At 69.4% G+C, this 57671-nt stretch carries 48 protein-coding genes and 1 pseudogene (1 of these 49 running past the window's edge); 25 read left to right on the top strand and 24 right to left on the bottom strand.

Translation table 11 applies throughout. The features are described from left to right. The 4 genes from ABIA71_RS02955 to ABIA71_RS02940 form a co-directional block, all read left to right on the top strand. On the top strand, positions 1-2031 hold the 3' portion of the coding sequence (locus ABIA71_RS02955) for a polysaccharide deacetylase family protein (protein ID WP_354283007.1). It extends 648 nt beyond the left edge of the window; only the last 2031 of its 2679 coding nucleotides appear in the window; its start codon lies off the left edge, out of view; it ends in the stop codon at positions 2029-2031. Between the two features lie 3 nt (positions 2032-2034). Beyond that, entirely contained in the window at positions 2035-3384 is a 1350-nt protein-coding gene (gene mnmE, locus ABIA71_RS02950; RefSeq protein ID WP_354283005.1) for a tRNA uridine-5-carboxymethylaminomethyl(34) synthesis GTPase MnmE, read from the top strand. Between the two features lie 159 nt (positions 3385-3543). Then, positions 3544-4599 carry a glycerophosphodiester phosphodiesterase gene (locus tag ABIA71_RS02945; RefSeq protein WP_354283003.1) on the top strand — a complete coding sequence of 352 codons (1056 nt, stop codon included), beginning with the start codon at positions 3544-3546 and terminating at the stop codon, positions 4597-4599. Positions 4600-4723: 124 nt separating this feature from the next. Beyond that, positions 4724-5683, top strand: coding sequence for a hypothetical protein (locus ABIA71_RS02940; RefSeq protein WP_354283001.1), 960 nt, complete (start codon positions 4724-4726; stop codon positions 5681-5683). 7 nt (positions 5684-5690) lie between these two features. Here ABIA71_RS02940 and ABIA71_RS02935 read toward each other — a convergent pair whose 3' ends face one another. Together ABIA71_RS02935 and ABIA71_RS02930 are read right to left on the bottom strand one after the other, a co-directional pair. Beyond that, complete coding sequence (locus ABIA71_RS02935; RefSeq protein ID WP_354282999.1) at positions 5691-6476, bottom strand: rhomboid family intramembrane serine protease; 786 nt, start codon at positions 6474-6476, stop codon at positions 5691-5693. Between the two features lie 96 nt (positions 6477-6572). Continuing rightward, complete coding sequence (locus ABIA71_RS02930) at positions 6573-7529, bottom strand: TerC family protein (protein WP_128095214.1); 957 nt, start codon at positions 7527-7529, stop codon at positions 6573-6575. A gap of 359 nt (positions 7530-7888) precedes the next feature. Here ABIA71_RS02930 and ABIA71_RS02925 point away from each other — a divergent pair, with 359 nt between their 5' ends. After that, positions 7889-9058, top strand: a complete 1170-nt coding sequence (locus tag ABIA71_RS02925; RefSeq protein WP_159498575.1) for a class I SAM-dependent rRNA methyltransferase — start codon at positions 7889-7891, stop codon at positions 9056-9058. A gap of 159 nt (positions 9059-9217) precedes the next feature. Beyond that, positions 9218-10468: a dipeptidase gene (locus ABIA71_RS02920; RefSeq protein WP_354282996.1), complete on the top strand. Its 1251-nt coding sequence runs from the start codon at positions 9218-9220 to the stop codon at positions 10466-10468. 159 nt (positions 10469-10627) lie between these two features. On the opposite strand, the gene ABIA71_RS02915 is transcribed toward ABIA71_RS02920, so the two are convergent. The 4 genes from ABIA71_RS02915 to ABIA71_RS02900 form a co-directional block, all read right to left on the bottom strand. Continuing rightward, the gene (locus ABIA71_RS02915; protein WP_128095217.1) at positions 10628-12043 is read right to left on the bottom strand and encodes an amino acid permease; all 1416 of its coding nucleotides are present in this window, start codon (positions 12041-12043) and stop codon (positions 10628-10630) included. Between the two features lie 145 nt (positions 12044-12188). Continuing rightward, complete coding sequence (locus tag ABIA71_RS02910; protein ID WP_354282993.1) at positions 12189-12596, bottom strand: hypothetical protein; 408 nt, start codon at positions 12594-12596, stop codon at positions 12189-12191. Positions 12597-12661: 65 nt separating this feature from the next. Then, a complete protein-coding gene (locus ABIA71_RS02905; protein ID WP_354282991.1) occupies positions 12662-13336 on the bottom strand; it encodes a suppressor of fused domain protein in 675 nt (224 codons plus the stop codon). Positions 13337-13495: 159 nt separating this feature from the next. Beyond that, the gene (locus ABIA71_RS02900) at positions 13496-14491 is read right to left on the bottom strand and encodes an aldo/keto reductase (RefSeq protein ID WP_354282989.1); all 996 of its coding nucleotides are present in this window, start codon (positions 14489-14491) and stop codon (positions 13496-13498) included. Between the two features lie 120 nt (positions 14492-14611). Here ABIA71_RS02900 and ABIA71_RS02895 point away from each other — a divergent pair, with 120 nt between their 5' ends. After that, on the top strand, positions 14612-15514 hold the full coding sequence (locus ABIA71_RS02895) for a LysR family transcriptional regulator (protein ID WP_354282987.1): 903 nt from the start codon (positions 14612-14614) through the stop codon (positions 15512-15514). A 9-nt stretch (positions 15515-15523) separates the two neighbouring features. On the opposite strand, the gene ABIA71_RS02890 is transcribed toward ABIA71_RS02895, so the two are convergent. The 3 genes and pseudogenes from ABIA71_RS02890 to ABIA71_RS02880 all read right to left on the bottom strand — a co-directional run bounded on the left by ABIA71_RS02890 (position 15524) and on the right by ABIA71_RS02880 (position 17693). Continuing rightward, complete coding sequence (locus ABIA71_RS02890) at positions 15524-15892, bottom strand: hypothetical protein (protein ID WP_354282985.1); 369 nt, start codon at positions 15890-15892, stop codon at positions 15524-15526. A gap of 190 nt (positions 15893-16082) precedes the next feature. After that, positions 16083-16709 (bottom strand): leucine efflux protein LeuE, encoded by a 627-nt coding sequence (leuE, locus tag ABIA71_RS02885; protein ID WP_354283425.1) that lies wholly within the window; start codon positions 16707-16709, stop codon positions 16083-16085. Between the two features lie 13 nt (positions 16710-16722). Further along, positions 16723-17693, bottom strand: a pseudogene (locus ABIA71_RS02880) (LysR family transcriptional regulator). Between the two features lie 90 nt (positions 17694-17783). Between ABIA71_RS02880 and ABIA71_RS02875 the strand changes: the two are divergent. The 5 genes from ABIA71_RS02875 (at position 17784) to ABIA71_RS02855 (ending at position 22253) form a co-directional block, all read left to right on the top strand. Then, a complete protein-coding gene (locus ABIA71_RS02875) occupies positions 17784-18791 on the top strand; it encodes a zinc-binding alcohol dehydrogenase family protein (protein ID WP_354282981.1) in 1008 nt (335 codons plus the stop codon). A 34-nt stretch (positions 18792-18825) separates the two neighbouring features. Continuing rightward, the gene (gene nfsB, locus ABIA71_RS02870) at positions 18826-19479 is read left to right on the top strand and encodes an oxygen-insensitive NAD(P)H nitroreductase (RefSeq protein WP_354282979.1); all 654 of its coding nucleotides are present in this window, start codon (positions 18826-18828) and stop codon (positions 19477-19479) included. Between the two features lie 120 nt (positions 19480-19599). Continuing rightward, positions 19600-21183 carry a DNA recombination protein RmuC gene (locus ABIA71_RS02865; RefSeq protein WP_354282977.1) on the top strand — a complete coding sequence of 528 codons (1584 nt, stop codon included), beginning with the start codon at positions 19600-19602 and terminating at the stop codon, positions 21181-21183. Positions 21184-21257: 74 nt separating this feature from the next. Then, positions 21258-21635 (top strand): hypothetical protein, encoded by a 378-nt coding sequence (locus ABIA71_RS02860; protein WP_354282975.1) that lies wholly within the window; start codon positions 21258-21260, stop codon positions 21633-21635. Positions 21636-21692: 57 nt separating this feature from the next. Next, positions 21693-22253, top strand: a complete 561-nt coding sequence (locus ABIA71_RS02855) for a glutathione peroxidase (protein ID WP_354282973.1) — start codon at positions 21693-21695, stop codon at positions 22251-22253. Between the two features lie 99 nt (positions 22254-22352). Here ABIA71_RS02855 and ABIA71_RS02850 read toward each other — a convergent pair whose 3' ends face one another. From ABIA71_RS02850 to ABIA71_RS02825, 6 genes are all read right to left on the bottom strand, one after another. Continuing rightward, a complete protein-coding gene (locus ABIA71_RS02850; protein ID WP_354282971.1) occupies positions 22353-23357 on the bottom strand; it encodes an MlaA family lipoprotein in 1005 nt (334 codons plus the stop codon). Position 23358: 1 nt separating this feature from the next. After that, a complete protein-coding gene (locus tag ABIA71_RS02845; RefSeq protein WP_354282969.1) occupies positions 23359-23670 on the bottom strand; it encodes an STAS domain-containing protein in 312 nt (103 codons plus the stop codon). Beyond that, positions 23660-24322 carry an MlaC/ttg2D family ABC transporter substrate-binding protein gene (locus ABIA71_RS02840; protein WP_354282967.1) on the bottom strand — a complete coding sequence of 221 codons (663 nt, stop codon included), beginning with the start codon at positions 24320-24322 and terminating at the stop codon, positions 23660-23662. The genes ABIA71_RS02845 and ABIA71_RS02840 overlap by 11 nt, the downstream gene beginning before the upstream one ends. Then, on the bottom strand, positions 24319-24846 hold the full coding sequence (gene mlaD, locus ABIA71_RS02835) for an outer membrane lipid asymmetry maintenance protein MlaD (RefSeq protein WP_038691593.1): 528 nt from the start codon (positions 24844-24846) through the stop codon (positions 24319-24321). The genes ABIA71_RS02840 and mlaD overlap by 4 nt, the downstream gene beginning before the upstream one ends. Positions 24847-24910: 64 nt before the next feature. Then, positions 24911-25660, bottom strand: coding sequence for an MlaE family lipid ABC transporter permease subunit (locus ABIA71_RS02830; RefSeq protein ID WP_128095231.1), 750 nt, complete (start codon positions 25658-25660; stop codon positions 24911-24913). Next, positions 25660-26448, bottom strand: a complete 789-nt coding sequence (locus tag ABIA71_RS02825) for an ABC transporter ATP-binding protein (RefSeq protein WP_354282964.1) — start codon at positions 26446-26448, stop codon at positions 25660-25662. The genes ABIA71_RS02830 and ABIA71_RS02825 overlap by 1 nt, the downstream gene beginning before the upstream one ends. Before the next feature lie 213 nt (positions 26449-26661). Here ABIA71_RS02825 and recC point away from each other — a divergent pair, with 213 nt between their 5' ends. The 3 genes from recC to recD are packed head-to-tail and all read left to right on the top strand — an operon-like array spanning position 26662 to position 35569. After that, positions 26662-30009, top strand: coding sequence for an exodeoxyribonuclease V subunit gamma (recC, locus tag ABIA71_RS02820; RefSeq protein WP_354282962.1), 3348 nt, complete (start codon positions 26662-26664; stop codon positions 30007-30009). Then, positions 30006-33659 carry an exodeoxyribonuclease V subunit beta gene (gene recB, locus ABIA71_RS02815; protein WP_354282960.1) on the top strand — a complete coding sequence of 1218 codons (3654 nt, stop codon included), beginning with the start codon at positions 30006-30008 and terminating at the stop codon, positions 33657-33659. The genes recC and recB overlap by 4 nt, the downstream gene beginning before the upstream one ends. Continuing rightward, complete coding sequence (gene recD / locus ABIA71_RS02810) at positions 33656-35569, top strand: exodeoxyribonuclease V subunit alpha (protein WP_354282958.1); 1914 nt, start codon at positions 33656-33658, stop codon at positions 35567-35569. Before recB ends, recD begins: the two co-directional genes overlap by 4 nt. A gap of 13 nt (positions 35570-35582) precedes the next feature. On the opposite strand, the gene ABIA71_RS02805 is transcribed toward recD, so the two are convergent. The 6 genes from ABIA71_RS02805 to ABIA71_RS02780 form a co-directional block, all read right to left on the bottom strand. Next, a complete protein-coding gene (locus ABIA71_RS02805) occupies positions 35583-35978 on the bottom strand; it encodes a hypothetical protein (RefSeq protein ID WP_354282956.1) in 396 nt (131 codons plus the stop codon). Between the two features lie 84 nt (positions 35979-36062). Continuing rightward, a complete protein-coding gene (locus tag ABIA71_RS02800; protein ID WP_354282954.1) occupies positions 36063-38111 on the bottom strand; it encodes an FUSC family protein in 2049 nt (682 codons plus the stop codon). Between the two features lie 4 nt (positions 38112-38115). Continuing rightward, entirely contained in the window at positions 38116-39573 is a 1458-nt protein-coding gene (locus ABIA71_RS02795) for an efflux transporter outer membrane subunit (RefSeq protein ID WP_354282952.1), read from the bottom strand. Beyond that, positions 39570-40478 (bottom strand): efflux RND transporter periplasmic adaptor subunit, encoded by a 909-nt coding sequence (locus ABIA71_RS02790; protein WP_181393976.1) that lies wholly within the window; start codon positions 40476-40478, stop codon positions 39570-39572. The genes ABIA71_RS02795 and ABIA71_RS02790 overlap by 4 nt, the downstream gene beginning before the upstream one ends. Further along, the gene (locus tag ABIA71_RS02785; protein ID WP_017354740.1) at positions 40475-40684 is read right to left on the bottom strand and encodes a DUF1656 domain-containing protein; all 210 of its coding nucleotides are present in this window, start codon (positions 40682-40684) and stop codon (positions 40475-40477) included. The genes ABIA71_RS02790 and ABIA71_RS02785 overlap by 4 nt, the downstream gene beginning before the upstream one ends. A gap of 83 nt (positions 40685-40767) precedes the next feature. Then, complete coding sequence (locus tag ABIA71_RS02780) at positions 40768-41223, bottom strand: MarR family winged helix-turn-helix transcriptional regulator (protein WP_038691612.1); 456 nt, start codon at positions 41221-41223, stop codon at positions 40768-40770. 160 nt (positions 41224-41383) lie between these two features. Between ABIA71_RS02780 and folE the strand changes: the two genes are divergently transcribed. The 4 genes from folE (at position 41384) to ABIA71_RS02760 (ending at position 47628) form a co-directional block, all read left to right on the top strand. Further along, entirely contained in the window at positions 41384-41986 is a 603-nt protein-coding gene (gene folE / locus ABIA71_RS02775; RefSeq protein ID WP_038691614.1) for a GTP cyclohydrolase I FolE, read from the top strand. Between the two features lie 94 nt (positions 41987-42080). Further along, positions 42081-43550: a DUF3375 domain-containing protein gene (locus ABIA71_RS02770; protein WP_038691616.1), complete on the top strand. Its 1470-nt coding sequence runs from the start codon at positions 42081-42083 to the stop codon at positions 43548-43550. Then, on the top strand, positions 43537-44238 hold the full coding sequence (locus ABIA71_RS02765) for a DUF4194 domain-containing protein (RefSeq protein ID WP_128096855.1): 702 nt from the start codon (positions 43537-43539) through the stop codon (positions 44236-44238). The genes ABIA71_RS02770 and ABIA71_RS02765 overlap by 14 nt, the downstream gene beginning before the upstream one ends. An 18-nt stretch (positions 44239-44256) precedes the next feature. Beyond that, a complete protein-coding gene (locus tag ABIA71_RS02760; protein ID WP_354282948.1) occupies positions 44257-47628 on the top strand; it encodes an ATP-binding protein in 3372 nt (1123 codons plus the stop codon). A gap of 357 nt (positions 47629-47985) precedes the next feature. Here ABIA71_RS02760 and ABIA71_RS02755 read toward each other — a convergent pair whose 3' ends face one another. Then, positions 47986-48762, bottom strand: coding sequence for a sulfite exporter TauE/SafE family protein (locus tag ABIA71_RS02755; RefSeq protein ID WP_038691622.1), 777 nt, complete (start codon positions 48760-48762; stop codon positions 47986-47988). A gap of 157 nt (positions 48763-48919) precedes the next feature. Here ABIA71_RS02755 and ABIA71_RS02750 point away from each other — a divergent pair, with 157 nt between their 5' ends. Next, entirely contained in the window at positions 48920-49309 is a 390-nt protein-coding gene (locus tag ABIA71_RS02750; RefSeq protein WP_354282945.1) for a YchJ family metal-binding protein, read from the top strand. On the opposite strand, the gene ABIA71_RS02745 is transcribed toward ABIA71_RS02750, so the two are convergent. Continuing rightward, positions 49288-50595 (bottom strand): GGDEF domain-containing protein, encoded by a 1308-nt coding sequence (locus ABIA71_RS02745; RefSeq protein WP_354282943.1) that lies wholly within the window; start codon positions 50593-50595, stop codon positions 49288-49290. The genes ABIA71_RS02750 and ABIA71_RS02745 overlap by 22 nt on opposite strands. Positions 50596-50764: 169 nt before the next feature. On the opposite strand from ABIA71_RS02745, the gene egtB reads away from it, so the two are divergent. From egtB to ABIA71_RS02725, 4 genes are all read left to right on the top strand, one after another. Then, complete coding sequence (gene egtB, locus ABIA71_RS02740; protein WP_354282941.1) at positions 50765-52054, top strand: ergothioneine biosynthesis protein EgtB; 1290 nt, start codon at positions 50765-50767, stop codon at positions 52052-52054. Beyond that, positions 52051-53025, top strand: a complete 975-nt coding sequence (egtD, locus tag ABIA71_RS02735; RefSeq protein WP_354282939.1) for an L-histidine N(alpha)-methyltransferase — start codon at positions 52051-52053, stop codon at positions 53023-53025. Before egtB ends, egtD begins: the two co-directional genes overlap by 4 nt. Positions 53026-53100: 75 nt before the next feature. Beyond that, a complete protein-coding gene (locus ABIA71_RS02730) occupies positions 53101-55278 on the top strand; it encodes a lytic murein transglycosylase (protein ID WP_354282937.1) in 2178 nt (725 codons plus the stop codon). Positions 55279-55334: 56 nt separating this feature from the next. Further along, positions 55335-56081 carry a GYF domain-containing protein gene (locus tag ABIA71_RS02725; RefSeq protein ID WP_354282935.1) on the top strand — a complete coding sequence of 249 codons (747 nt, stop codon included), beginning with the start codon at positions 55335-55337 and terminating at the stop codon, positions 56079-56081. 6 nt (positions 56082-56087) lie between these two features. On the opposite strand, the gene ABIA71_RS02720 is transcribed toward ABIA71_RS02725, so the two are convergent. Beyond that, positions 56088-57278, bottom strand: coding sequence for a benzoate/H(+) symporter BenE family transporter (locus ABIA71_RS02720; RefSeq protein ID WP_354282933.1), 1191 nt, complete (start codon positions 57276-57278; stop codon positions 56088-56090). A gap of 194 nt (positions 57279-57472) precedes the next feature. On the opposite strand from ABIA71_RS02720, the gene ABIA71_RS02715 reads away from it, so the two are divergent. Further along, positions 57473-57671 (top strand): hypothetical protein (locus ABIA71_RS02715; protein WP_354282931.1); only part of this gene is annotated, 199 nt, incomplete at its 3' end.

Below are 57671 nucleotides of genomic sequence, written 5' to 3'. Positions count from 1 at the left end.
GCGCAGTACCGCCGCGAGGACATCCTGCGCGACTACGGGGTGATCGCGCCGTACCCGATGTCGATGAAGGACAGCGACCGCGAGATCTTCGGCCGCGACCTGCCGCCCAAGACCGTGGTGCTCACCTTCGACGATGGCCCGCACAAGGCCTATACCGACGAAGTGGTGGCCATCCTGCAGCGCTATGACGTGCCCGGCGTGTTCTTTGAAGTGGGCCGCAACCTCGGTGAAGTGCAGGCCGATGGCAAGGTGAAGCTGGGCCCGCTGGCCGGCATCAGCCGCAACCTGATGGAACAGGGGTACGCGGTGGGCAACCACAGCCTGACCCACGCGCAGCTGTCGCGCACCACCGGTGACGCACTGCGCGAACAGGTGCTGTCCACCGACACGCTGCTCAAGGACGTGGATGACAAGCGCGCGCCGCTGTTCCGCTTCCCCTATGGGGCGCGCAACGCCGAAGGCCTGCAGCTGCTCAACGAGGCGGGGCTGAAGTCGATCATGTGGAACATCGATTCGATGGACTGGGCCGACCCGGTGCCCGAGTCGATCGTGCAGCGCGTGGTCGACCAGGTGCAGAAGGAACAGCGCGGCATCATCCTGTTCCACGACATCCATGACCGCGCGGTCAAGGCGCTGCCGCAGATCCTGGACCGGCTGATCGCCGATGGCTACCAGTTCGCCGGCTGGAACGGCCGCGACTTCAGCGTGGCCCGCCCGCGCAAGGGGACCGACAGCGCGCCTACGGTCACCACCGGCTACCAGAAGTCCTGGGCGATCGTGATCGGCATCGACGACTACGCCAAGTGGCCGAAGCTGGAGTATGCCAGCCACGATGCACAGGCCATCGCCGACACCCTGACCGGGCAGTTCGGCTTCCCGTCGTCGCAGGTGATCGTGCTGAAGAACCAGCAGGCCACCCGCAACAACATCCTGGCCGCCTTCCACGACCGCCTGGCCGACGACCGCACCGGGCGCGATGACCGGGTGTTCGTGTTCTTCGCCGGCCATGGCGCCACCCGCCGCCTGGCCTCGGGCCGCGACCTTGGCTACATCATCCCGGTGGATTCCCACCCGGACGAGTTTGCTACCGATGCCATCGCGATGACCGACATCCAGAACATCGCCGAGAGCATGCAGGCCAAGCATGTGATGTTCGTGATGGACGCCTGTTACAGCGGCCTCGGCCTGACCCGCGGCGGGCCCTCGTCGTCGGCCTTCCTGCGCGAGAACGCCCGCCGCAGCGCGCGCCAGATGCTCACCGCCGGTGGCGCCGACCAGCAGGTGGCCGATGCCGGCCCGAACGGCCATTCGGTGTTCACCTGGGTGCTGCTGCAGGCCTTGGCCGGCAAGGGCGACCTCAATGGCGATGGACTGATCACCGGTACCGAGCTGGCCGCGTATGTGGCCCCGGCCGTGTCGGCGGTGTCGCAGCAGACGCCCGCCTTCGGCAGCCTGCCCGGCTCGCAGGGCGGCGAGTTCGTGTTCCAGGTGCCCGACAGCCAGGAGTACCTCACCGCCGATACCCGCCAGTTGTCGGCCGACGCCATTGCGTTGAACAACAAGGTCGATGCGGCGCAGGACGCCAAGGGCAAGGACGAAGCGCCGGTGACGGTGGCCGACCTTCAGGGCGGCAAGAGCACGCTGGTGGTGCCGGCCGCTGCGCCCACCTCCGACCGCCAGCGCGCGCAGCAGGCCAACGACCGTGGCCTGCAGTTGTACCGCGAGAAGCGCTACGACGAGGCGGTGGCTCAGTTCACCGAGGCCCTGAAGCTGCGTCCGGACTTCGCCCAGGCCGCCAACAACCTGGGCTTCGTCTACTACCGGCAGCAGCGCTATGCCGAAGCGGCCCGCTGGCTGGAGAATACCTTGAAGATCGATCCCTCGCGGGCGGTGGCCCACTTCAACCTGGGCGACGCGTACTTCCATGCTGGCGACACGGCCAGGGCCAGACAGGCCTACCGCACCTACCTGGCCCTGCAACCGCAGGGCAGCGCCGCGGCCCAGGCCCGTGCCCAGCTGGAGAAGCTTTAAGCGATGACCACCCCGTCCAACATCGACACCATTGTTGCCATCGCCACCGCGCCCGGTGCCGGCGGCGTCGGCATCGTGCGCCTGAGTGGCCCGCGTGCGCGCGGCATCGCCGAGGCCATCGGCGTGCGCACGATGCAGCCGCGGCAGGCGCATTACGCCCGCTTCCGCGATGCGCAGGGCGAGGTGATCGACGATGGCATCGCGTTGTGGTTCCCGGCCCCCAACAGCTTCACCGGCGAAGCGGTGGTCGAACTGCAGGGCCATGGCAGCCCGGTGGTGTTGCAGCAGCTGGTCGCGCGCTGCATCGCGCTGGGCGCGCGGCAGGCCCGGCCGGGTGAATTCAGCGAGCGTGCCTTCCTCAACGGCAAGCTCGACCTGGCCCAGGCCGAAGCCATCGCCGACCTGATCGCGGCCAGCGATACCCGCGCAGCGCGCGCTGCGCGGCGGTCGCTGGACGGGGTGTTCTCGCGCCGCGTGGACGAGGTGGCAGAACAGCTTGTTCTGCTGCGCATCCATGTTGAAGCGGCGATCGACTTCGCCGACGAGCCGCTGGACACCCTGGGCGGCGAGCAGGTGCGCGCCGGGCTGGGCCAGGCACTGCGCGCGCTGGGGCAACTGCGTGACGATGCCGAGCGCGGCCGCAAGTTGCGCGATGGCCTGCATGCGGTGCTGGTGGGCCCGCCGAATGCCGGCAAGAGCTCGCTGCTCAACGCACTGGCCGGCAGCGAGCGCGCCATCGTCACCGACATTGCCGGCACCACCCGCGACACCCTGCGCGAAACCATCCGTATCGATGGCCTCGAACTGACCCTGGTCGACACCGCCGGCCTGCGCGACGGCGGCGACGCCATCGAGCGCGAGGGCATGCGCCGTGCGCACGTGGAGATGCAACGCACCGACCTGGCCATCATCGTGCTCGACGCCCGCGACCCGCAGGCCGGGCACGCAGCGGTGGCTGATGCCCTGGCCGGCGTGCCGCAGCAGTTGTGGATCCACAACAAGAGCGACCTGCTGGAGCAGCTACCCGCCGACAGCGATCCAAACGTCGTCCACGTCTCCGCCGCCACCGGCCAGGGCCTGGACCGCCTGCACGCCCGCCTGCGCGCACTGGCCAGCGGCAGCGCCGGCGACAGCGTGGACGGCGAATTCTCCGCCCGTGCCCGCCATGTTGACGCCATCGTGCTGGCCATCGGCCACGCCGAGCGCGCCGACGCCGAGCTGGTCCACGAACACCTGGAGCTGGCCGCCGAGGAACTGCGGCTGGCGCATGAGGCGCTGGGCGAGATCACCGGGCGGATGAGCGCCGATGATCTGCTGGGGCGGATCTTCTCGAGCTTCTGCATCGGGAAGTAGGGCCTTTCTTCCCGCTGTCATACCGCACCACCACAATGCGCCGGTCCATCCACGCCCCGCCGCGTCGGCGCGGGCCGCATTACACAGGGGTTTGCAGTGTCGAAGTTGTCGTGGGGTTGTGCCTTGCTGTTGTCGCTGGCCGTGGCACCATCGGTGGCCATGAGCGCTGAATCTTCCCCTCCCGCGCCGCGCAAGGCGGCGGTGTACGGCCATCGTGGCGCCAGTGCGCTGCTGCCCGAACACACCCTGGCCGCCTATGCCCAGGCCATCGCCGACGGCGCCGACTACATCGAACCGGACCTGGTGATGACCAAGGACGGCGTGCTGGTGTCCCGGCACGAGAACGAGATCGGCGGCACCACCGACGTGGCCGCACACCCGGAGTTCGCCAGCCGCAAGACGGTCAAGACCATCGACGGCGAGCGCATGGAAGGCTGGTTCACCGAAGACTTCACCCTGGCCGAGCTGAAGACGCTGTACGCCCGCGAGCGCCTGCCGCAGCTGCGCAGCACCGCCTTCGACGGCCAGTTCCGCATCGCCACCCTGGACGAGATCATCGCCTTCCTGGTCCAGCAGGCCGGCCGTGCCAACCGTGGCATCGGCCTGGTACCGGAGATCAAGCACGGCACCTACTTCAAGGGCATCGGGCTGCCGATGGAAGACAAGGTGCTGGCCACGCTGCAGGGCAATGCCTATACCCGCGTGGCGCCGGTGACGATCCAGTCGTTCGAGGTCGGCAACCTGCGTTACCTGCGCAGCACGCTGGCACGCGATTCCAACATCCGCCTGCTGCAGTTGATCGGTGACCCGAAGCAGCAGCCCGGCGACGTGCTGGCCGCGAAGGGCAGCCAGCGCTATGCCGACATGATCACCCCGGCCGGGTTGGAGCAGGTGGCCGCCTACGCCGACGGCATCGGACCGAGCCTGCGCCTGGTCATTCCGCTGGACGCCGCCGGCAAGCTCGGCACGCCTACGTCGCTGGTGCGCGATGCACATGCGGCAGGGCTGATGGTCGTTCCGTACACGTTCCGCCCGGAGAATCCGTTCCAGGCCGCCGAGTTCCGCAAGGGCGAAGCCAACGCGCGCAACGCCGAGGGTTCGGTGGCTGAAATGCGCGCTTATCTCGCCACCGGCATCGATGCCTTCTTCACCGACGACCCGGCGCTGGGCCGGCGCGCGGTGGATGGCGACGGCACGGCGGTGGCAAACCCGTAGGTACCGACCGTTGGTCGGTGCTGCCCGCATCGACCAACGGTCGATGCCTACCCGGGCATGCCCCAACCGTGCTTGCCGACCGCGCGCTGCCGGGGTTACCGTGCCCGGCAGACAAGGAGGTCGCATGCTGATCGGGCATCGCTACGAACACACGCCGGACGGCGATCTACACATTCGCTCGCACAACCACGTGCTCAGTGGCACGGTGCTGATGATCCTGGTCATGGGCTTTGGCATCCCCACGGTGGTGCTGATGGAGGGAATGAACGTCACCTCTCCATCGGACACGGTTCTGGCGCTACTGGTGATGCTGTTGCTCCCTGCGGTGAGCGTGGTGGCGCTCCTGTCGTTTGCCACGCACGAGACGCTCACACTGTCCTGTCGAAACGACGTGGTTGAACGCCGCCGCCGGATGCTGCTGGGCCTGCGTGAGCAGGTCGAGCAGTTCGCACTTGGCCGACCCGCTGCGTTGGAGTTGCGCGTCCGCAAGGATGCCTGGCCAGCCATCGGCACGCTCTGGATCATGCTGCCCGACGGACGCGAGCACTGCCTCAGCCCCGGCAATGCTGTGCTTCTGCCGGGCCGACCGTCGACAGAGCGGTGGCTTGGCGAAGTTGCCGACTACCTGCACGTGGCGGTCACCCGTGTTGAACGGGGCGCTGCCGGTGCAGAAGATCGCCCGGTTGCCCCACCGCCAGCGTGGCGGCGGCGCGCAGAGGCATTCAACGCGGTGCATGCCCCGCCACCCCGCGTGGTGCGGAAAGCGTCCACCCCCAATGCGCCGAAGGCGTCCGACCCCAACGACAGGATCGGCTTTCCTGGCCGTGCGGTGCTCGCGCTGTTTGGGCTGTTCCTGGCGGTACTGGAGCTGTCCCAGGCGCTGGCAGTGGGAACGGCGCTGTTCACCGGACGCCTGCGTGTCAGCGGATTCCGCACCGGATCGCACAGCTACCTGTGGGACGAGCGTCCCATGGCGTTCTCGGTCCACACGCTGTTCGGCGTGGTGGAAGTGCTGGTGGTGGGCTACATCGCCTGGCAATGCCTGCGCATCAGTGCCACCGGCGTGATCAAGCCACCGAAGTGAACCGCCGTTACTCGCGCGGCGCACCCGTATCGCGCGGACGGAAGGGCAGCACCACGAAGTCCTGCCCTTCGCGCGGCTGCCACAGCACCGGCACGCGGTGCGGGGAAGGCGGTTCAAGGTCGTTGTCACGCTGCAACTGCAGCTCGTCCTCGTCTTCTTCCTCTTCCCAGCTGTAGCGCTTGCGCGGGGCCATCGGGTCGGACAGGCGGAACAGCAGCGCGCTGATGATGCCGGCGAAGGCACCGCCCATGTGCGACTGCCAGGACACCCCCGGCTCATGCGGCAGGATGGTGATGAGCATGCTGCCGTAGAACAGGAAGGCGATCAGGCCGGCGGCAATGGCCGGCCGGTCGCGGCGCAGCAGGCCCAGCACGAAGATCAGGAACATCAGGCCGTGGGTGATGCCGCTGGCACCGAGATGGCGGCTGCCCAGGTCACCCAGCAGCCAGGCACCCAGTCCGGAGCCGACCCACAGCAGGGGCAGCGCGCGCACGGTGGCTTTGGGATAGACGCTGCCGGCAAGGGTGCCGAGGATCAGCAGGGCGAACGCATTGGCGCCCAGGTGCTGCACCGAACCATGCAGCAGCGGTGCACCGAGGATGCCGAGCAGGCCGGCCTTGTCCAGCGGGGCCACGGCCCACGGGCGCCAGTCGAAATGACCCTGCGCGGTATAGATGGCCACCAGCACCAGCACGAAGGCCAGGCTGAGGTTGAACGCCCGCAGCACGCGACCGCGGTCGTTGCGGGGAGAGGTCGGCGGCTCGCCGGCGGGCAGGGGCAGGTTGGCGTTCATACCCTTAGGGATTGCGTCGCCCGGGCTGAACACAAGGGCAACGCGGCGGGAGAGAGTAGTGCCACCGGCGGGACAATCCCGCCGGTGGCACACCGGTTACGCGTCGCCGGTCTTCGGCGGGTTCTTCAGGCTCAGCACCACGGTGGCGGCGATGATCACGGCCACCACGCCCAGCGAGATCGGGGTGGGGATCTTGAAGATGTCGATCAGCATCATCTTGATGCCGATGAAGGCCAGCACCAGGGCCAGACCGTACGGCAGCAGGTGGAAGCGATCGGCCATGCCGGCCAGCAGGAAGAACATCGCGCGCAGGCCCAGCACCGCGAACACGTTGGAGGTGAGCACGATGAACGGGTCGGTAGTGATGGCGAAGATGGCCGGGATGGAGTCCACCGCGAAAATCACGTCGGTGACCGCAATCAGGATCAGCACCACGAACAGCGGGGTGAACCAGCGCTTGCCATCGCGCATGACGCTCATGGCGTTGCCGGCGTAGTCGGGCAGCAGGCGCAGGTGCTTGCGCATCCAACGCAGGGCGGGGTTGCTCTCAAGGTCCGGCTCGCTGCCGGCCGAGAACCACATCTTCCAGCCGGTGAACAGCAGGAAGGCGCCGAACACGTAGAGCAGCCAGTGGAACTTGGTGAGCAGCACGCTGCCGGCGAAGATCATGATCGTACGCAGCACGATCGCGCCCAGGATGCCGATGATAAGCACCTTCTGGCGCTGTTCCTCGGGCACCGCGAAGTAGCCCATGATCATCAGGAACACGAAGATGTTGTCCACGGCCAGGGCTTTTTCGACCAGGTAACCGGTCAGGAACTCCAGGCCGACCTTGTTGGCCACTACCTGGCCCGCGGTCTCGTTCAGGTAGTACCAGAGGCCGCCGTTGAAGGCCAGGGCCAGCACGACCCAGCCGATCGACCACCACAGGGCCTCCTTGAAGGTGACCTTGTGCGGCCCGCCATGTCGCATCAATACGAGGTCGACCAGCAGCGCGATGATCACCACCGCGCCGAAGCCGCCCCACAACCACACATTACCGATCGTCTGCATTGGGTTTATCCGTTGGAAAAATGATTGCCTCAAGCCGGACGGCGAGGATCTGCAACGGAGGATCGGGGGGATCCGGGGACAGAGCTTCGCCATACGGCGAAGGTCTCGCTCGCAGCCCCGATGGGTGGGACTGCCGTTGCACCGGAGCCTGCGGGCTCGAATTGACGGCGACAACGTCTGGGAGCTACTCCCCTTCTGGGGCCGATTCTGCGGGGTGGCCGGGCCGGCGTCAACTGGACGCCCATTGCCCGGTAATGACGGGCGTTGGGCGCCAACCGCGTACGGGCCGGATGCACTGGGGGAGACGGCCGGCGGCCGTCACTACCGGGGCGCGGGGGCTTCCCGGATACAATACGGAGATGAATACCCCTGCCCCCGTTGTCCGCCTCAAGAACGCCTGGCGCTCCAGCCACCCGTGGATCTTCCAGAAACTGGTCGAAAAGCCGGCCGTCCGTCCCAAACCCGGTGCCATCGTCGACGTCATCGGCGTGGACGGGGAGTGGATCGGCCGGGGCTTCTACAACGGCCATTCGCGCATTGCCGTGCGCATCCTGGAAACCGACCAGGCCGTTCCGGTGGACGCGGGCTGGTTCTCGCGCAAGATCGCCCAGGCCGTCTCGCTGCGCCGTGATGTGCTGAAGCTGGACGCGGTGTCCGACGCCTGGCGCGTGGTGCACAGCGAAGGCGACGGCCTGTCCGGCCTGGTGGTGGACCGCTACAACGACCTGGTGGTGGTGGAGTTCTTCGCCGCCGGCATGTTCCGTCACCGCGAGTGGATCTACGAAGCACTGCGTGAGCAGTTCCCGGGCTGCCGTTTCCACAGCTTCGCCGACGAACACGTGCAGAAGCAGGAAAGCTTCGACTTCCACGGCAACACCACCACCGAAGCGTCGGTGATCACCGAGTACGGCGTGAAGTTCCGCGCCGACCCGGCCGGTGCGCACAAGACCGGTTTCTTCGCCGACCAGCGCGAGAACCGCCAGTGGCTGAGCGAGCAGGTGGAGGGCAAGAGCGTGCTCGACCTGTGCTGCAACACCGGCGGTTTTGCGGTGTACGCGGCCGCGCGCGGTGCGTCGGAAGTGGTCGGCATCGACATCGATGAAGACGTGATCGCCATTGCCAAGGCCAACTCGCGCCTCAACAACGTGCGCCCGAAGTTCATCCAGTCCGACGTGTTCCCGTGGCTGCGCGATGCAGCCAACCGCGGCGAGCAGTTCGACGTGGTGATCCTGGACCCGGCCAAGATGACCCGCGACCGCGACCAGGTGATCACCGCGCTGAAGAAGTACCTGGACATGAACAAGCTGGCGCTGGGCGTGGTCAAGCCCGGTGGCCTGTTCGCCACGTTCTCGTGCACCGGCCTGGTGGCCGAGGACCAGTTCCTGGACATGCTGCGCCGCGCGGCGTTCTATTCCGGCCGCACCATCCAGATCCTGAAGGTGGCCGGCGCCGGTCCGGACCACCCGTTCATGGCCCACGTGCAGGAATCGCGCTACCTCAAGGCAGTGTTCTGCCGCGTGCTGGACTGATTCGCAGGATCCCGGCTACGTTCGGCATCAGGTAGTGCCGGCCGCTGGCCGGCTCCTCCTAGTCTGCGATTATCGCGGGGAGCCGGCCAGCGGCCGGCACTACCGTTTGTTGTCCTCTCAGCGCTATGGTCTGACGCTTCCCATCCAAGGTGAGGCGTCATGACGTTGCGCAGTCTGTCATTGCTGGTATCGCTGGCGTTGTGCACGCCGCTGGCCGCCCACGCCATCGAGTTCACCCCGCAGGAGCTGGCGCGGGCCTCGGCCCTGCAGAAAACGCTGCTCACCCTGGACAGCCACCTGGATACACCGGCCAACTTCCACCGCGCCGGCTTCGACATCCAGCAGCGCCACGACCGTAACGCGCTCTCGCAGGTGGATTACCCGCGCATGGTGGAAGGCGCGCTGGACGGCGGCTTCTGGGCGATCTACACCGACCAGGGCGACCGCAGCGAGGCGGCGCATGTGCACGAACGCGACGCGGGGCTGCTGCGGCTGATGGACATCCGCGAGATGCTCGCCGCGCACCCGGACACGTTCCAGTTGGCGCTCACCGCCGCCGATGCGGCCCGGATCAAGGCGGCTGGCAAGCGCGTGGTCTACATCAGCATGGAGAACGCCAGCCCGCTGGTGGACGATCCCTCACTGCTGAGCTTCTACCACCGGGCGGGCCTGCGCCTGTTGAGCACGGTGCATTTCGCCAACAACGAGTTCGCCGATTCGGCCACCGACAAGAAGGGCGCCGAATGGAAGGGCCTCAGCCCGGCCGGCAAGGCGCTGGTGGACGAAGCGGTGCGGCTGGGCATCGTGATCGACCAGTCGCATGCCTCCGACGCGGTGTTCGATGACCTGCTCGAGCGCATGCCGGTGCCGTTCGTGCTGTCGCACAGTTCGGCCAAGGCGATCTACAACCACCCGCGCAACCTCGACGACGCACGCCTGAAAAAGCTGGCCAAGGCCGGCGGGGTGATCCAGGTCAACGCCTATGGCGGCTACCTGATCGACACCGGCAAGACCGAGGCGCGCGCGCAGGCCGAGGACGCGCTGATGAAGCAGCTCGGCGGCGACTACGACGGGCTGACCATCGCCCAGGGCGTGGCGCTGAAGCAGGGGCTGGACGCGCTGGACGCGCGCTACCCGCTGCGCAAGGCCACGCTGGACGACTTCTTCGCCCACTTCGAGCACATCCTGAAGGTGGTCGGCCCCGAGCATGCCGGGATCGGCCTGGACTGGGACGGCGGTGGCGGCCTGGCCGACCTGCCCGATGTGACCCAGCTGCCGAAGATCACCGCATGGCTGCTGCGCAAGGGTTACAGCGAGAAGCAGATCGCCGGTATCTGGGGCGGCAACCTGCTGCGCGTGATGGCCCAGGCGCAGGCGCACGCGGACAAGGTGGCGACGCCGAAGAAGTGACGGGGATTGCGGGCGCCGCGCTTGGCGTGGCGCCCCGGTATATCACCGACGTTGGGCGTTACGGCAGCCGGGCAGAGCCCGGGTCTACCCGGCTGCCCACCGACGCCGCGTGCTGCGCTGCACGGGCAGGTGCCGACCAACGGTCGGCACCCCCCGGGATCAGGCCTTGTCGATCACCGCGTTCCGCCGCCCATAGGCGAAGTAGGCGATCAGGCCCACTACGTTCCACGCCAGGAAATACAGCTGAGTTTTGCTGGGCAGGCTGAAGAACAGGTACAGGCAGCCGATCACCGCCAGCGGGCCGACGATGAAGGCCAGCGGGGTGCGGAACTTGCGTACGCGGCCCGGCTCGCGCACGCGCAGCACCACCAGGCACAGGCCTACCGCGGTGAACGCGGCCAGCGTGCCGGCATTGGCCAGTGCGGCAATTTCATCCAGACGGGCCACGCCGGCCAGCGCGGCGACCAGTACCGCGGTGAACAACGTAGTGGCAATGGGCGTGCCGGTACGCGCGCTGACCTTGGACAGACCGCGCGGCAGCAGGCCATCGCGCGACATGACGAAGAAGATGCGGCTCTGCCCGTACAGGAAGGCCAGCAGCACGGTCGGCAGGGCGATCACCGCCGCCGCCCCGATCCACTTGGCCGCGCCCGGGCTGCCCAGTTCGCGCAGGATCAGCGCCAGCGGCTCGGCGCTCTGGCCGAAGATGGTGTAGCTCATCGCGCCCACGGCGGCCAGCGCCACCAGCACGTAGATGATGGTGCAGCCCACCATCGACCCGATGATGCCGATGGCCAGGTCACGGTCGGGCTTCTTGGTTTCCTCGGCCGCGGTGGAGATCGCATCGAAGCCATAGAAGGCGAAGAAGATGATCGCCGCAGCGGCCATCACGCCCTGCTCGACACCGCCGACGCCCACCGACTTGGCGAAGCCGAACGGCATGAACGGGTCCATGTGCGCGGTATCGAAGTGCGGCAGCGCGATGGCCACGAACAAGGTCAGCGCGATGATCTTGACCACCACCAGGATGGCGTTGAGCGTGGCGCTTTCCTTGGTGCCCGCCATCAGCATGCCGGCCACCACGAAGGTGATCAGCACCGCCGGCAGGTTGATGAAGCCGCCGGCGACGTGCGGGCCGGCGGTGAGCGCCAGCGGCAGGTCGATGCCCCAGCCATGTAGGAAGCCCACGGCGTAGCCGGACCACCCGACCGCCACCGTACTCACCACCAGGGAGTACTCCAGGATCAGGCTCCAGCCCACCACCCAGGCGATCATTTCGCCCAGCGCGGCGTAGCTGTAGGTGTAGGCGCTGCCGGCGGCCGGCATCATGGTGGCCAGTTCGGCATACGACAGCGCCGCGCAGGCACAGACCGCACCGGCGATGGCGAAGGAGATCAGCACGGCCGGGCCGGCCAGGTTGGCGCCGACGCCGATCAGGGTGTAGATGCCGGTGCCGACGATGGCGCCGATGCCCAGTGCGATCAGGTGCGGCCAGCTCAGGGTCGGGACCAGTCGCCTGCCGGCTTCATGGACGGTGACTTGGTCTAGGGACTTGCGCCGGAGCAACGATGACATGGGACCTCGCGGTAAATGACGGCTACTGACTAGTCAGCGAGTTTTACCCAATGCGGTGCAGCATTACTACTGCCGGGCGTCACAGGAGGGCGTAAGTAAATCCTGAGTGCCAGTGAATGACGAAAACAGCACAAATGCGCCGGTGTCAGTCCCAGTGGCAGCCGGTATCGGTCAGGGCGCCGATGTCCTCGCTGAAGGTGGTCTGCCGCCCGGTGCGGGCGTTGGTGTAGTCGAACCCGTAGATGCGTGCGCCCTGGGTGGAGATCGCATAGCGGCCGATCACCTTGCCGTCCAGGTGCTCCTCCCACACCGTATCGAACTGCCAGGGGCGGCCCTCGGCCATTTCGGTGCTGTCCTCGCTCAGCAGGGTCAGGCGCAGCCAGGCGGTCTTGCCGGCATACCGCAGGTAGCTGGTGCGTTGCCCCTCGGCCGGCAGTTTCCAGGACAGGTGGATCTGCGCCCGGGAGCCGCCGGTCAGGCAGCGGATCTCATCGGTCTGGGCTGCGGCCGGGGCGGACAGCGCCAGCAGGGGAAGCAGGGCAAACCAGCGCATCGGCGGTCCTTGAGGGGCGGGCGTGTGGCACAGGCGGCGGCCCCGCGCGCGGGGCCACCGTTGGATCAGGCCGGCGGCTGCAGCGGAATGCTGCCGCGGCGGGTATCCACCACCGGTGCGGCGTGGTGGGCCTGCAGCTGTTCAACCACGGTCTCGAAGTCGTGTTGCTGGCCGAAGGCGTGTTCTTCCAGCGTCAGCGGCAGCATCTGCAGGAAGCGGAACTGGCCGCTGACCAGGGTCTGGATGTCGCCCAGGTGCTCGGCGGCGACGAACACCAGCGCCTGCAGCTGGCTGTCGGCGTTGTCGATCGGGGTGCCGATGCGCATGCGGTCCCACAGGTCCAGCGGCGCGTGGTCGCCCATGCGGCCGGCGGCCAGCAGCAGCTGGTAGGCGCAGAACCGCTGCACCAGGGCCAATGCCCACGGCGCGCGTTCGGTGGTCTGCAGCAGGAACTCCATGCCCAGGCCGGACACGCTGTCCGGGTCGGCCCCGGTGTCATCCCATGGGTTGGACAGGCCGGAGCTCACATAGGCCCACCCGGGCCGGTCCGGCGTGGGCGGGCACTCGAACACGCCGATGGTGAGCCAGCGCGGGTCCACGCTGTCCTGGCCGAACACGGTGGAGAACACCGCTGCGTCCAGGGGATACAGGCCGGGGCCCAGGGCGCCCAGCAGGCGGGGGTACAGGACTTCTTCGCGCTCTGCCCAGGCACGGGCCAGCAGGTCATCGGGGTGGGACATCCGTTTACTCACAGGCGATGGCCCACCATTGTGGACCATCGCAAGTTCGCACCGACCACCGGTCGGTACCTCCCGGTGCGGACCCGCACCCGGCGTGTGCGTACCGACCGGGGCAGGGCGGAACCCGGTCGGTCACGCCCGTTGGTCGTGACCGCTCCCTCAGCGGTCCAGCGTGGCCATCGCTGCGTCGGCGTAGCGTTGTCCCGCCGCGGCATCGGCCGGGAAGATCGCGTCGATGCGGGCCAGCTCGTCCGGGCTGAGCTGCACCTGCAGCGCGCCCAGGTTCTCTTCCAGGAAGGTGAGGCGCTTGGTGCCGGGGATCGGGACCAGGTCCTCGCCCTGCGCCAGCACCCAGGCCAGCGCCAGTTGCCCGGGCGTGATGCCCTTGGCCTGGGCCATCGCGGTGACCGCATCGACCAGGGCCAGGTTGCGGGCGAAGTTGTCGCCCTGGAAGCGCGGTGACTGGCGGCGGTAGTCATCGGCGTCGAAATCGTCCGGGCTGCGGATGGCGCCGGTCAGGAAGCCGCGGCCCAGCGGCGAGTAGGGCACGAAGCCGATGCCCAGCTCGCGCACGGTGTCGAGCACGCCGTTGGACTGCGGGTCGCGCGACCACAGCGAGAACTCGGTCTGCACCGCGGTGATCGGGTGCACCGCGTGCGCGCGCCGGAGGGTGGCCGCCGACGCTTCGGACAGGCCCAGGAAGCGCACCTTGCCCTGCTCGACCAGACGCGCCATCGCGCCCACGGTGTCTTCGATCGGCACGCGGGTATCCACGCGGTGCTGGTAGTACAGGTCGATGTGGTCCACGCCGAGCCGCTGCAGGCTGGCCTCGCACGCGGCGATCACGTACTCCGGGCGGCCGTCCACGCTGCGGGCAGCGCTGTCGCTGGGCTCCTGCCGGATGCCGAACTTGGTGGCCAGGAACACCTGGTCGCGGCGATCGGCGATGGCCTTGCCGACCAGCACCTCATTGGTATGCGGGCCATACATGTCGGCGGTATCGAGCAGGGTGACGCCCAGCGCCAGCGCGCGGTGGATCACCGCAGTAGCTTCGGCATCGCTGCCGCGACCGCCGTAGAAGGCGCTCATGCCCATGCAGCCCAGGCCGAGCGCGGAAACAGTGGGGCCGTGGCGGCCAAGGGTACGGGTCTGCATGGAAGGCTCCGGAAGCGGGGAAGGGGCGGCGCGGTCGAGCGCCGGTGCCCACAGCATCCTCCGCCGCACCATGTGGATAAACTGGTGTTCGCCACATCGACCTTGAAGGCAGGCTTCACAATGTCGTCCCAGCCCCCGCTGTCCGCCGTGGTTGCCTTTGCCCGTGTGGCCGAGCGTGCCAGCTTCACCCGCGCCGCCGATGACCTGGGCGTCTCGCCGTCGGCGCTGTCGCAGACCGTGCGCGCGCTGGAGGCGCGCCTCGGCGTGCGCCTGCTGCACCGGACCACGCGCCGGGTGGGCCTGACCGAACACGGGGCGCGCTTCCTGGCGCGCGTGGGCGAAGGCCTGGCCCAGATCGAGGCCGCCTTCGTGGACCTGGACAGCGTGCGTGCGGTACCGGCGGGCAAACTGCGCATCAACGTGCCGCGCGTGGCCGCCGAACTGCTGGTGCTGCCGCACCTGCCCAGCTTCCTGGCGCGTTATCCCCAGGTGGAGGTGGAGCTGTTCGTGGAGCCGGGCCTGGCCGACCTGGTCGCCGGGGGCTTCGACGCCGGCATCCGGCTGGGCGAGTCCCTGGCGCGCGACATGATCGCCGTGCCGATCGGTCCGCTGGAGCGCCAGGTGGTGGTGGCCACGCCCGACTACTTCGCCCGCCACGGCGTACCGCAGACGCCGGCCGCGCTGGTCGACCACACCTGCATCGTGCACCGGCTCAGCACCGGCCGGCTGATGCCCTGGGAGTTCAGCCGCGACGGTCGCGATTTCGACGTGGCAGTGAGCGGGCCGCTGGTGTTCAACGATACCGGCCTGATCCACGCGGCGGTCCGCGCCGGCTTGGGCATGGGCCAGGCCTTCGAGGCCGTGGTGGCCGCCGACGTGGCCGCCGGGCGCCTGCGCTGCGTGCTGCAGGACTGGCAGCAGCCGTTCGCTGGGTTCCACCTGTACTACCCGGCGCGCGACCAGATGGCGCCCAAGCTGCGGGTGTTCATCGACCACCTGCGGCAGGCGTTGGACGCGCGCTGAGCCGGCGCGTCAAACGGCGAGGGGGTCGCGCCGGTCGTCCACCAGCGTGCGCAGCCACGCCGCATCGACTGGCAGCCCGTGGGGGAACACCACCCGCTCGTCGCAGGGGAAACGCTTGCAGCGCAACACGCCCTGCGCGTCGAACACCCGCCAGCCCTGCGCGGCCTGTTCGGCCTCGCGGATGCGCCGACGCAACGCCAGGTCCAGGCTGGCCTGGCAGTCGAACCGGCACGCGCGCAGGTCGATGCGATCCAGTGGCTGCAGCCCGGCAACGATGCGGCTGACGGCCGGGTGGGCCAGGTCGACGCGGTCGGTGGCCATGCCGAGCAGGCGCTCGCGGTGACCGGCAAGGTGGTGGACGAAATACACGGGCGGCATCGGTTCCTCGCGTGGGGCGCGCGGTCGCGCTGGACGGCGACCGTTGGGCGATGGGGCCGATTGGACACCGCGCGGGCGTCGCGGGGAATCTCAAGTTCCCGATTGAAAAGACGCCTTCCGATGACGTTGTCTATTCGCCGCACGGCGCCGGTGCCCGCCAGATCGGCGCATCGGTCCGCAGGGCGGGGCGTCAGCCGCTGACGCCGAGTCGCACGCCGAAGCCGATCAGGAAAACACCCGCCACGCGCTTCAGGAGAAGTCCTACACGAGGATGCTGAAGAATCCTACGCCGCAACAGGTTGCCCACCCCGATCAGCACCGAGCAATACGCCAGCCCCATGACGAAGATGATCACCGCCATGGTCGCGAACGTGACCACGCCCTGGTGGCGGGCCGGGTCGATGAACAACGGCAGGAAGGCCATGTAGAAGATGATCGCCTTCGGGTTGAGCAGGTTGATCAGCACCGCCTGGCGGAAATAGTGGCCGGGCTGCAGGCGGATGCCGCCTTCTTCGCTTCCACCGCGCGGCCGGCGCAGCAGGCCGATGCCCACCCACACCAGGTACGCCGCGCCCAGGTACTGCACCGCGTGGAACACCAGCGGGTTGGCCTTGAGCAGCGCGGCCACGCCGGCCACGGCCAGCCACATCAGGATCTGGTCGCCCAGCAGCAGTCCGAACAGCGCGGTGTAGCCGCCGCGCACGCCCCCGCGGCCGGTGGCGGTAAGCAGGGTGAAGGTGCCCGGGCCGGGCAGGGCCAGGAACACCAGCACGGCGGCAACAAAGGTCCACAGGTCCTGGATGCCCATCCACGGCATGGCGGCGACTCGACTACGGGGGAGCGCCATTGTCCGGCACCGCCCCGCATCCCGATAGCGTCAGCCGGGCACGCGCGGCAGATCCTTCAGCAGCGGTTGCAGGCGCTGTTCGAACATCGCGTGCAGCTGGCGGATGGCCGGGGAGAACTGCTTGCGGTGCGGGCACACCAGGTTCAACGGCAGGCTGTCGCCGGCACCGCCCAGCAGCACCTGCAGGCGCCCGGCACGCACGTCGGCGCACACATCCAGCCACGACTTGAACACGATGCCCTCGCCGGCCACGGCCCAGCGCCGCACCACGTCGGCATCGTCGCAGACCATGTTGCCGCGTACCGGCACCACCACCCGGCGTCCGTCCACCTCGAAGTTCCAGCGGTCGTAGGCGCGCCCGGCCAGCTGGTACAGCAGGCAGTGGTGGTCCTTGAGCGCGTCCAGGCTGTCGGGCGTGCCATGCCGGGCCAGGTAGTCCGGTGCCGCCGCCAGCACCCGGCGGTTGCCCGGCAGCAGCGGCAGCGCCACGTAGCTGGCGTTGTCGAACCGGCCCAGGCGGAAGGCGATGTCGACCGGATCGCGGAACACGTCGGCCACCTGGTCGGACAGGTGCAGGCGCAGCTGCAGCTTCGGGTGCGCGCTGCGGAACTCGCTCAGCCACGGCAGCAGCACGTTGCGGCCCAGGTCAGACGGTGCGGCCACCTGCAGCACCCCGCGCAGTTCGGCGTCCTCGCCGCGTACCCGCGCCTGGCCCTCGCTCAGCGCGGCCAGCACTTCCTGCGCGTAGGGCAGGTACAGCGCGCCTTCGGCGGTCAGGCGCAGGCTGCGGGTGGAGCGCACGAACAGGCGTAGGTCCAGCTCGCGCTCCAGCCGGGCCACCGCTGCGGCCACCTGCCCGGGCAGCAGGTCGGCTTCGCGCGCGGCGTTGGAAAAGCTGCCCAACGCGGCGGTACGCACGAACAGGCCGAGATCGTCGACGCGGACCATTTTCATTCCCACAGTGAAAGTGCTGCCCGATTCTGCGCCTTTCCGGCCCGCGCCGTGAAGCGCAGGCTGTGCGTCTTCCCGAACGGATCTGCCCCGATGAAAGCTGTTGCCTATACCGAACATGGCCTGCCGATCAGCGACCCGCGCGCGCTGCAGGACATCACCCTGCCGATTCCGCAGCCGGGCCCGCGTGACCTGCGCGTGGCGGTCCGTGCGATCTCGGTCAACCCGGTCGACACCAAGGTGCGCAACGGCGTGGCCGTGACCGAGCCGCGGGTACTGGGCTGGGACGCGGTCGGTATCGTCGATGCCGTGGGTGATGAGGTGACCCTGTTCCAGCCGGGCGACGCGGTCTTCTATGCCGGCGCGATCGGACGCCCGGGCAGCAACGCCGAGTACCAGCTGGTGGACGAACGCATCGTCGGGCATAAGCCCGCCAGCCTGGACGATGCCGCCGCGGCGGCGCTGCCGCTGACCGCGATCACCGCCTGGGAACTGCTGTTCGACCGCCTGCGCATTGCCGAAGGCGGTGGCGAGGGCCAGACCCTGCTGGTGGTTGGCGCGGCCGGTGGCGTGGGCTCGATCCTGATCCAGCTGGCGCGCCAGCTGACCCGGCTGACGGTGATCGGCACCGCCTCGCGCCCGGATACCCAGGACTGGGTGTACGGCCTGGGTGCGCACCATGTGATCGACCATTCGCAGCCGCTCACCGACGGCCTGCAGCGGCTGGGCATCGCCGAGGTCAGCCACGTGGCCAGCCTGACCCACACCGACCAGCACTATGACCAGATCGTGGCCGCGCTTGCCCCGCAGGGCCAGCTGGCGCTGATCGACGACCCCGGCCAGCTCGACGTGATGGCGCTCAAGCGCAAGAGCCTGTCGCTGCACTGGGAGTCGATGTTCACCCGCTCCAGCTTCAACACGCCCGACCTGGAGCGCCAGCACGCGCTGCTGGAACGGGTTGCCGCGCTGGTGGATGCCGGCGTGCTGCGCACCACCCTGGGCGAGCACTACGGCCGCATCAACGCCGCCAACCTGCGCCAGGCCCACGCCCTGATCGAGAGCCACCGCGCGCGCGGCAAGCTGGTCCTCGAAGGCTTCTGAACTCCCTACTGAACCTGCACTGGAATCTGTTCCCATGACCCTCGCTCCGGTGGCCCTGCGCCGCCACACCACCAAGGCCTACGACCCCACCCGCACGCTGCCGCCGGCGGTGCTGGAGGACCTGCTGGAGGTACTGCACAACGCACCGTCGTCGGTGAATTCGCAGCCGTGGCACTTCCTGGTGGCCGGCACCGCCGAAGCACGGGCGCGCATCGCCCGCGCCACGCAGCCCAACCAGCCCTACAACACCGCCAAGATCACCGACGCCTCGCATGTGATCGTGTTCGCCACCCGCACCGGTATCGATGATGCGTACCTGGCCCAGGTGATCGACCAGGAATCCGCCGACGGCCGCTATCCCACCGACGCCGCGCGCGAGGGCCAGCGCGGCGCGCTGCACCACTACGTGGACCTGCACCGCCACACCCTGGGCGACGTCCAGCACTGGATGCAGAAGCAGACCTACCTGGCCGTGGGCACGCTGCTGCTGGCCGCAGGCGTGCACGGCATCGACGCCACCCCGATGGAAGGCTTCGACGCCGACGTGCTCGACGCCGAACTGGGCCTGCGCGCGCGCGGCTTCACCAGCGTGGTGCTGGTGGCGCTGGGCTACGGCAGTGCGGCCAACTTCAATGCCGGCCTGCCCAAGTCGCGGTTGCCCCGCGAGCAGGTGTTCACCCAGCTCTGAAAGACGCCAAGGCACGCCGTTGTCCACGTGCCGGGCGACCCCCGCACGTGGACCCCGCCGTGCGAACCACGCCTGCACCCGACGCAGCCAATGAGACCGGCTCAGCCTACACTTGCGTGCATGCAAACCGAATTCCTGATCCTTGGCGGCCTTGTCTGTGTCGTCCTCGTCCTGCAGCTGCTGGTCCTGCTGCGGCGTTCCCAGCACGACGGCCTTGAGCAGGCCCTGCGCGATGAAGCGCGGGTGGGCCGCGGCGAACTGCGCGAGCAGCTGGAAGGCCTGGGCCGGCAGCAGGACGCGCGGCTGGAATCCTTCGCGCGCGCGCTGACCGACCTGTCCACCCGCACCGACCAGCGCCTGGACCTGCTGCGCGATGCGCTGGGCGAAGACGCGCGCAAGGCGCGCGAAGAGAGCGCGCTGGCCCAGCAGCGCACCGGCGAACTGCTGGCCCAGCGCCTGCACGACATGCGCGCGCAGCTGGACGTGTTCGGCCAGCAGCAGCAGGCCCGCATCGAGGCCTTCGGCCAGCAGCTGGTAGACCTGACCACGCGCACCGACAGCCACATGGTCGCGCTGCGCCAGGCCCTGGGCGAAGACGCCCGCAAGGGCCGCGAGGAAACCGCGCAGTCCCAGCAGCGCCTGGCCGAATCGCTGGGCCTGCGCCTGCAGGAGATGACCCAGCGCAACGAGGCGCGCATCGGCGAGATGCGCGCCACGCTGGAGCAGCAGCTCAAGAGCCTGCAGACCGACAACGCCGAAAAGCTCGACCAGATGCGCGTCACCGTGGACGAGAAGCTGCAGACCACGCTGGAAGCGCGCCTGGGCGCTTCGTTCCAGCTGGTCTCCGACCGCCTGGAGCAGGTCCAGCGCGGGCTGGGCGAAATGCAGCAGCTGGCCACCGGCGTGGGCGACCTCAAGCGCGTGCTGACCAACGTCAAGAACCGCGGCAGCTGGGGCGAAGTGCAGCTGGACAACATCCTGGAGCAGACCCTGACCCAGGAGCAGTACGCACGCGGGGTGAAGGTACGCCCGGACAGCGGGGAAATGGTCGACATCGCCGTGCGCCTGCCCGGCCGTGGCCACGAGGACACGCCGGTGTGGCTGCCGATCGATTCCAAGTTCCCGCGCGAGGATTACGAGCGCCTGCTCGATGCGCAGGAACAGGGCGACGCCGACGGCGTGCGCGTGCAGGGCGCGCAGTTGGAACGCGCCATCCGCATCCAGGCCAAGTCGATCTGCGACAAGTACATCGTGCCGCCGCACACCACCGATTTCGCGGTGATGTTCCTGCCCACCGAAGGCCTGTACGCCGAAGTGATCCGCCGCCCCGGCCTGGTCGACCTGCTGCAGCGCGAGCATCGCGTGGTGGTGGCCGGCCCGACCACCGTCACCGCCCTGCTCAACAGCCTGCAGATGGGCTTCCGCACGCTGGCCATCGAGCAGCGTTCCAGCGAGGTGTGGAGCCTGCTGGGCGCGGTCAAGAGCGAGTTCGGCAAGTTCGCCGGCATCCTGGAAAAGGCCGAAAAGCAGATCAGCACGGTTGGCCGCAGCCTGGGCGAAGCCAGCCGCAAGACCCGCACCATCGAGCGCCGCCTGCGCGGGGTGGAATCGCTCACCGCCGAGCAGAGCCAGGACCTGCTGGACGACGCCAGCGGCGAGGACGAGGACAGCGGCCTGGACGAGGGCAGCGGCGCGCAGGACTGACACCTGGCGTACATGCACCGCATGCACGTGATCGCGCATGCTGTGCACCTGTCGATCGTTCAAGGAAAACCCGCATGCGCCTGACCGTGTTGTTGTCCCTGCTGCTGGCCGTCGCCGGTTGCGCCACCACCTCCACGCCGGAGGCCTCCGGACCCGCCGACGGCGCCGCTACCGCAACGTCGGCACACCTGGATGCGGCCGCGTGCCAGCAGGCCGGTGGCCAGCTCACGCCGCTGGGCCGGCTGCAACGCGTGCAGTGCGTGGTGCCCTACGCCGATGCCGGCAAGGCCTGCAGCACCAAGGCCGACTGCACCGGCCAGTGCCTGGCCCAGGGCGAGGTGGCCCCCGGTGCCAAGGCGCGGGGCGTCTGCCAGACCGACATCAGCCAGAACTTCGGCTGCCGCCAGCGCATCGACGGTGGCGTGGCGGTGGGCACGATCTGCGTTGATTGAATCTTTCCCGCCATGGGCGAGCCCGTGGCGTTCCTGTCCCAACCCAAGGAATCTGTAGTGAGCCAGACTGTCTACGACATCCCCGTGACCACCATCGAAGGCCAGCCGTCGTCGCTGGCCGACTACCGCGGCAAGGTGCTGCTGGTGGTCAACGTGGCCTCCAAGTGCGGCCTGACCCCGCAGTACGAAGGCCTGCAGCAGCTGTACGCGGCCAAGCACGACGCCGGCCTGGAAGTGCTGGGTTTCCCGGCCAACAACTTCCTGGCCCAGGAGCCGGGCAGCGAGTCGGAGATCCAGCAGTTCTGCCAGCTGGAATACAACGTGGCCTTCCCGCTGTTCGCCAAGATCAGCGTGGCCGGCGATGACGTGCACCCGCTGTACCGCGCGCTGACCGACGCACAGCCGACCGCCACCGGCGAAGGCCCGATGCGCGAGAAGCTGCAGGGCGCCGTGGCCAAGTACCCGGAGCTGGTGGTCAACCCGGCGCCGGGCGTGCTGTGGAACTTCGAGAAGTTCCTGATCGGCCGCGACGGCCAGGTCATCGCCCGCTTCGCCCCGGACGTGCCGGCCGACGACGCCCGCCTGGTCGCGGCCATCGACGCCGCGCTGGCTGCCTGAGCCACGGGGGTGCCGGGCCATGCCCGGTGCCCCTGGTCTGCGTGGTCGGGCGCACGCCCACTAAAAAACCCCGCCAAGGCGGGGTTTTTTAGTGTCCGATCAGTTGCCCCAGTTGGGCATCGGCATCGCATCGATCGGGATCGGGGCGGTGTCGTCGGCGTCCTTGCCGCGGGCATGCTTGCCGCGCAGGTCGTTTTCGATCTGGTAGTTGCGGCGCTGCAGCCAGGCATCGCGCACCAGCGTGTACTCGTCCACGGCGTTGTCGCGCATGTCGTCGATGGCCAGCAACTGCGAGCGCATGTCCACCAGCTGCAGGCCCTGCAGGCCGATGCGCACCTTGTCTTCCTCGATGGTGCGGATCGGCGAGAGCGGCATGTCGCCGGCCAGGCCGAACACGTCACGCACGGTCCGCGGGCCGAAGAACGGCAGTTCCACGTAGCGCGAACGGCGCCAGCCCCAGGCACCCAGGGTCTGGCCGAAGTCTTCCTTGCGGCTGGGCACCAGCGCCTTGCTGGCCGGGTCGAACAGCCCGCCCACGCCCAGCGTGGAGTTCATCAGGAACCGGCCCAGGCTGTCCCACGCATCGTCCGGACGGCCCTGCAGCAGCTGGTTGGTGATGGTCACCGGCGCGCGCAGGTTGTTGAAGAAGTTGCTGACCCCAGTGCGCGCGAAGCGGGGCACCACGTGGGTGTAGGCGGTGGCCAGCGGACGGGCGACGGCGCGGTCGACCACGTTGTTGAAGCTGTGCACGCGGCGGTTGAGCGGCTCCCACGGATCGTAGGTGGCGCGATTGGGCTCGGTGCCGTCGACGCTCGGTGCCGGGCCGCCGTACAACGCGGCGAAGTCATCTTCGGCGTTGGTCGGGGCGGTCTCGCCGGTGGCCGGCGGCGGGGTGCCGACCGACGCCGCCGCGACCGGCGGGCTGGCGCTGGCGGCCGTTGCATCGGCATCGGCAGCGACAGGGGCGGCCGGCACGGCGTCCGTGGACGCCGCAGCGGTGTCCACGGCAACGCTGGCCGGTGCGCTGTCACGCGCGGGCTTGCCGGCACAGGCGCTCAGCGCCAGGGCCAGGATCAACAGGGGGAGGGTGCGTATGACGTTCATGTCAGCTCGCCGCAGAAAGGGCATGGAAATCCAGGGTGGGCGCCAGCCGGTAGGCGGCGCTGAGTTCGGTGTAACCGGCGGGGCTGCCCACGATGTCCGGCGCACTGCCCTGGCCGCGCAGGCGCGCCGCCAGTTCGGCCAGCAGCGCCAACCCGGCGCTGTCCACCCGCGTCACCGCCGTCAGGTCGAGCTGGCGCACGCCCTCCAGCGACGACAGCGACGGCCACAGGGCGGTCGCTGCTGTGCGGTCGAGCACGCCGCTGAAGACCAGCGCCGTACCGTTGCGCTGCACGCTGGCGCTGTTACTTGCCACGGGGCGCCTGACCAGCCTGCATGGTGCCGTTGCGCAGTTCGGTGGCCACCTGCTGGATCGACTTCTGGCGCAGCGGTGCATCGAACTGGGTCTTGAAGGTCTGCACGTAGGAGATGCCTTCGATCATCACGTCGAAGATCTTCCACTGGCCGTTGACGTTGCGCATCAGGTAGTCGACCGGGGTCGGCTCGTTGCCGGCGCGCATCAGCTCGGTGGAAACGCGCACGCCGCGGTTGCCCGGCAGCGGCGACTGGCCCTTCAGGCGGAAGGTCGGCTTGCCCTGGATTTCCAGCAGGGCCGAACCGTAGCGCTGCATCAGGTTGTCGGCCATGGCATCGGCGAACAGCTTGACGTCGGCATCGGAGGCACCGCGGCCGTGCACGCCCAGCACCAGGCGGGCGGCGTAGTCACGGTCGAAGGTCTTGTTGAGCTCGCTGTTGATGAAGGTGCGCAGCACCGTCGGGTTCGCGCGGAACTCGCTGCGGCGCTGCTGCAGCGTGCTCAGGATGCGCGTGCTGGCGTCCAGCACGGCCTGGCCGGCGTCGTTCTGCGCGGCAGCGGCCGGGGCCGGGGCGGCCTGGGCGAAGCCCAGCGAGGGAAGGCTGGCGAGCAGGGCCGAGGCGAGCAGGGCGGGGATCAGTTTGCGGGTCATTTCTGCGGTTCCGTTGCAGGCGCTTCAGCGCCGTGGGCGTCCTGGGACTCAGTGCCACCGGCGTTGGCCGGGCCACTGAACATGTATTTGCCAACCAACTGCAGCAGGTCTACCGCCGGCTGGGTGAAGGCGATCTCATCGCCGGACTTGAGCACGTCCGGGTCACCGCCCGGCTGCAGTCCGATATAGCTCTCGCCGAGCAAACCGCTGGTGAATATGCCCGCCGAGGTGTCGGCCGGCAGATCCTTGAACTTCGGGTCCAGCTTCAGGGTGACGATGGAGTCGAACTTGAGCGGGTCCAGTTCGATCGCGCCGACCTGGCCGACGGTCACGCCGCCGATCTTGACCGGGGCCTGCTTGCGCAGCTGCCCGATCTGGGTGAAACGCGCCTTCAGTTCGTAGCCGTCGCTGCCGAAGCCCCAGCGCTGGTTGGTGGAGGCGACGGCCAGCACCAGCAGCGAGGCCAGCGCCAGCAGCAGGAATGCGCCGACGGAAAATTCGAGTCTGGGACCGCGGATGGCCATGGTTGTCTCACTGTTCGTTTGTCAGGTGCCCAGGCGTGCCCGGGCGGGTTTCATGGATCGGTGTTCAGCGGAACATCATTGCCGACAGCACGAAGTTGAACATCAGTACCAGCAGCGAGGCGTTGACCACCGCGCGGGTGGTCGCCACCGAGGTGCCTTCGATGGTGGGTTCGGCGTGGAAGCCCACGTAGGAGGCCACCAGCGCGGCGGTACCGCCGAAGATTGCCGATTTCAGCATTGCCACGCCGAAGTCGTCCCAGAAGTCCACGCTGTTGCTCAGCGCCGACCAGAACACCCCGTTGTCCAGGCCCAGCACGTGCACCGCTTCGAAGTAGCTGGCGCTGATCGCCAGCGAGCAGAAGATGCCGGTGAGCAGGGGCACGGTGAGCACCGCCGCCCAGAAGCGCGGCGCCACCACCTTGGCGATCGGGTCGATGGCCATCAGCTCCAGCGCCTTGATCTGGTCGGTGGCGCGCATCAGGCCCAGTTCGGCGGCGATCGAGCTGCCGGCGCGGCCGATGAACAGCAGCGCGGTCAGCACCGGAGCCAGTTCGCGGTACAGCGACAGCCCCAGCAGCGTGGACAGCGCATCGGCGGCGCCGAAGGTGGTCAGCGTGCGGTAGCCCTGCAGGGTCAGCACCAGGCCGACGAAGGCACCGCCCACGGCGATGATCGGCAACGAGCGGGCGCCCACCTTGTAGATCTCGCGGGTGAGCTCGGCCAGGAAGTCGGCGGTGGGCAGCGAGCCACGCAGGACCGTCAGCGAGAACAGGCCGGCGCGGCCCAGCGAGCGGGTGGCGTCAACAAACGGCATCAGGCAACCCTCGCGCGCGGCGCGGCATCGAACGGAATCGGGCCATCGGGCTGGCCGTGCAGGAACTGGCGCAGCAGCGGGTCCTGGCTGGCGTCCAGGTCGGCCGGGCTGCCCTGGAACACCACGCCGCCATTGGCGATGGCGATCACCTGGTCGCAGATCGGCAGGGTCTCGTGCACATGGTGGCTGACGATGATGCTGGTCAGGCCCAGGCTGTGGTTGAGGCGCTGGATCAGGCTCATGATCACCCCCGAGGCGATCGGGTCCAGCCCGGTCAGCGGTTCGTCGTAGATCATCAGCGGCGGGTCCAGCGCCAGCGCACGGGCCAGTGCCACGCGCCGCGCCATGCCGCCGGACAACTCGCGCGGCCAGGCATCGGCGGCGGCCAGCAGGCCCACCGCGTGCAGTTTCATGTCCACCAGGCGGCGCAGCACCGGCGCCGGCAGGCGGGTGTGGGTGCGCAGCGGCAGGGCGACGTTCTCGGCCACGGTCAGGTCGGTGAGCAGGCCATTGCCCTGCAGCAGCACGCCCACGCTGCGGCGCATCTCACGCAGCGCGCTGCTGCGCTCGGGGATCGGCTGGCCGAACAGGGTGATCGTGCCGGCCACCGGGCGCAGTTCGCCGGTCAGCGCCGCCAGCAGGGTGGACTTGCCGCTGCCCGACGGGCCCAGCACGGCGGTGATGCTGCCGCGCGGCACCTGCAGCGAAACGTCGCGCAGGATGCTGCGACCGCCGCGATCGATACGCACGTTGGACAACTGCACCAGCGATTCTTCGGAAGCCGTCATGGACGCCATTAACAAAATTCCAACGTTGTAAGATCGTGGTGAACGGCTGAACATAACCGAACTGGACCGTGCAGTATTGTGGCACGACCCTGCCGCCCGGCCTGCGACGCCGCTCGCAACACACCGTGCCGGTTCGCGGCATGGCCGGCTTTTGAGGCGGATCCGACCCCGGCCACCCTCGTGATCGCGCGGCCGCTGCGGCACACTGGCGCGATGACTGATGCTGCGTCCGACTTCCGCCTGTACCACTCCAACTCACTCGACGTGCTGGCTGCGCTGCTGGCCACGGCCGTGCGTGAGCCGGTACCGGACCAGTCCGTCCTGGTGCCGGAGGTGGTGCTGATCCCGCAGGTGGCGATGCGGCGCTGGCTACAGTCCACCCTGGCGGTCGAGTATGGCATTGCCGCCAACCTGGAATTCCTTACCCCGGGTGAGTTCGTTGCCCGCGCGCTCAACGCCAACGTGCCCGGCGAGCACGACGACCTCACCGCGGCGGCGCTGCGCTGGAAGCTGTACGCCGCGCTGACCGACCCGGCCGTGCTGGCGCAGGCGCCGATGCAGGCGCTGCAGGCCTACCTGTCGGCGGCCGATCCGCTCAAGCCATGGGCGTTGGCCGGCGAGCTGGCGGCGGTGTACGAGAAGTACCAGGCCTGGCGTCGCGACTGGCTGTTGCGCTGGGAGGCCGGGGCCGACGCGCAGGACCCGCAGGCGATCCTATGGCGGCACATCGCCAGCGGCCACCACTACCGCGCGCGCCGCATCGATGCCTACCTGTCGCGCTTCGAAGGCCCGGGCCGCCCGTTGCCGCAGGGCCTGCCGGCGCGGGTGTTCGCCTTCGCCACGCTCAACATCTCCCCCGACGTGCTGCGGGTGATGGCCACCCAGGCCCGGGTCGGCACGATGCACTTCTACCTGCCCACGCCCACCCAGGCGTATTGGGGCGACCTGCAGACGCTGGGCGAGAAGCTGCGCAGCGGCGCGCCGGACCCGTTCGGTGAAGCGGCCGGCGAGAACCGCCTGCTGCAGGCCTGGGGCGCGGCAGGCCGCGACTTCATGGCGGTGCTGGGCAGCTATGAAGTGGTGCACCCGTCCGGCGAGATCGCCGCCTATGACGATCCCGAAGACGACGCGCGCCCGGACATGGACGCCGGTGGACTGTCCGACAGCCTGCTGCACCGGCTGCAGCGCGACCTGTTCCATCGCCGCGGCCAGCCGGCCGGCGCGCGCCGCGAGGGGCTGCGCCATGACGACCCCAGCCTGCAGGTGCACGCCTGCCACACCCGCCTGCGCGAGCTGCAGGTGCTGCACGACCAGCTGCGTGCGCTGCTGCAGGACCCGCGCTTCGACCCGCCGCTGCAGGCCCGCGACATCGCGGTGCTGGCCCCGGACATCGATCCCTACGTGCCGTACCTGGAAGCGGTGTTCGGCGGCCGCAGCGGCGGCGAGGACCATATTCCCTACGCGCTGGCCGACACCAGCCCGCTGGCCGGCGAACCGCTGGCCGACGTGTTCGTGCACCTGCTGGGCCTGCCGGTGTCGCGCTTCGGGTTGAACGAAGTGCTGGACCTGCTGGCCAGCGCACCGCTGGCCGAGGCCGCCGGGCTGGATGCGGCCGCCTTTGATCGCCTGCACGACTGGCTGCAGGCGGCCGGCGCGCGCTGGGGCCTGGATGCCCAGCACCGCCACCAGCACCAGGCCCCACGCGACGATGCCTTTACCTGGCAGTTCGCGCTGGACCGGCTGCTGCTGGGTCATGCCAGTGGCAGTGACGGCGATATCGCCGGGGTGGCGCCCTGGCCGGAACTGGAAGGCAGCGCGCTCGACGCGCTGGATCGCCTGCTGGGCCTGCTGCGGGTGCTGGCCCGCTACCAGCGGGTGCTGGGCGAGGCGATGCCGCCGTCGCACTGGCGCCAGCGCCTGCTGGCGTTGCTGGACGCGCTGCTGCCGGTGCCCCCGCAGGCCGCCAGCAGCCAGCGTGCGCTGGAGCGCCTGCGCAAGCTGATCAACGAGTTCGCCCGCGACGCCCACCAGGCCGAGTTCCAGGGCGAGGTGGCCCCGGAGGTGGTGCGCGCGCATTTCGCCGGCGTCCTGGCCGAGGCCGACACCCGCGCGCCGCTGCTCACCGGCGGCATCAGCTTCGGTCGGATGGTGCCAATGCGCCTGCTACCGTTCCGGGTGATCTGCGTGCTGGGCCTCAACGACGGCGATTTCCCGCGCCGCGATCCGGCCGCCGGGCTCAACCAGCTCACGGCCGAACTGGGCACCGACAAGCGCCGGTATGGCGACCGCTCGCTGCGCGAGGACGACCGCTTCCTGTTCCTGCAGCTGTTCGCTTCGGCGCAGGACGTGTTCTACCTGAGCTACCTGGGTGCCGACCCACGCGACGGCAGCGTGCGCGAGCCCTCGGTGCTGGTCAGCGAATTGATCGATGCGGCGGCCGAGTACCACCAGGTGCCGGCCACCGCTGCCCGCCAGCTCACCGTGCGCCACTCGCTGCAGCCGTTCGCCCCGGCCGCGTTCGGCGGCGGCGACGAGCCGCGGCGCTTCAGCTATCGCCAGCAGTGGCATCCGGCCGCCGGATCGCTGGGCGGGCGGCGGCGCCCGTTGGCGGCCTGGTTCGACCAGCCGTTGCCGCCAGCCGACACGCTGCCAGGCGAGAGCGAACTCAGCCTGGATGCGCTGCGCCGCTTCCTGACCGATCCGGCCAGCCAGTTCCTGTCGCAACGGCTCGGGCTGCGCCTGCCCGACGACCTCGCCGACGCCGACGACGTGGAGCCGCTGGTGATGGCCGCGCGCGGCACCGACACCCTGCGACTGCAGCAGGCGGTGATCGACGCCACCCTGGGCCAGGACGACGCGCCGCTGTATCCGCGGCTGCGCGCACGTGCGCTGCTGCCGTCCGGTGCGTTGGGCGAGCGCCAGTTCGAGGGGCTGCAGGTGCAGACCCGCCCGTACGCGCAGGCGTTGGCCCAGTGGCAGGCCGGCAGCGTGGCCGACAGCCGCCGCCATGAGGTGAACATCGAGGGTGTGCGCCTGCACGGGCGCGTCAACGACGTGCATGCGCAGGGCATCGTGCGGCTGCGCCCCGGGCCGCTCAACGGCCGCGCCGCAATCCGCCACGGCCTGGACTGGCTGCTGGCCAATGCCGCCGGCGACGCGCTACCCCTGGTGCAGTTCCACGACAGTGGCGAAGAAGGCCTGGGCCCGCATGTGCTGCCGCCGCTGCCGCCCGAGCAGGCGCAGCAGGTGCTGCGGCGGCTGCTGCAGCTGCGCAACGAGGGGCTGCGCGCGCCGCTGTTGTATGCGCCGTCCACCGGTTGGGCGCTGTATACCGCTCCGCCGGCCAAGCGCGAGGCCGAGGGCCGCGCGCGCTGGTATGGCAGTGACCGCAGCTGGGCCGAATCCAGCGGTGCCGGCTATCAGCTGGCGCTGCGCGGCCACGATCCCTTCGCCAGCGCCGACAGCTACGGGCAGCTGCTCCACAACAGCTTCGTGGTGTTCACCGCGGTGCGCGAAGGCCGGATATTTGCCGGCTTCGACGAACAAGGTGCTGCGCGATGACCGCCCCCGACCTGCTGGATGACCCCTACCTGGCGCTGCCGCTGGACGGCGTGCGCCTGATCGAGGCCAGTGCCGGCACCGGAAAAACCTTCACCCTGGCCACCCTGTTCACCCGGCTGGTGGTGGAAAAGGGCTGGCGCATCGGTCAGATCCTGGCGGTGACCTTCACCGATGCGGCCACCCAGGAACTGCGCAAGCGCATCCGCGAACGCCTGGCCCTGGCCGCGCAGCTGGTGGAACGCGCGCCGGGCGAGGAGGACAGCCCCGAGGTGGTGCTGACCCGGTGGATCCTGCAGCGCCAGCTGGCGCTGGGCGAGGAAACTCCGGCCGCGCTGGCACGCCGGCTGCAGACCGCCGCCGATGAAATCGACCTGGCGTCCATCTTCACCATCCATGGCTTCTGCACGCGGGTGCTGCGCGAGCACGCGCTGGAAAGCGGGCACACCTTCGACCCGCCGACGCTGTTGCCCAGCGAACGCGCGCTGCACGACGAACTGGCCGCCGACCTGTGGCGGGTCCATGCCAACGATGCGGCCACTGTCGACGCACTGACCCGGTTGTGGTCCAGCCCCGAGGCGCTGGCCGGCGACCTGGCAACGCTGATCAAGCCGTTGCCGTTGCTGCCGCCGGTGCCCGCCGGGTTGAACGACGATCCACGCCCGGCGCATGCGCTGGCCGCACGCCAGTTCGCCGACGCCTACCGCCAGCACGGCGACGCCTTCATGGGCGAGGTCTGTGCCGCAGTCGAGGCCAAGGTACTCAATGGCAACAGCTACAAGCTGGCCTGGCTGGAGCCGCTGAGCGTGCAGCTGCACCGCTGGGCCGGGGCGGACGCTCCGGACGCGCCGCTGGACGCCGATCCGGAGCGGCTGCGTCGGCTGACCCCGGAAGAACTCAGCGCGCGCACCAACAAGGCGCACGCCGGCAAGACGCCGCACTCACCGCTGCAGCACGCACTGGCGCTGTACCTGGCTGCCACCGATGCGCTGGCGCAGTGGCAGCGCGGCCAGGCCATCGCCTTCCTGCACGCGCTGCGCGACCAGGCCCGCGCACGCCTGGCCGAGCTCAAGCGGGTCGGCCGCGTACAGACCTATGACGACCTGATCGACGGCGTTGCCGATGCGCTCGATGGGCCGCACCGCAACGTGCTGGTGCAACAGCTGCGCGCGCAGTACGCGATCGCCCTGGTGGACGAGTTCCAGGACACCGATGACCGCCAGTGGAGCATCTTCCAGCGCGTGTTCGGCGATTCGGAGGAAACCCGCGCGGCGGGCCTGACCCCGGCGCTGTTCCTGATCGGCGACCCCAAGCAGGCCATCTACGGCTTCCGCGGCGGTGATATCCACACCTACCTGAAGGCCAAGCACCAGGCCGATCCGGCGCCGCCGCTGGACCGCAACTTCCGCTCGCGGCCGGCCGTGCTGCACGCCATCCAGGCGCTGTATGCCAACGCCGGCGACACGGCCTTCCTGGAAACCGACATCCGCTTCGAGCCGGTGTACCCGGGCAGCACCCGCCTGGACACCGATTTCCTGCGCGATGGCGTACCCGCGCCCGGCCTGACCCTGCGCCTGCTGGACAATCCCGACGGCGGCGCGCTCAAGGCCGATGCCTCGCGGCAACAGGCCAGCGATGCGTGCGTGGCGGCCATCCACCAGTTGCTCAGCGAAGCCCGCCAGGGCCGCGCGCTGCTGCGCGGGCAGCCGCTGCAGCCCGGCGACATCGCCGTGCTGGTGCGCTCGCACAAAGAAGCCACGCGCATCCAGCAGGCGTTGAGCGCGGTGGGCATTCCCGCCGTCGCCGCCGGCAAGCAGAGCCTGTATGCCACGCCCGAGGCGCAGGACCTGCGCGTGCTGTTGCTGGCCCTGCTGCAACCGGCCGACGAAGGCCGCCTGCGCGCAGCGTTGTCCACCGTGCTGCTGGGCGAAGATGCCGCTGCCATCGACGCGCTGGAACGCGAGGGCGACGCGCAACGCAGTTTCCAGGTCCGCCTGCTGCTATGGCGCGAACGCTGGCAGCGCGGGGGCCCGTTCGCGGTGATCGCCGACCTGTGCGCCGAGCACGCCGAGCGCCTGCTTGGCCTGATCGACGGCGAACGCCGCCTCACCAACTACCTGCAGCTGGGCGAACTGCTGCAGCAGGCCGCGGCGCAGACGCTGGGCATGCATGGCCTGCTGGACTGGCTGCAGGTGCAGATGGCCCACGCCGACCAGAACGACGAGGCGCAGCTGCTGCGGCTGGAGTCGGACGCACGCCGCGTACAGATCATCACCCTGCACAAGAGCAAGGGCCTGGAATATCCGCTGGTGTTCCTGCCGTTCGTGGGCATCGGCGGCAGCGCGCCCAATACCGACACCCACTGCACCGTGCATGCCAACGCGCGCCGCGAGCTGCACTGGAAGCTGGACAAGGACGAGGCCTGGAGCGCGGCCAGCACGCGCCGCGCGCAGGAGCAGGAAGCCGAAGACGCGCGCCTGTTGTACGTGGGCCTGACCCGCGCCGAGCATGCGCTGTGGATTGCCGCGGGCGACCTGGCCGGCACCGCGAAAACCCGGCTGGCGCCGATGCTGTCCGACCTGGACGCGCTGCGCGCGCATCCGGACATCGCCGTGATCCAGGCCCCGTTGGAACCGCGCCCGGCGCAGCTGGCCACCGAACGCGACGGCGACCTGCCGCCGGTGCGCGCGCTGACCCGGCGCATCCCGCACGACTGGTGGGTGTACAGCTTCACCCAGCTGGCGCATGCCGACGCCGGCCACGACACCGATGCCGCCGCCACCGAGGTTCCGGCGCCCGCCGCCGACGAACCCAGCGGCGAGGATCTCACCCTGGATACCGCGCAGGCCGTGCCACAGCGCGACGACGAGGTCGACCCCCGCTTCATGGGCAGCCGCTTCGGCAACGTGCTGCACGACGCGCTGGAGAACACCGACTTCGCGCGCTGGGCGCACTGGCAGGCCGGGCAACCGGCACCCGATGACGAGGCGGACGTGCTGCGCACCTCGCTGGGCGAGGAAGGCTATGCCGACGAAGACCTCGACGATGGCGTGGCGGTGCTGACCGCCCTGGTCGGCCAGACCCTGACCGTGGCGCTGCCCGAAGGGGGCGCGCTGCACGACCTGCCGGCCACCGACCGGCGGGCGGAAATCGAGTTCCACTTCGCCATGCAGCCCACCGCCGTGCCGCTGCTGCTCGACCTGCTGCACGCGCATGGGCTGGTCCGCGAACGGCGCGGCTTCGGCACGCGGCGCAAGCTGGAGGGCTTGATGACCGGCAAGATCGATCTCACCTACGTGCGCGGCGATCGCTGGTACGTGCTCGACTACAAATCCAACCGGCTGCCCGGCTACGACCCGGTGCGGCTGCAGAGCGCCATGCAGCACAGCGAATACGACCTGCAGGCGTTGATCTACACGGTGGCACTGCACCGCTGGCTGCGCTTCCGCCTGGGCGCACGGTACGACTACGCGCGCGACATGGGCGGCATCCGCTACCTGTTCTGCCGCGGCCTGGATGCCGCCCGCGCCGACAGCCCCGGCGTGTATGCGCACCGCTTCGACCCGGCCCTGGTGGATGCACTGGACGCCTTGTTCGCCGGCGGCGAGCACGCCCAGGCGCGCATGGCGGCCCGCGCGCGGGGTGAGGCATGAGCCTGCTCGCGGCACTGAAGAACGGCGGCACACTGCGCACCCTCGACCACGCCCTGGCGCAGAGCCTGCGCCGGTTGCACCCGGACACGCCCGATACGGTGCTGGCCGCCGCCGCCCTGGCCTCGCTGGCCGTGTCGCAGGGGCATGCCGGGCTCGACCCCCGCCAGCCGCAGCGGTTGGTCGAGGCCGACACCGCCTGGCCCGACGCCGACACCTGGCTGGAGCAGCTGCGCGACTCGCCCTGGGTGGATGTACCCGACACCGACAGCGCACCGGCAACCGAGGTCCCGCTGGTGCTGGAAAACGGCCTGCTCTACCTGCGCCGCTACCGCGAGTACGAGCGCCGCCTGGCCGACGGCCTGCAGCGCATCGCCACCCATCCGCCGGGGCAGGCCGATCCCGCCGCGCTGGCTTCGCTGTTCGCGCAGCTGTTCCCGCAGGCGCGCGAAGGCATCGACCACCAGGCCCGCGCGGCAGGCGTGGCCATGCAGCATCCACTGGTGCTGGTCACCGGCGGGCCGGGCACCGGCAAGACCACCACCATCGCGCGGCTGCTGGTGCTGCTGGCGGCCCAGGCGGTGCAGGCCGACCAGCCGTTGCCGCGGGTCGCCCTGGCGGCGCCCACCGGCCGCGCCGCCGAACGCATGGCCGAAAGCCTGCGCCTGGCGGTGCAGCGGCTGCGCCTGCTGGGCATCGCCCCGGCGCTGTGCGACGCCATGCCCAGCACCGGCACCACCCTGCACCGGCTGCTCGGGGTGATCCCCGATTCGCCGCGCTTCCGTCACCACGGCGACAACCCGTTGCCGTTCGACGTGGTGGTGGTGGACGAAGCCTCGATGATCGACCTGCCGCTGATGACCAAACTGGTGGAAGCGATCGCCTCCGGCACCCGGCTGGTGTTGCTGGGCGACCCGGACCAGTTGCCGTCGGTGGAAGCCGGCGATGTGCTCAGTGCGATCCTGCGCGCCAGCGGCGATGGCCTCGGCACCCAGGCCGACGATCATGCAGCGCTGCATACGCTGCTGGCCCCGGCCGCGTTGCAGCCGCTGGCACCGGCCACGCAGTTCGCCGGTCGCCGCGTGCAGCTGCAGCGCGGCTACCGGCAGACCGATGCATTGGATCTGGCACCGCTGGCGCATGCCGTGCGCGAGGGCGACCCTGCTACTGCGCTGGCCCTGCTGCGGGGCGGTCAGCTGGCCGGCGTGCACTTCCACGAAGACCAGGTCGATCCGCTGCAGCAGCACCGCGACCACCTGCTGTCGCACTGGCGCGGGCTCGGCGATGCCGTCGACCCGGGCCAGGCATTGGCCAACGCCGGTCGCATCCGCCTGCTCACCGCCGTGCGCGAAGGACCGCAAGGCGCGCGCGGGCTCAATGCGCGTATCGAAGCGTTGCTGGCCGGCGTGCCGCGCGCGGGCATGGCGCCGGGGTACTTCCACGGGCGCCTGCTGCTGGTGACAGAGAACAGCTACCGCCATCGTCTGTTCAACGGCGACATCGGCATCTGCCTGGCCGACCGCCACGGTGCAATCACCGCCTGGTTCCCCGGCGACACGCCCGATCAACCGCGCGGCTTCCACCCGGGCGCGCTGCCCGCGCACGAAAGCGCGTTCGCGATGACCGTGCACAAGGCGCAGGGGTCCGAATTCGATGAGGTCTGGTTGCAGCTGCCGTGGCGCGACAACCGGGTGTTGTCGCGCGAGCTGCTCTATACCGGCATGACCCGCGCACGCCAGTCACTGCATGTGCTGGGCAGCGCGCCGGTGCTGGAGGCCGCCTTGAAGCGGCATGCCAGCCGCGTGTCCGGGCTGGCGGTGCGGCTGACCGGCAACGCGGCTGCATCGCGTGATGCAGCCGCAGCCGAACCTGCGGTGCAGGCGCCGACGCCGGCCCAGGGCCAGCTGTTCTAGCGCTGCGCCGGAGTTACTCCGGAATCACCACGGTGCCGTCGGGGAACACGATGGCGCCGTCGCCGCTGGCGTCGAAGAAGCCCACCTGGTGGGCATTGGCCAGCACCTGCACCAGGCCATGCGCGTTCTCGGCGACCGAATCGGCGAACGAAGCATAGATCACGTGCTGGCCGACGCTGTAGTCGGTCACTTCGGGACGGTCATCTTCGTCATCGGCCAGCGGGCCGTTCATCGGCGGGAAGTGCTCGACGATGGCGGCGAACCATGCCTGCAGCGCCGGCACCGAGACGGCCGGGTCATCGTACTCGTGCTTCTCGCTCCACTCGGTCTGCGCGTCGTACCACTCCAGGAAGGCCGCCGCATCGCGCGGGGCCACGGCGGGGTCGAACACCATCATGTCGTAACTCATCCAGGATCACCTTGTTCCATGCAGAAATGCAGGCGTCAGGATAGCGTTGATCGGCGCGGGCTGGCGCGCCCGCACCTGGCCGGTTCAGCGCGGCGCGGGCAGGCCGGGCGATAGAGCAGCAGGGCTGTCCACCACCGGTGCGTCCGGGAACAGCGCAAAACGCAGCCCCATCACGCCCATCAGCGCTTCATCGCGGGCCTTGCCGGCGTCCACGGTCTGCACCCGCCGCAGCGAGGCCTCCAGCTTGGCCTGCAACCCGGCGGGGGCCGGCAGCGGCCGGCGCTGGGCAACCTGCGCGCGGTAGTGCGCGGCCACCTCGTCCAGGATCGCCTCGATCGCCTCCACGCTGGTCGGCGGCAGCCCGTGCCGGGCGCGCCGCAGCTGCAGGATGTTCAGCCCGATCCGCGCTTCGGTAAGCATGTCCACCGAGGCGATGTCGCTGCCTTCGGGGGTGGCAGCCAGGCGCGGTGCGAGCAGGCCCAGCAGGTCCAGCATGCGCGCGGCGAACTGCTGGCGGTCCTGCTGGCCACGGCCCTGCGCGGCCTCGGCCAGCGTGGCCCAGCCCTGGCGGACCAGCCGGCGCGCGGTCCATTCGGCGCCCACCGAGCGGAACAGCCGGGTCATCACCACCGCAAAGCCGATGCCGATGAACATGGGCACCGAGGAATTGATGAAGCTCTGGATGTTGGCGTTGTAGGTGTTCTGCACGTTGAGCAGCGCCACCAGGTTGACCATCAGCGGCAGCCCGATCAATGCGTTTTTCGGCGTGTGCAGCAACAACCCCACCGGCAGGAACACCACCGCCAGCACCAGCGCCAGGCTGCCGAAGTCGTGCACGGCGGGGAACACGCCGAACAGGTACACGCCGGCCACCAGGCTGGCCACGATGGCCCACAGCAGGAAGGACAGCATGCTCGGCGCCGGATCGTCCTGCGCGGCGAAGAATGCGGCGGCCACCGCGGCCATCATCGCGCCGTTGCCACCGCCTTCCCAACCGAGCGTGATCCACAGTGCGCAGTAGGTCATCAGGGCCACCCCGGCGCTGGCCGCCGAGAACAGCGCCATGCCGTAGTCCACGTGGCGGGCATCGGCGCTGCGCGTGGTGCGGATCCGGTAGTGGGCGGTATCGCGCGGGGCGTCGCCGTCCTCGATCGCCGCCTGCAGGGTGGTGCAGTCCTGCCACAGGTCCACCAGCTCTTCCAGGCGCAGCAGCAGGGTGACCAGCAGCAAGTGGTCCAGCTCGCCATCCACGGCCGGCTTCAGCGCCAGGATGCGCGCGCGCAGCGAGGCATATTCACTGGCCGTGGAACGGCCGGGCGTGTCCAGCCATGCGGCGATGTCGGCCACCAGCGGTTCCAGCCCCGGCGGCAGCGCGCGTCCGCCGGCGCGCAGCGCGCCCAGCCGGTCGGCAATGGAGGACAGCACCGGCAGCATCAGCAGCATGCGTTCGCGCAGCCGCTGCATCGACACCGCCGCCCCGGCATGGCGCGGGTCGTCGCGGCGCAGGAATTCGATCAGTGCCTCGAACTGCACCAGGTCGGCCGCCAGCCGGTTGCGCGGGGTGTGCGCCTGGCCACGCAGCAGGATCTGCCGGCACCACTGCGCCGCATCGCCCATCCAGTTGCCGATCCGCGCGCGCAGCATCGGCTGCACCGAGGTCGGGAAGAACAGCGAGGCGAACAGTACCGCCACCACCGTGCCCAGGATGATCTCCTCGCTGCGTGCCACCACCGTGTCGAAGATGGTGTCCGGCGAGGTCACCGCCGGGAAGCCGATGAACGCGGTGGTGTACCCGGCCAGCAGGAACGCATAGCCGCGCGGGCCGCGGTTGAGCAGGGCGATGAACAGGCAGGCCGACAGCCACAGCGACATCGCCGCGCTGAGCAGGAACGGGGTTTCCACCAGGTGCGGCAGCATCCACAGCGTGGCCGCCCCGGCGATGATCGTGCCCAGGATGCGGTACACGCCCTTGGCGCGGGTGGGGCCGAGCATCGGCTGGGTCACGATGTACACGGTGGCCATCGCCCAGTACGGGCGCGACAGGTTGCCGGCCAGGCCGATGTACAGCGCGGCCAGCGCGGCCAGGAAGGTCTTGACCGAAAACAGCCACGCCTGGCGGTCCAGCAGCAACATGGGGTTACCTCGTGGCCGTGCGCGGGGCCACGGCGTCGGCATTCCAGCCGCCGCCGAGCGCCAGGAACAGCTGGATCTGGTCGCGCGATACCTGCGCCTGCGCGTCGGCCAGGGTGGCATCGGCCGACACCAGCGTGCGGTCGGCATCCAGGCTGGACAGGTACGGGGTGCGCCCGCCCTGGTACAGGCGGCGGTTCTGGCTGGCTGCCAGCGCGGCCTGCTGCTGGGCCAGCTGCAGCGACTGCAACCGCTGCAGGTCCTGCGCATAGCGGCTCAGCGCGGTCTGGGTTTCGCGCAGCGCCTGCAGCACGGCGTGGTCGAACTCGGCCAGCGCCGCGTCGGCCCCGGCCTCGGTAGCGTGGATGCGCGCATGCGTGCCCGAGGACGGCAGCGTCCAGGAGATCAGCGGGCCGATCGACCACTGCTGGGTCAGCGGCTGGCCGAAATCTTCGAGCAGCCCGGCCGCGCCGACCGAGGCACCCAGGCGGATGTCCGGGTACAGCTCGGCGGTGGCCACGCCGATCCGCGCGGTGGCCGCGGCCAGCCGGCGTTCGGCCTGGCGCACGTCGGGGCGGCGCGCCAGCAGCGCGCGGCCATCGCCCACCGGCAGCGGCTGGGCCAGGGTCGGGGCCTGGCTGCAGTCGGCCACGCCGTCGGGCAGCTGCCCCGGCGTGCGGCCGAGCAGGGCGGCCAGCTGGTATTCGGCGGCCTGGCGGTGCGCATGCAGCGGCGGCAGCGCAGCCTCCAGCATCGCCACCTGGGCGTTGGCGCGGGCCAGCTCCGGCGGGGTACCACGGCCGGCGTTGATCAGCCGCTGGGTGACCTCGCGGCTGCGCTGCTGCAGTTGCAGCGAGTGCTCGGCCACGTGCAGCTCATGGTTGGCGTGGCAGATCTCCACGTAGCTGCCGGCCACCTGGGCCACCAGCGACACGCGGGCCAGATCGAGCGCGGCGGCCACGCTCTGTTCGTCGGCATGCGCGGCCTCGGAGGCGCGCTTGAGCTTGCCGAACAGATCGAACTGGTAGGACACCGCGAACTTGCCGTCGGCCAGGTTGATCGGCGGCAGTTCGTGTTCGAGCAGGAACGACTCGGCCGACAGCTGCGCGCGGCTCACCCCGGCCTCGGCCTCGTACTCGAAGCCACCGGCATCCAGCGCCTGCTCGTACACGGCGGCGGCACGGCGCAGGTTGGCATCGGCCACCTTCAGTTCCACGTTGTCGCGCAGCGCCTGCTGCACCAGTGCGTTGAGGGTGTCGTCCTGGTACAGCTCCCACCAGCGCGCGGGCAGCTCGGCGCCGGCGGCCACCTGCGGGTTGCCGGTGTCGATGAAGGCGGCATTCGCTTCCGGCCGCTGGAACGCCGCGCCTGCGGGCACGGCGTAGTCCGGGCCCACGGTCGTGCACGCCGCCAGCGTGGTCAGCGCCAGCCCCAGTGCGCTGCGGTGCAGGGCAGGGCGGCTCACAACGCCGCCTGTGCCGGTCGTGCCGGCGCCGGCTGGGCCGCATCGGGCTGGATGGTGACGGTGGCCGTGCGCCCGGCAATCAGGGACACACCGGCCGGGATGTGGTCGATATGGATGCGCACCGGGATGCGCTGGGCCAGCCGCACCCAGTCGAAGGCCGGGGTCACGTTGGGCAGCAGGCTGCTGCCCTCGCTGCGGTAGCGGTCCTCGATGCCGGCGGCGATGCTCTGCACGTGGCCTTGCAGCGGCTGCGCCTCGCCCATCAGGCGGATGTCCACCTTCTGCCCGGCATGCACGCCGCGCAGGCGGGTCTCCTCGAAGTAGCCATCGACCCGGAACGAGCCGGTGTCGAGCACCGCGATGACCGGGCGCCCGGCTGTGACGTAGTCGCCGGCGCGCACGGTGCGGTCGTTGACGTGGCCATCGCTGGGGCTGCGCACCTCGGTGCGGGCCAGGTTGAGCCGGGCCAGGTCCACGGCGGCCTGCGCGGTGGCCATCGAGGCCTGCGCGGCCTGCAGCTTGGCCCGGCGCACTTCGGCATCCTCGGCGGCGACCAGGTCGGACAGGCTGCGGTCGCGGGCGATCTCGCGGCGCAGCTGCTCCAGCGTGGCGCGGCGTTCGCCGAGTGCGGCCTGGGCCTGCTCCAGCGCGATCTGGTAACGGGCCCGGTCCACCACGAACAGCACCTCGCCACGCTTCACCGGCTGGTTGTCGGCCACCTTCACCGCCTCCACCAGCCCGGACACGTCCGGTGCCACCTGCACCACGTCGGCGCTGACGTGCGCATCGCGCGTCCACGGCTCGTCCATGTAGTACGCCCACAGGTGGCGCAGCACCAGCACGGCGACGAGCACCGCCACGACGGTCAACACGACCGGGAATGTCTGCTTGAGGATCTTGTTCACGATTGCATCCAACGCATCAGGGAAAACAACCCGCCGAGCACGATCACGTACACGGCCAGGTTGAACAGGGCGGGGTGCCAGATGTGGCGGTAGGCGCCGGTGCGCTGCAGGACCAGGCGCAACCCGCTCTTGAGCAGGTAGGCCAGCAGCATCAGCCCGAGCAGGGTCGGGACGAACACACCATAGAGACTGAATTCACCGTACATCGAGGCAAAGGGTTCACTGGGGGAGCGGAAAGGGGAACGCCCGGCGTCGCAGCACGACACCGGGCGGTACAACGGGGCAACGCTTACGTCACGCGGTCGGCCGCATCGGCCAGCAGCTGCCAGAGCTTCAGCACGGTGCGCAGTTCGTCCACGGACAGCTCACCGAACACGTCCTGGCGCAGCCCGATCAGCTGGGTCTCCAGCTGGCTCACCAGGGCCTCGCCCTTGTCGGTGAGCCACAGCAGGTTGGCGCGGCGGTCGCTGGCATCGCATTCGCGGCGGACCAGGTCGCTGGCCGAAAGCTTGTCCAGCAGGCGCACCAGGGACGGACCTTCCATACCCAGCTGCTGGGCCAGCGTCACCTGGCGGATACCGCCGCCGGCGCGCCCGATCATCAGCAGCGGCATGGTGCACGCCGCGGAAATGCCATAGCTGCCCAGGGCCTGGTCGGCCAGGCGCTGCCATTGCCGCCCTGCGTAAAGCAGGCCGGAGCTGAGCTGCATCTGCAGCTGGGTACGTTCGTCGAGAGTACGTTTCATGGCAGATCGATAGGATACTACTAATTTCCATCCTATCAATACCCCCAGCCCAACCGCGGCCCAACGCCGGGCCCGTCGGGGTACGTCCCGGGCCGGTGGCGTGGGACGCCCGAGGGCTCTGTCGGGTACGATGCTCGCCCCCCTTCGGGTGCTGTATGTAATGAGCAAGAAAGACAACGACGCCACCCCGGTCACCCAGGCCGATGCCGAATCGGCCGTGCGCACCCTGCTGCGCTGGGCCGGTGAAGACCCCACCCGCGAAGGCCTGCTGGATACCCCGCGGCGCGTGGCCGAAGCCTACGGTGACTGGTTCAGCGGCTACCGCGACGACCCGCGCGCCTACATGGAGCGCACCTTCGAGGAAGTGGCCGGCTACGACGAACTGATCGTGCTGCGCGACATCGAGTACGAAAGCCACTGCGAACACCACATGGCCCCGATCATCGGCCGCGTGCACGTGGGCTACCTGCCGGCCGGCAAGGTGGTGGGCATCAGCAAGCTGGCCCGCGTGGTCGAAGCCTATGCACGCCGCTTCCAGGTGCAGGAAAAGATGACCGCCCAGATCGCCCAGTGCATCCAGGACGTGCTGCAGCCGGTGGGCGTGGGCGTGGTGGTGGAAGGTGCGCACGAGTGCATGACCACCCGCGGCATCCACAAGCGCGGCGTCAGCATGGTCACCTCCAAGATGCTGGGCAGCTTCCGCGAGGACGCCCGCACCCGCGCCGAGTTCCTGCGCTTCATCGAAGTGGGCGGCAAGCGCTGAACCTGCCGCGCGCCCGGCACCATCGTGCCGGGCCGGTTCCCTTCCTGCTGCGCGGCGTCCGGCCGCGCGGTGTTCTTCCGGATGTCCTGGCTGCATGAAGCACCGCGAACGCATCACCCGTTACCGCACCCTGCGCGAACAGCCCCAGTGGAAGCTGCTGGCCGCGGCCAACGCCCCGGAAATCATCGGCCTGCTGCAGAGCCTGCTGATGGATGGCGAGCGCACCCTGCCGGCCGCCGCCCTGCATGAACGCCTGCAGCGCGCGCTGGACCAGCTCAACGGCGAGGAACTCTCGCGCGAGCTGCCGCGTACCGCCCAGGCCTATATCGCCCACTGGCTGGCCCAAGGCTGGCTGGAGCGACGCCTGCCCGACGGCGCCGACCAGGAGCAGTACGAGCTGTCCACCCAGGCACTGCAGGCCATCCGGTTCGCCGACAGCCTGGAGCAGAGCCGCGTGGCGGCCACCGAAAGCCGGCTGGCGCTGGTGATCGAGCAGCTCTCGCAGCTGGCGGCGCAGACCGAATCCAACCCGGATGCGCGCCTCTCCGCATTGCGCGACGAACGCGACCGCATCGACGCGGAGATCGCGCGGGTGGGCGAGGGCCGGGTGGTGGCGCTGGACGGCAAGCGCGCGCTGGAACGCGCGCGCCAGATCATCGGCCTGGCCGACGACCTGACCGAAGACTTCCGCCGCGTGCGCGATGACTTCGAACGCCTCAACCGCGAATTCCGCGAACGCATCATCGACGACGAAAGCGAGCGCGGCGACGTGCTGTCCCGGTTGTTCGAGGGCGTGGACGTGATCGGCGACAGCGACGCCGGGCGCAGCTTCCAGGCGTTCTGGCGGTTGCTCAACGATGCCGAACAGAGCGCCCAGCTGGATGCTGCGCTGGAGGCGGTGCTGGCACGGGGCTTCGCGCGCAAGCTGGACCGCAACGAGCGCGCCTTCCTGCGCGGCTTCACCGGCACCATGCTCGACCGCGGCGGCCAGGTCCACGATGTGCTGCAGCACTTCGCGCGCAGCCTGCGCGGGTTCGTGCAGAGCCGGGGCTACCTGGAACAGCGCCGGCTCAACCAGCTGCTCAAGCAGGCCCAGTCCGAAGCGTTGGCGTTGCGCGACGAATTCTCCGCCCAGCGCCCGATCGGCCGCGACCTGCAGCTCACCACCAGCCGCCTGCGCTCGTGGTCGCAATGGAAGCTGCACGACCCGCGCAGCGCGCAGGTGGACGGCAGCGTGCAGCGCAACGACGCGGCCAGCATCAGCCTGGAAAGCGTCGGCGACCTGGTGGCATCGTCGGAAATCGACTTCCGCACCCTGCGCCGCGACCTGCACGAACTGCTGGGCGCGCAACCGAAATTGAGCATCGCCCAGGCCCTGTCGCAGCGCGAAGCGCCGCAGGGGCTGGGCAGCGTGATCGGCTACCTGTCGCTGGGCACCCGCCACGGCACCGTGGTGGACGGCGAACAGGAAACCGCCCATTGGCGTGGCGGCGATGGACAGTGGCGACGCGCCCGCATCCCGCTGGTTTGGTTCACCCAGGAGAAACGCCATGAACTGGCATGAAGATTCCCATGACGTCGCCCCCACCGATGGGGCCGCAGACGATCACGACGCCGAACCGGTGGTGGTGACGCCGCTGCCGCGGCGAAGCAATGACGTGTTCTACATGGGCGACACCGGGCGGCTGCCGCTGGATGGGCGCCGCGCGCTGTGCCAGCTGCTGATCGGCCCCAGCATCGACCAGCTGCGCCACGCCAAGCTGTGGCCGGCCCTGATCCGCAGCGAGGCGGCCATCCGCTCGGCGCTGGCCGACCTGTTCCTGGAACTGGTGCTGGACCGCGACAGCGGCGTGGCGTTCACCCGCCAGGCCGACACCGAAGACATCGACGCGCCGGTGCTGCTGCGCAGCTCGCCGCTGACCTTCATCGACTCGGTGCTGCTGCTGTACCTGCGCCAGCAGCTGGCCGAGGCCGATGCGCGCGGCAATCGCGCGGTGGTGGCCGACACCGAGATGGCCGAGGCCCTGGCCATCTACGAAAAGAACCTGTCCACCGACCGCGCCGGCTTCAATCGTCGCGTTGCCGCGGCGGTGCAGAAGATGAAGGAAAACCACATCCTGACCCGCCTCGCCGGCCAGGACGACCGCCACGAAGTGTCGCCGGCCTTGAAGCTGCTGTTCTCCGCCGAAGACGTCTCCGCGCTGTCCAACGTGTACCGCCAGTTGCGCGACACCCCCGCAGCAAAAGCCTGAACGGACCACCGATAACGCATGGCCATTTCCAAGCACACCCCCGCCCTGTTCAATGACGGGCTGCCCGATCCGCGGCTGCAGCAGTTCCGCATGCGCCGCCTGCAGGTGCATAACTGGGGCACCTTCAACGGCCTGACCGAAGTGCCGATCGCCGAGCGCGGCTTCCTGTTCGTGGGCCGGTCGGGTTCGGGCAAGTCGACCCTGCTCGATGCCATGTCGGCCATGCTGGTGCCGCCGTCGATCGTTGACTTCAACGCCGCCGCGCGCGAAGCCGAACGCAGTGGCCGCGACCGCAACCTGGTGTCCTACGTGCGCGGCGCGTGGGCCGACCAGCAGGATCGGGGCACCGGCGAAATCGCCACCCAGTACCTGCGCAAGGGTGCCACCTGGACCGCGCTGGTGCTGGAATACCGCGCCGGCGATGGCCGCGTGGTCAGCCTGGTGCGCCTGTTCTGGATTGCCGGCAACGGCGCGGCCGCCGCCGACGTGCGCAAGCACTACCTGATTGCCGAGCGGCCGTTCGACATCGCCAAGGACCTGGGCGGCTTCGACCTGGACCTGCGCAAGCTCAAGCAGCGCCTGGGCGACGTGCACCACTTCGACAGCTTCGTCGGCTACGCCGAACGCTTCCGGCACCTGCTGGGCATCGACAATGAAATGGCGCTGCGCCTGCTGCACAAGACGCAGTCGGCCAAGAACCTGGGCGACCTCAACGTCTTCCTGCGCGACTTCATGCTGGACACGCCCAAGACGTTCGACGCCTCCGAACGGCTGGTCAGCGACTTCGCCGAACTCGATGGCGCGCACACGTCCGTAGTTACCGCACGCCGCCAGGTGGAAACGCTGCTGCCCGCGCGTGCACTGCACGCCGAGCTGAAGGCGATGAACCTGCAGCGTGCCGATGAGGAAACCCTGAAGCTCGGCCTGGACAGCTTCCGCGAATCGCGCCTTCAGCAGCTGCTGGAAAAGCGCCTGCACGACATCGACGTGCGCCACCGCGGGCTGCTCGGCGAAGAAACCCAGCGCCGCCAGACCCTGGCCAACCACGAAGAACACCTGGCCGGGCTGGAACTGCAGCGGCGCCAACAGGGTGGCGAGCGCATCGAAGAGCTGGAACGCGAGCAAGGCCGCGCCCAGGCCGAACGCGACCGCCGCCAGGCCAAGCATGACCAGGCCCGGCAGGCCGCCGGCAAGCTGCAGGAGACAGTGCCCGACGATGCGCACGGTTTCGCCCAGCTGATCGCCCGCGCGCAGGGCGAGCTGGACAATCGCCAGCAGGCCGCCGCCGCGCTGGACGATGCCATCACCGAACGCCTGGCCGGCAAGCAGGACGATACCCGCCGGTTCGGCGATGTTCGTGCCGAACTGGAGGCGATGGAGCGCAACCCGTCGAGCATTCCCGCGCCGCTGCAGAAGCTGCGCAGCCGCCTGGCCGAAGAGACCGGCGTGCCCGAAGCTGCGCTGCCGTTCGTGGGCGAACTGATCCAGGTCCGCCAGCAGGACGGCGCCTGGCAGGGCGCGATCGAGCGCGTGCTGTTCGGCTTCGCGCAGTCGCTGCTGGTGGAAGACAAGCACTACAACGAGGTCAACGCGTGGGTGAATCGCACCCACCTTGGCATGCGGCTGACCTACTACCGCGTGCGCCGCAATGACGATGCCATCGCCCGCGAACCGTCCGCGCGTTCGTTGCTGCACAAGCTGGAGTTCCGCGACAGCGTGTTCGAACCGTGGCTGCGCCGCGAGCTGGGCAAGCGCTACGACTACGAATGCGTGGAGGCCAAGCAGCTGCGCGATGTCGACCGCGGCATTTCCCGCGAAGGCCAGGTCAAGCATCCGGGCGACCGCTTCGAAAAGGACGACCGCAATTCCATCAGCGACCGTCGCCGTTGGCTGCTGGGCTTCAGCAACACCGAAAAGCTGGCGCTGTTCCGCAAGGAAGCGCAGGAACTGGCGCAACGCATCGCCGCGTGCGACGAAGATGTTGTCCGGCTGCGCAGCCAGCGCGACCGCGACAATGACCGCCGCCTGGCCTGCAACCAGTTGGTCAACTTCGTCTGGGAGGAAGTGGACGTTGCAACGGCGGCCCAGCGCCTGGATGACATTGCCGCCTCGCTGCGCGAACTGAAGGAAGGCAACGCCGACCTGGCCCGCCTGGCCCAGCAGATCGACCAGGCCCGCGCCGACATCGCGCAGGCACGCCGCACCTACGAAGACACCCGCGTCGAGCTTGCCCAGCACGCGCGCGAACGCGACAAGCTCGACGCCCAGCGCCAGCGCAGCCGCGCCCTGGTACTGCCGGCGCTCGGGGCCACCCAGGAAGCCGGGCTGCAGCGTCGCCTCGATGCACTGGGTGGGCTGAGCCTGGAAACGCTGGAAGCGCACATGCGCGAGATCAGCAAGGGCATCAACGAAAGCCTGGCAGCCTCGCAGCACGACGTGCACCGCGTCGAGACGCAGCTGGTGGCCTGCTTCCGGCGCTTCGCCCAGGCATGGCCGGAGGAATCCGGCGATTTCACCGCGTCGGTTGCCTCGGCCGAGGATTTCCTGGCCCGCCTGCAGCGCCTGGAACGCGATGGCCTGCCGCAGCACGAAGAGCGTTTCTTCGACCTGCTGCAGAACCAGAGCAAGAACAACCTGCTGGCCCTCCAGCGGCACAGCGCCGAGGCCCGCAAGTCGATCGGCCAGCGCCTGGACGAGGTCAACGCCTCGCTGGAGCAGGTACCGTTCAACCGCGGCACCCTGCTCACCATCGAGCTCAGCGACCGGCGCCTGCCGGAGGTGCTGGAGTTCCACCAGCAACTACGCGAAGTGCTGTCGCACCACCAGACCGAAGAACGCGAGCTGGCCGAGGCGCAGTTCGCCGTGTTGCGCGAGCTGGTCAAGCGGCTGGGCTCGCAGGAAGGCGAAGACCGCCGCTGGCGCGAGAACGTGCTCGACGTGCGCCTGCACGTGGAGTTCATCGGCGTCGAGCTGGATGCGGCGACCCGCCAGCAGGTGGAGATCTACCGCAGCGGCGCCGGCAAGTCCGGTGGCCAGCGGCAGAAGCTGGCCACCACGTGCCTGGCCGCCGCGCTGCGCTACCAGCTGGGCGGTGCCGAAAGCCAGCTGCCCAGCTATGCCGCCGTGGTGCTGGACGAAGCGTTCGACAAGGCCGACAACGAGTTCACCGCGCTGGCGATGAACATCTTCGAGAACTTCGGCTTCCAGATGGTGGTGGCCACGCCGCTGAAGTCGGTGATGACGCTGGAGCCGTTCATCGGCGGCGCCTGCTTCGTCGAAATCAGCGGCCGCCACGACTCCGGCGTCCTGCTGATCGAATACGACGAAGAAGCCAAGCGACTGAAGCTGCCCGAACGCAGCCGCCAGCAGGACGCCGAACCGGTCGCCTGACGCGCCCACCCCAGGTAGAGCCGACCGTTGGTCGGCTGCCCCGCCCCCGTTCGCACCCACGCAGCGGGGCAGAGCCCCGCTCTACGTCAATCCCCGCACCAGGTAGAGCCGACCGTCGGTCGGCTGCCCTCCGCCCCCGTTCGCACCCACGCAGCGGGGCAGAGCCCCGCTCTACATCAACCCCGCACCAGGTAGAGCCGACCGTTGGTCGGCTGCCCTCCGCCCCCGTTCGCACCCACGCAGCGGGGCAGAGCCCCGCTCTACGTCAATCCCCGCACCAGGTAGAGCCGACCGTTGGTCGGCTGCCCTCCGCCCCGTTCGCACCCTCCGCAGCGGGGCAGAGCCCCGCGCTACGGGTTACCCGCCGAACGTATCCCACCCCATCCGCGCGATCAGCACCACCACCAGTCCCACGAACAGCTTGCGAATGAACGGCGTGCCGCCACGCAGCGCCAGCCGCGTGCCCACCACCGAGCCGATGATGTTGGCCGCGGCCATCGGCAGCGCGAACAGCCACAGGATGTTGCCGGTCGGCACGAAGAACGAGATCGCCGCCACGTTGGTCGCCAGGTTCACCACCTTCGACGCCGCCGACGCGCGCAGGAAGTCCAGCCCGAAGAAGCGGACGAACAGGAAGATCAGGAAACTGCCCGTACCCGGGCCGAAGAAGCCGTCATAGAAGCCGATCACCGCGCCGATCGCCAGCGCCGTGCCCAGCTCCTTGCGACCGATCTCGCGCGGCCGGTGCAGCGCGCCGAAGTCCTTCTTCCACAACGTGTAGCCCAGCATCGCCACCAGCAGCACCAGCACCAGCGGGCGCACCGCGTCCTTGGGCAACAGGCTCACCGCAGTGGCCCCCGCGAAGGAAAACACGAACGCCGTGCCCGCCGCGAACAACACCGGCCGCCACGGGAAGCGCACATTGCGCGCATAGCGCCATGCGGCCGCGCCGGTCCCGAACATCGAACTGAATTTGTTGGTGCCAAACAGCATCGCCGGCGTGTGCTGCGGCAGCACCGTGAACAGACCCGGCAACTGCACCAGCCCACCGCCACCCACCGCGGCATCGACCAGGCCGGCGATAAAGGCGATCGCCACCAACCACAACAGCTCAGGGGGAACCAGCTCGAGCACGGCAGCAACTTCGCGACACAAGGCGCGCAAGCATACGCCCGGCCCCCCACCCGGGGTAGAGCCGACCGTTGGTCGGCTGCCCTCCGCCAGCGCGGTCATGTACCAACCAACGGTCGGTACCTACGGCGCACCCACCCAAACGCGCGACAATACCCCCATGAGCACATCCGCCCCCTGTCCCTGCGGTCGCCCGCTGGCCTACACCGCCTGCTGCGGCCTCTACCATGCAGGCGCCGCCGCGCCCGACGCCGAAGCCCTGATGCGTTCGCGCTACAGCGCCTACGTAAAACTGCTGCCGGACTACCTGCTGGCCAGCTGGCATCCGTCCACGCGCCCGGACGCGCTGTCGCTGGACGAAGCGCCCGGCCAGCGCACCCAGTGGCTGGGCCTGACCATCCGCACGCACACCACCACCGACCCGGACCACGCCCAGGTCGCGTTCACCGCCCGCTACAAGGTGGGCGGCGGCAGTGCGGTCAAAATGATGGAACACAGCCGCTTCGTCCGCGAAGACGGCCGCTGGTTCTACCTCGACGCGCTGCCCTGAGCCGCCTCGCGGCTGCGCACCGCCACCGGCCGCTGCTGGCCGTGCGCACGGACGCAGTTGCGCCCGGCGTCCTTGGCCGCATACAGCGCCTGGTCGGCGGCCTTCAGCACCGCCTGCGGGGTGTCGCCCACCCGGTTGTCGGCCATGCCGATGCTCACCGTTACCTGCACCACCGTACCGGCGCCGCCGCGGCCCCGCTGCAGCCGGCCCACCGCATCGTCGCGGTCGCGGGCGGCGCGGTCGCGCAACTGCAGCCGGGTACCTTCCACGGTGGCCCGGACCGCTTCCACCGCATCCACGCAGGCCGGGGCAGGGCGGTCCAGGAACACCAGCGCGAACTCTTCGCCACCGTAGCGGAACGCACGCCCACCACCGCCCACGCCCGCCAGGCGCGCGGCCACCAGCTTCAGCACGTCATCGCCGTTGTCATGGCCATGGGTATCGTTGAAGCGCTTGAAGTGGTCCACGTCCACCATCGCGATCGTGTAGGTGGCCCCCACCCGCTGCAGGCACTCGTTCAGCGCCCGCCGCCCGGGCAGGCCGGTGAGTTCATCGCGATAGGCCATGTGGAAGGACTCCTGCAGCATCGCCGACACCAGCAACAGCAGGGCCGTGCTGGCCAACGCCGGTAGCAGGGCCGGCGACAGGAACACGCGCGGCAGCATCGCCCACACCACCAGCAAGGCCACCAGCATCGCCGTATGCAGCGGGCGCGGCTGGCGCAGCGCCTGCACCGCCAGCCCAAGCAGGGCCACCACGAAGGCGACCGTCGGCACCTGGGCCAGGCGGCTCCAGCCGGTTGGCAACCAGGGCCAGTGATGGTTCGACAGCAGGTCGTGCATGCCCTGCGGCCCCTGTGCAGCCAGCAGCGCGAACACACCGACCGCCACGCCACTGACGACGCCGCGCAGCAGCAGGTCCTGGCGCATCCGGCCGCGTTCGGGCCACAGCCCGTGCAACGCAAACAGCAGCGGCAGCCACAGCGACACCGCATGGAACACCAGCGGCGTCAGCGCGCTGACCGCGCCGGTGTTGAGAAAGCTGCCCACCAGCCCGTGCAGCACGGCAAACGCCAGCGCGATCGCCAGCAGCAGGCACACCGCACGCACGCGGTTGTAGACCAGGCCCAGGCCGGTACCCAGGCAAGTCAGCACCAGCGGCAGAATGCGGTGCATCGCACTGCCCACCTCGTCGGCCGGCGTGGCCGACCACACCCCCACGCCTACCAGCAGGGCAGGCAGCAGGAACAGGTAATGGCCGGGCTGGCGTAGTGGGTGACTGGGCAAGAACGGTTCCACGAAAGCAGGCCGGCGCGCCAGGGCTGCAGGTGCAAACCGGACCACGCAGGCGATGGTCTTCCCGATAGCGGCCGCTGCGTATTCAACTTGAGCGTGTCACGCCACGTGTGCCTTGCCATGACGTCCCGCTCACCGGCGCTGGTCGATCCTGACCGCGATGAACACCGCCGTCGCCTCGCCACCGCCCGCCGCCACATCCCCTGCCGCTGCGCTTGCGGCCCGTTACGCCGGCATCCGCGCGCGCAGTGTTGCGCTGGCGGCACCGCTGAGCGCCGAGGATGCGATGGTGCAGAGCATGCCCGACGCCAGCCCCAGCAAATGGCACCTGGCCCATACCACCTGGTTCTTCGAGCGCTTCGTGCTGGCCAGCCAGCCCGGCCACGTGCCCTTCAATGCCGAGTGGCATTACCTGTTCAACAGCTATTACCAGAGCATCGGCCCGGCGCACGCGCGTCCGCAGCGCGGGTTGCTCTCGCGGCCCTCGCTGGAGCAGGTGCTGCACTACCGCGGCGTGGTCGATCAGCAGGTGATCGCGCTGCTGCAGGCCGACGCGCTCGCCCCGCAGGCCTGTCACCAGCTGCTGCTGGGCCTGCACCACGAGCAGCAACACCAGGAGCTGCTGCTCACCGACATCAAGCACGCGCTGTGGTGCAACCCATTGCAACCGGCGTACCGCGACGATCTGGTCTACCCGCAGGCCACCCCCACGCCCCTGCGCTGGCATGACAGCCCCGAGCAGATCGTCGAGATCGGCGCGCCCGCCTGGCCCGCCCATCCCGCGTTCGCCTACGACAACGAATCGCCCGTGCATCGCGTACTGGTGCCGGCCCATGCCCTGGCCAACCGCCCGGTCAGCAATGCCGAATACCGGCAGTTCATCGCGGCCGGCGGCTATGCCGAGGTGGGCCTGTGGATGAGCGAGGGCTGGGCGCTGTGCCAGGCCGAAGGCTGGCAGCATCCGCTGTACTGGGACGACGCGCTGGAGCGCGAGTTCACCCTGGGCGGCTGGCGCCCGCTGGACCCGCATGCACCGGTCTGCCACCTCAGCTATTTCGAAGCCGACGCCTACGCCCGCTGGCAGGGCGCGCGCCTGCCCACCGAGTTCGAATGGGAAGCCGCGGCCGCCGGCGTCCCGCCACACGGCCACTTTGCCGACGCCGACCACCTCCACCCGCGCGGCGCCCCGGCAGGCGACCACGGCCTCCTGCAGCTGTTCGGCGATGTCTGGGAATGGACCAGCAGCGCCTACGGTGCCTATCCGGGCTTTCGCCCCTTCGCCGGCAACCTCGGCGAATACAACGGTAAATTCATGAACGGCCAATGGATCCTGCGCGGCGGCAGCTGCGCCACCCCCGACGCGCACGTGCGCGCCAGCTACCGCAACTTCTTCGCCCCCTCGGCGCGCTGGCAGTTCGCCGGCGTGCGCTTGGCGCGGGACCCGACATGAGCACCGTCACCGACGCGCTCGAGGCGCTCACCGACCTGCAGCCTGATCGCGCCCGGATCACCGCCGACATCCTGCAGGGCCTGTCCAGCCGACCGCGGCAGCTGCCCTCCAAGTACTTCTACGACGCGCGCGGTTCGGCGCTGTTCGAACAGATCACCCGCCAGCCCGAGTACTACCCCACGCGCACCGAGCTGCAGCTGCTGCAGGACTGTGCCGCCGACATCGCCGGCGTGGTCGGTCCGCGCCTGCACGTGGTCGAACTGGGCAGCGGCAGCGGCCGCAAGACCGAGCTGCTGCTGCACGCGCTTGCCGACCCGGTGGCCTACACCCCCATCGAAATTTCCCGTGCCGCGCTGCTGGCCAGCATCGCGCGGCTGGCCGTGGCCCTGCCGGATATCGAAATGTTGCCGGTCTGCGCCGACTTCACCCGCCCGGTGCAGCTGCCCGAACCGCAGCGCGAGCCCGCCCGCCGGCTGCTGTTCTTCCCGGGTTCCACGCTGGGCAACTTCGCCGAACCCGACGCGGTCGCGCTGCTGCAGGCGATGCGCCAGACCATGGGCGCCCAAGGGCTGGCCCTGATCGGCATCGACCTGCACAAGGACCCTGCGCTGATCGAAGCGGCCTACAACGACGCGGCCGGCGTCACCGCCGCCTTTACCCTCAACCTGCTGGCCCGGCTCAACCGCGAGATCGGCAGCGACTTCGATCTCGACGGCTTCCAGCATCGCGCCCGTTACAGCGTGGAGCGGCTGCGCATCGAAACCGATCTGGTCAGCACCCGGGCGCAGCGGGTGGAGGTGGCCGGGCGCGCCTTCGATTTCGCCGAAGGCGAAGCGATGACCGTTGAATACAGCCACAAATACACCGAGGCCTCGTTCGCGGCACTGGCTGCCCAGGCCGGCCTGCGCGTGTGCGCAAGCTGGACCGCAAGCACACCGGCCTTTGGTCTGCGCCTGCTGCAGGCGGCCTGAAACGGCATTGCGCATCCGGCACACCGCAGCGTGCCGCTATGATGCAGGTTCACTTGGCTGCAAGGATTCCCGCCAATGAGGTCTTCCCTCCGCTGGCTGCTCGGCGCGCTCTGCCTGGCCAGCGCTTCGGTCGCGGCCGCACCGCAGGACGATTTCGACCGCTGCCTGGCCACCCTGCAGCCGCAGGCGATCAAGCAGGGCATCAGTGCGGCGGGCTTCGCGCGCTTCACTGCCGGCCTGACGCCCGACCTGAGCGTGCTGCCGCTGCTCGACGCGCAACCCGAATTCACCACGCCGCTGTGGGACTACCTGGCCGCGCTGGTCGATAGCCAGCGCGTCGACGACGGTCGCGCGCGCCTGGTCGAGCACCGCGACCTGTTGAACCGGGTGTCCGCCCAGTACGGCGTCGACCCGGCCACCATCGTGGCGGTGTGGGGCGTAGAGAGCGATTACGGCCGCGTGTTCGGCAAGCGCCCGCTGCTCCAGTCGCTGGCCACGCTGTCGTGCAATGGCCGCCGCCAGCCATTCTTCCGCGGCGAACTGCTCGCCCTGCTCACGCTGCTTGACGCCGGCGACCTGCAGGCCGAAGGCCTCACCGGCTCGTGGGCCGGCGCCTTCGGCCACACCCAGTTCATGCCGTCCACCTATGCGCGCATCGCCGTGGACGGTGACGGCGACGGTCGGCGCGACCTGGTCGCCAGCATTCCAGACGCCCTGGCCTCCACCGCCAACTACCTGGCCAAGGCCGGCTGGCGCACCGGTCAGCCGTGGGGCATCGAGGTCCGTCTCCCGCCCGGGTTCAACCCGGCGCTGGCCGGGCGCACCCAGCGCAAGCCGCTGGCCAGCTGGCGCGCACTGGGCATCGCCCCGGTCGGCGGTGGCGCGCTGGCCCCGGTCGGCCTGCCCGAGGACAGCAACGCCGCACTGCTGCTGCCCACCGGTGCCAAGGGACCGGCCTGGCTGGTGTTCCGCAACTACGACGCGATCTACGCCTACAACGCTGCCGAAAGCTATGCACTGGCCATCGCCACCCTGGCCGACCGCCTGCGCGGCGGCAACGGCACCGTGGCGGCATGGCCCACCGACGACCCCGGCATCGGCCGCCGTGAACGCCGCGAACTGCAGACCTTGCTGCTCGCCCGGGGGCATGACATCGGTGCCGCCGACGGCATGGTCGGCACCGCCACCCGCCGCGCCATCCAGATCGAGCAGCAGCGCCTGGGCTGGACCACCACCGACGGCCGCGCCGGCCAACGCATCCTCACTGCATTGCGCAGTGCGCCTCCCATTCCGACACCTTCGACCACCATGCCCGCATCCACCGTGTTCACCCTGCCGCCCAACCACGCCCGCCTGGTGCAGTCCCCGGCCGGCCCCAGCGCCGCCCTGCCCAAGGTGGAGGGCCTGAGCCTGGGCACCGTGCAGGACTTCCCCGCCTGGAAGGTGGACACCCCGTTTGCCAGCGCCGCCATATCGGTGTTCGGCGGGCAGCTGCTGTCCTATGTTCCCAAGGGCGGCCAGGATGTCCTGTGGCTGTCACCCAGCGCGCAGGCGCTGCCCACCCCGATCCGGGGCGGCAGCCCGGTGTGCTGGCCGTACTTCGGCCGCCAGGGGCAGGGCACCGACGTGCCCTCGCATGGATTCGTGCGCAACGTGGCATGGACACTCAAAGAGGCGCGCCGCGACGCCGACGGCACCGTCCTGCTTACCCTGGCCCCGCCGCCGCTGGACAACCTGTCCCTGCGCCTGACCATGCAGCTGCGCATCGGCCGCACGCTCGAGCAGCGCCTGATCACCGAGAACGCCGGCAGCCAGCCGGTCAGCTTCACTCAGGCCCTGCACAATTACTTCCGGGTGGACGACGCCACGGCCGTGGACGTGCAGGGGCTGGATGGCCTCACCTATCTGGACAAGTTCGAGAACTACGCCACCCCGCGCGTGCAGCAGGGCGACTGGAACCTGCGCGACCCGCGCGATCCCGGCCGCAGCGACCGCATCTACACCGCCGCCGGCGGCCGTTACGTGCTCAAGGACCCCGGGCTGAAGCGGCGCATCGAGATCACCACCCAGAGCAGCCGCTCGCTGGTGGCCTGGAACCCGGGCCAGGCGGGGGCGGCAGGCATGGCCGACGTCGGTGCGGGCTGGCGAAACTATGTCTGTCTGGAAGCGGCCAACGCCGGCCCGGATGTGATCACCCTGCCTGCCGGCGCCAGCCACACGCTCACCCAGACCTTCCGCGTGCTGTCCCTGTAACCCTTCAGCCGGCGCCCGGACGGGCGACCCGGTGCCTCTCCCTCAAGGAACGAGTCATGTCCGATACCCCGTGGTACTACGCCGATCACCAGCAACAGCGTCAGGGACCGGTGCCCGCCGTGCAGCTGCAGCAGTTGCTGGGGCAGGGCCAGATCACCGCCGACACGCTGGTCTGGCGCCAGGGCATGGCCCAGTGGCAACCCCTGCATGGCGTGGCCGAGCTGGCGGTGTCCGCGCCGACGCCGGTCGAGCCGTCCCAGGATCCCTACGCTGCGCCGGCGTCGGCCTTCGATCCCACCGTCATGCAGGCCCAGCAACCCCTGGCGCCGGGTGAGCAGGCGTATGCCGCCTTTGTCGGCCGCAACTTCCCGGTGTACCGCCGCAAATGGCGCCTGGACCTGGCGACCGACGGCAAGGCTGCCAGCACCACTGCCTGGAACTGGCCGGCCTTCCTGTTCGGCGCCTTCTGGATGCTGTACCGCCGTATGTATGCGGTGGCGGCCATGTGGATCGGTGCGCTCACCGTCGCGTCCATCCTGGAAACCCTGGCCGGGGCCAGCGACAGCGCATCGCTGGTGATCACCGTGGCCGCCAGCGTCGCGGCCGGTTCCGTGGGCAATCACCTGTACCTGCGGCATGCCCAGCGGATGATCGCGTTGGCCGAGGCACGTCATCCCGGTGATGCAGCGGCCCAGCACGCCGCACTGGCTGGCCTGGGCGGCACCCGCTGGTCGGCGGTGTTTGTTGGCATGGCCCTCTACATCGTGGTGATCGGCGCGTTGGCCTTCCTGCTGGATCCCTGATCCGGCTCAGCCGCGCGCTGCCGGCGGCCGCAGCACCAGCAGGCAGATCCCCCCGGCCACCAGCCCCCAGAAGGCCGAACCGATGCCGGCCAGTGACAGTCCGGAGGCGGTGACCAGGAAGGTCACCAAGGCCGCTTCGCGGTCGGCCTCCTCCCGCAGCGCCATCGACAGGCTGTTGGCGATCGTGCCGAACAGGGCAATGCCGGCCACGCAGGCCACCAGTTCCTTGGGGAAGGCGGCGAACACCGCCGCCACTGTCGCCCCGAACAGACCCACCACGATATAGAAGCCGCCGGCGGCCACCGCGGCGGTGTACCGGCGCGCGGGATCCTCATGCGCCTCGCGGCCCATGCAGATCGCGGCGGTGATCGCCGCCAGGTTGAGTCCGAACGCGCCGAAGGGGGCCAGCACCGTGTTGGCCACACCGATCCAGCCGATGACCGGGGATACCGGAGTGTCGTAGCCGGAGGCACGGATCACCGCCACCCCCGGAATGTTCTGCGACGCCATGGTCACCACGAACAGGGGCAGGGCAACCCCGATCACTGCCGCCCACGACAACGTGGGCCAGGTGAACACCGGCGTGGCCAATTGCAGGCGGACATCCTGCGTATGCAGCAGGCCCTGGCCGGCCGCCACGACGATACCCACCCCCAGGGTGGCGATGACTGCATAGCGCGGGAACAACCGGCGTCCGATCAACCAGGTGGCGAACATCGCCAGGGCCATGCCCAACTGCGTCTGCATGGACACGAACACATCCAGTCCAAAGCGCAGCAGCACGCCGGCCAGCATGCCCGCGGCCAACGCCATCGGTACGCGCTGCATCAGCCGCGCGAAGATCCCCGAGAAGCCGGCGATCATGCCCAGCACCGCTGCCAGCACGAACGCACCGATCGCATCGCTGTAGCCCACCGCGCCGGCGCCCACCACCAGCATGGCCGCACCCGGGGTCGACCATGCCGTCACCACCGGCACGCGGTAGCGCAGCGACAGGCCAATACAGGTGATGCCCATGCCCAGTCCAAGCGCCCACATCCACGAGGCGATCTGCGCCTGCGACGCGCCCATCGCGCGTGCAGCCTGGAACACGATCACCGCCGAACTGGCAAAGCCCACCAGCACCGTAATGAAGCCGGCCATCACCGACGGCAACGACAGATCGCGCAACAACGAACGCTTGGCTACCTCAGACATCGCATGCATCCCTGACGACTAGACATGCATTGTTAGCAAGCCTGCGGCAGCACGCGCAACGCGCGTGCTGCCGCGCGTGTAGATGAGCAGCACGCGTTGATGACGCGTCGATGAAAAAGATCGACGAAAAGCCTTGACGAATTTTCAGAAGTCTTTAGTATTCGCTCCCTCGCTGCGACGCGGTCTTCACCCCGGTGAACACCCACCCGCAGCGACGGCAACATCCTTCGAAAGAAGGTGTTGACGGAAACGAAAAGCCTGACATAATAGGCGGCTCGCAACGACGAAAGCCTCTCGAGGCAAACGACGAAGCGGCATCGGCAACAACGTTTCGCTTCGGTGAAACGGCCTTGAAAAAAGGTGTTGACGAAGCAGATAAGCCGGTCTACAATG

Origin of the sequence: Stenotrophomonas sp. 2619, assembly GCF_040548725.1 — a bacterium.
In the GTDB taxonomy this organism is placed as follows: domain Bacteria; phylum Pseudomonadota; class Gammaproteobacteria; order Xanthomonadales; family Xanthomonadaceae; genus Stenotrophomonas; species Stenotrophomonas maltophilia_AP.
This window is presented reverse-complemented; position numbering and strand designations above follow the sequence as displayed.

Excerpts from the sequence above, each read along its gene's own strand:
- ABIA71_RS02850 (WP_354282971.1), bottom strand. The coding sequence starts at position 23,357 with ATGAACGTCATACGCACCCTCCCCCTGTTGATCCTGGCCCTGGCGCTG.
- ABIA71_RS02890 (WP_354282985.1), bottom strand. The coding sequence starts at position 15,892 with ATGCCGCCCGTGTATTTCGTCCACCACCTTGCCGGTCACCGCGAGCGC.
- ABIA71_RS02830 (WP_128095231.1), bottom strand. The coding sequence starts at position 25,660 with ATGCCGTTTGTTGACGCCACCCGCTCGCTGGGCCGCGCCGGCCTGTTC.
- ABIA71_RS02910 (WP_354282993.1), bottom strand. The coding sequence starts at position 12,596 with ATGCGCTGGTTTGCCCTGCTTCCCCTGCTGGCGCTGTCCGCCCCGGCC.
- egtB (WP_354282941.1), top strand. The coding sequence starts at position 50,765 with ATGAACACCGCCGTCGCCTCGCCACCGCCCGCCGCCACATCCCCTGCC.
- ABIA71_RS02720 (WP_354282933.1), bottom strand. The coding sequence starts at position 57,278 with ATGTCTGAGGTAGCCAAGCGTTCGTTGTTGCGCGATCTGTCGTTGCCG.
- ABIA71_RS02925 (WP_159498575.1), top strand. The coding sequence starts at position 7,889 with ATGAATACCCCTGCCCCCGTTGTCCGCCTCAAGAACGCCTGGCGCTCC.
- ABIA71_RS02875 (WP_354282981.1), top strand. The coding sequence starts at position 17,784 with ATGAAAGCTGTTGCCTATACCGAACATGGCCTGCCGATCAGCGACCCG.
- ABIA71_RS02825 (WP_354282964.1), bottom strand. The coding sequence starts at position 26,448 with ATGACGGCTTCCGAAGAATCGCTGGTGCAGTTGTCCAACGTGCGTATC.
- ABIA71_RS02765 (WP_128096855.1), top strand. The coding sequence starts at position 43,537 with ATGAACTGGCATGAAGATTCCCATGACGTCGCCCCCACCGATGGGGCC.
- egtD (WP_354282939.1), top strand. The coding sequence starts at position 52,051 with ATGAGCACCGTCACCGACGCGCTCGAGGCGCTCACCGACCTGCAGCCT.
- ABIA71_RS02940 (WP_354283001.1), top strand. The coding sequence starts at position 4,724 with ATGCTGATCGGGCATCGCTACGAACACACGCCGGACGGCGATCTACAC.
- ABIA71_RS02785 (WP_017354740.1), bottom strand. The coding sequence starts at position 40,684 with ATGTACGGTGAATTCAGTCTCTATGGTGTGTTCGTCCCGACCCTGCTC.
- recD (WP_354282958.1), top strand. The coding sequence starts at position 33,656 with ATGAGCCTGCTCGCGGCACTGAAGAACGGCGGCACACTGCGCACCCTC.
- ABIA71_RS02895 (WP_354282987.1), top strand. The coding sequence starts at position 14,612 with ATGTCGTCCCAGCCCCCGCTGTCCGCCGTGGTTGCCTTTGCCCGTGTG.
- nfsB (WP_354282979.1), top strand. The coding sequence starts at position 18,826 with ATGACCCTCGCTCCGGTGGCCCTGCGCCGCCACACCACCAAGGCCTAC.
- ABIA71_RS02750 (WP_354282945.1), top strand. The coding sequence starts at position 48,920 with ATGAGCACATCCGCCCCCTGTCCCTGCGGTCGCCCGCTGGCCTACACC.
- mlaD (WP_038691593.1), bottom strand. The coding sequence starts at position 24,846 with ATGGCCATCCGCGGTCCCAGACTCGAATTTTCCGTCGGCGCATTCCTG.
- ABIA71_RS02920 (WP_354282996.1), top strand. The coding sequence starts at position 9,218 with ATGACGTTGCGCAGTCTGTCATTGCTGGTATCGCTGGCGTTGTGCACG.
- ABIA71_RS02760 (WP_354282948.1), top strand. The coding sequence starts at position 44,257 with ATGGCCATTTCCAAGCACACCCCCGCCCTGTTCAATGACGGGCTGCCC.
- mnmE (WP_354283005.1), top strand. The coding sequence starts at position 2,035 with ATGACCACCCCGTCCAACATCGACACCATTGTTGCCATCGCCACCGCG.
- ABIA71_RS02725 (WP_354282935.1), top strand. The coding sequence starts at position 55,335 with ATGTCCGATACCCCGTGGTACTACGCCGATCACCAGCAACAGCGTCAG.
- ABIA71_RS02860 (WP_354282975.1), top strand. The coding sequence starts at position 21,258 with ATGCGCCTGACCGTGTTGTTGTCCCTGCTGCTGGCCGTCGCCGGTTGC.
- ABIA71_RS02930 (WP_128095214.1), bottom strand. The coding sequence starts at position 7,529 with ATGCAGACGATCGGTAATGTGTGGTTGTGGGGCGGCTTCGGCGCGGTG.
- ABIA71_RS02800 (WP_354282954.1), bottom strand. The coding sequence starts at position 38,111 with ATGTTGCTGCTGGACCGCCAGGCGTGGCTGTTTTCGGTCAAGACCTTC.
- ABIA71_RS02780 (WP_038691612.1), bottom strand. The coding sequence starts at position 41,223 with ATGAAACGTACTCTCGACGAACGTACCCAGCTGCAGATGCAGCTCAGC.
- ABIA71_RS02805 (WP_354282956.1), bottom strand. The coding sequence starts at position 35,978 with ATGAGTTACGACATGATGGTGTTCGACCCCGCCGTGGCCCCGCGCGAT.
- recB (WP_354282960.1), top strand. The coding sequence starts at position 30,006 with ATGACCGCCCCCGACCTGCTGGATGACCCCTACCTGGCGCTGCCGCTG.
- ABIA71_RS02730 (WP_354282937.1), top strand. The coding sequence starts at position 53,101 with ATGAGGTCTTCCCTCCGCTGGCTGCTCGGCGCGCTCTGCCTGGCCAGC.
- ABIA71_RS02905 (WP_354282991.1), bottom strand. The coding sequence starts at position 13,336 with ATGTCCCACCCCGATGACCTGCTGGCCCGTGCCTGGGCAGAGCGCGAA.
- folE (WP_038691614.1), top strand. The coding sequence starts at position 41,384 with ATGAGCAAGAAAGACAACGACGCCACCCCGGTCACCCAGGCCGATGCC.
- ABIA71_RS02900 (WP_354282989.1), bottom strand. The coding sequence starts at position 14,491 with ATGCAGACCCGTACCCTTGGCCGCCACGGCCCCACTGTTTCCGCGCTC.
- leuE (WP_354283425.1), bottom strand. The coding sequence starts at position 16,709 with ATGCCGTGGATGGGCATCCAGGACCTGTGGACCTTTGTTGCCGCCGTG.
- ABIA71_RS02770 (WP_038691616.1), top strand. The coding sequence starts at position 42,081 with ATGAAGCACCGCGAACGCATCACCCGTTACCGCACCCTGCGCGAACAG.
- ABIA71_RS02915 (WP_128095217.1), bottom strand. The coding sequence starts at position 12,043 with ATGTCATCGTTGCTCCGGCGCAAGTCCCTAGACCAAGTCACCGTCCAT.
- ABIA71_RS02935 (WP_354282999.1), bottom strand. The coding sequence starts at position 6,476 with ATGAACGCCAACCTGCCCCTGCCCGCCGGCGAGCCGCCGACCTCTCCC.
- ABIA71_RS02865 (WP_354282977.1), top strand. The coding sequence starts at position 19,600 with ATGCAAACCGAATTCCTGATCCTTGGCGGCCTTGTCTGTGTCGTCCTC.
- recC (WP_354282962.1), top strand. The coding sequence starts at position 26,662 with ATGACTGATGCTGCGTCCGACTTCCGCCTGTACCACTCCAACTCACTC.
- ABIA71_RS02840 (WP_354282967.1), bottom strand. The coding sequence starts at position 24,322 with ATGACCCGCAAACTGATCCCCGCCCTGCTCGCCTCGGCCCTGCTCGCC.
- ABIA71_RS02945 (WP_354283003.1), top strand. The coding sequence starts at position 3,544 with ATGAGCGCTGAATCTTCCCCTCCCGCGCCGCGCAAGGCGGCGGTGTAC.